Raw genomic sequence first — 41,488 nt, 5'->3', positions numbered from 1 at the left:
AAGTTCTTTAATTCTTCAATGATTTTTACATTTACAGACAGCATTGGGTTACAGATTTTGGTTTTAAGATTCGATACCTCAAAACTATAAATTCTGTAACCTTTGCTATTTTCTTAACTTAATGACATTGCTCGTAGAGGCAAAAATATCTTCTGTTGAAATTTCTACAAAGCGATAGACCCTACGGGTCAGGTTTTATAAAAGATATATGGGGCATTTTTGAGAAGAGTCAGATGATGCTTATCTCACCACCCGGTCTTTCCACACATAACTACGCCCATTTCCCGCAATACCAATGTAAACCATATACAGTACATGGATAATGGTAAGGAATATTAGCAAACCGATCAGTTTCGAGCGTTTGAGAAATACAGTGATAGGTAGCAGGAAGATGACTTCGATCACATACTTCAATAAAAACTGCGCAGCCAGTAGTTTAAAGAAATATATATTGTAAAAACCCAATACCAGGTTCACCAGCAACGAGACATTAAATAACCAGATGCCAACCGCCAGTGCCACTATCTTTTTGTCCTTGTATTTGGTTGATTTGGATGCCCAGCGCCTACGCTGTTGTAGGAATTCTTTTAATGTGTGCTTTGCGTGAGTATAAACAATAGCCTCTCTTGATTTTAAAAACCCTATGCGCCCGGGATAACGCACGGCTACTTTTTGAAGTAATAATTCATCATCTCCAGAGGCCAGATCATCAATACCTTTAAATCCGCCTACCTCATAAAAAACATCTTTACGATAAGCCAGATTAGCTCCGTTGCAGGTAGACGCTCTTCCATTGCCGATAAATGATGCACCAATCCCTATCAGATAGGAGAATTCCAGCGTTTGCATATATTCAAACAAGCCCCGTTCCTCAAAATAAGCTACCGGAGAAGAGATCATTACCGGGTCATTCGTTTCATAATAATCAACGATGGTCGATAGCCATTTAGGTCCCATGCGGCAATCGGCATCGGTTGCTACCATTAGTGTGCCCGTGGAAAGATCGATCGCTTTTGCAATCGCCTTCTTTTTATAGGAATTGAGTGGCTTGTCTTCATTCAGTTGCAGCAGTTTGATACCCCGATCCTCATAGCTGCGGATGATCTGGGCGGTTTTATCGGTGGAGTGATCATCCACCATAATGATCTCCGTTAAATGTTTGGGGTAATCCTGCGCCAGCAGGTCGTCAATCGTATACCTGATCCTTTCTTCTTCGTTACGGGCGGCAATCATCACCGTTACTTTTGTTGATGGGGCTGCGCTATCAAGAACAGGTCGCTTTAGTCTGGCCCAGCCTATAATAAGGTATGCTAGCACGAAAAGGTACAAACCGGTCAGCAGTGCGCATATGTAACTAAGCAGTACGATCAAAAAACCTCAATTTTAAAACAAATACTGAACCCAAAGCAGCCGGAATGATCAGGTTAACCAGCCATATCGACGATACTGCTGCAATTATAGCTAATTGCTGGTTAGTTATGTATGAAAATAAATGAGCCGCGGTAAAACTGCGCACGCCAATATCGAGCAGATCAAGAGAAGGCATAGCGGATTGAATGAAAATAAAGACGATCACGGTCATCATCATTTGAAAAAAAGGCAACTCTGGTAGCAGCAGGTGAATAACCAGGTAATACTGGAACGAGAAGACAAAGAACCGTGCAAGACTATAGCCGATAACAGTTAGCAGTTCATGAGGAGAATACCGGCCCATGATATCAAAAAAGCGACGGTATTTTTGTAGAAAACGAATACGGTCCAACAAGTGGACAATCCACCTGATATTGAAGTAAAAGATGTTGAGCAGAATCAAAAAGGCCACGACCAATACAGCGATCCCTATATAAAGCCAAATGTTGATGTTCAGGAAATAATAAATAAACCACAGGGAGGCCAGCAGGCCGGTGATGTTAGTGATCACATTCTGCCCGAACGAGCCTACCGCCATAGCAAATACGCCATGTATGCGTTTCCTGTTTGGAAGAAACATCACTCTGCCGCCATACTCACCAATACGGTTGGGTGTAAATATCGCCCAGGTCAACCCGCAAAAAACAGCTTCAATGGCTTCCCATATCGATATGGTAACTAATGTTCGGGCAAGATATTGCCATTTGAATGACTCCAGTACCCAGTTAACCACCATTAACAGCACCACAAGCGTCATGGTAGTGACTACCTGGGTCCTGGTGATATGGGAAATTAAAGTTTCAAATTGCCGGAGGTTGGTATTATTATTTACCCGGTGATAAATAAAAAGACCTGCCAAAACCAGGATCACTGCTTTGAGCAGGTACGAAAATATTTTCTTGGCCGAAGATGTCAACAGGTATTTTTTGTGCAATGTTACGAAAAACCAGTTAGCAGTGCGCGGTTTGCAGTTGGCAGTTTGCAAGTTCTAAGTAAAATCCTCATTGCAAACTGCCACCTGCGTACTGCAAACTTATTTTAATCGTGGTTTCAAAAAAGCAAGTGTATGCACATAAGCGTCTTTGGTGGCTGCACTGTCATAAATAGGGTTGCTTGGATTGGCAAAACCATGATCAGCGTCGTATTGGTGCACTTCCAGTTTTTTGCCGGCAGTCTTCATATTTGCTTCGAATTGTGCAACTACTTTTGGGTTTATCCAGCCATCTTTATTAGCAAAGTTGCCCAACACATCGGCATGTAAGGTTTTTAGCTTATTTACATCCTGTTCAGGCATGCCGTAGTACATTACGCAAGCGACATCCTGTTTACCAGCGAGCAGACTGGCCTGTAAGCTCCAGCCTCCGCCAAAGCACCAGCCGATGGTAGCAATATGTGCGTTCGGACCAACATAAGCTACCGCACCCTTAATAATAGCTGTTGCGCGATCTTCTTTTACTGCCTGCATAAATTTACCTGCATCTTCGCGCGTGGTTGCTACTTTACCATCATATAGGTCGAGGTCGAGCACATTTACATCGCCCAGATCATTATAGAGTTTTTCTGATTCATGTTTCACGAAATCATTTAGTCCCCACCATTCGTGTATCACAAAAAGCCAGTTGCTGGTTGGCTTCTTTGCTTTTATCTCGAAGGCATTGGCGTCTTTACCATCGGCAACTTTATAGGTAATGGCTTTACCAATAGTGCTTTGAAAATGGTACGGACGTGGGTTAGCATGCGACATGACAAACTTTTTATCGGAAGCCAGCATAGCAAATTGCTTGGTTGCCGATTCTTTGCAGCAGGCCATTTTGCTTTGACTAAAAGCGAAAGCACTGCTAAAGATCATTAAGAAAAATAGGGATAATTTTTTCATGGTGACTGAGCGTTTTTGAGTATTGGTTATACAATATTAAGTTGAATTTGTTTAAAGTTCAGTGTAAATACGACGCACCTTTTTGTACAGGTTGCTTCGGCATAGCAAATAATTGAAAATCAATAATAAGCAATTATTAAAATAAACTTTTTACAATTTTTTACTTGGTTTTAAGACCTGTTTTTTAATAATTTTGCCACCGAAGGCATTTTTTACCCCGAAGTAATTGCTATTAAGCGCTAATGAAGTTCAAGGAAAAATATAGGTCGGTAAACATACAGGTAATACTCTTACTTGCCGTATATATTTTTGTCAGCCTCACTAATCTTTATTTTGTAGAGCGGCATACCCACAACTTTAATAGTAAATATAAGCATAGCTTTATTGCAAAAAGGAAGGTTAAAAACATGTTCCGTATGCAGAAAGCGGCTAGCACTACCTTTAGTCAAAATCAAACGCCTTATAACCAGGTCAATCAAAAAGCTACATTATTCTTTATAATGCTGCTGTTTGCTCCAGGTTTTTTTATACTTAAAAAGAAGCTCTTTCCCCACTCCAATCAACTTATACCCGACTATCAGTACGCCTTTCTCAGGTATAGATCGATACAGATCTGATTTACCTCTTTCCATTTAATTACTGCCTTTAGCAGTTAATTCGGCCAATATTAGCTGAATTGAACAGCACATTGATCCCCCTGTCAGTGCTTTTAAATCATCAAGGAAAAAACAGGAATCAATTGAAATGACGTATCAACAATATTATAATAAACTAATAAAAGACCTGGCCAGCAGCGAGAAAAAACTCATCAATCAAAAGCAACTGAAAGGCGAAAAAGGTTACCTCGATCAGCAGGACCTGTATGCCTATATGGATCTTAGCAACGATGTGTATTCGCTTTTAAGCAAATGTGAGCATGTATTAAAGCTCATTGTCGATGGCAAGGTCAACGCTCACGATAAAGTGGACCCGGCTGTAATACCAGGTATTGCAGAAATTTAATACAATTCCAGGACTCATGAAAAAGGTTCGGTTTATTTCAGTATCTTGAGCTATATAAACTGACCCTTATTCATGACGTCTGATTTTATCACTTACCAGAAATTTAACGATTCCGCATTGGCAAATGATCTTGCCGGATTATTGGATCAACACCATATCCCTTATTTCATCCAGGAAGAAACATCCGGTTTTGATCCATCACTGGTGATGAGCAACGCCCCGGTTGACTATGCCATAAAATTAAAAAGCGAGGACTTTGAAAAAGTAAATCAGCTTAGAAAGGAATATGAAGAGAAAAATCTGGATGACGTTGAGAAGGACTATTACCTCTTCAGCTTCACCGACGATGAGTTGATGGAAGTGCTTACCAAAGCGGACGAGTGGAGTACTTTCGATGTAGTTCTTGCCCGGAAAATATTGACTGAAAGGGGCAAAAATATCAGTGATGCAGATATAACATCCATCAATGAGAAAAGAATTGAAGAGTTAAAAGTACCGGAACCACCACAAACAACATGGATAATACTTGGATACTTACTTGCATTTTTTGGCGGATTGCTGGGACTTTTTATCGGCTGGCATTTAAAGTCATACAAAAAGACGCTGCCAAGCGGCGAAAAAGTTTATGGTTATACTGAAAATGACAGATGGCATGGCAAACTGATATTCTATATATCAATCATCGGAGTGATTGTCGGCATTATTTATAAGCTGTGGCCGGCATTCAAAAGTGAATATTGAATTAATGAATCTAACCTTTCAGAAAATATTAACTCCGCAATCGACATTCCGACTTCCGAAATCACTTCTACCCTAATATCTCCCTGATATCTTCCGGAGAAAGTGATTTAATAAAGCTTTCTTCGGTGGTAATGAGGGATCTGGCTACTTTTAGCTTGCGGTTCTGCAACGCCAGTATTTTTTCTTCAACCGAGTCCTTCGTGATGAATTTGTAGATAAACACATTCTTGGTTTGCCCGATGCGATGCGTGCGGTCTATCGCCTGTTGCTCTACTGCGGGGTTCCACCATGGGTCAAGGATAAATACATAGTCGGCCTCGGTGAGGTTCAATCCCACACCTCCTGCTTTAATGGATATCAGGAAGACCCGTGTTTTTTCATCTTCCTGGAAGCGTTGTACCACATCGCCGCGGTTCTGTGTGCTGCCGTCCAGGTAAACATAAGGAATACCTTCGCGTTCAAAATGATTGCGGTAAATAGCCAATTGTTTTACAAATTGCGAGAACACCAATACTTTGTGACCACCATCCAACACATTAGATAAAGTATGCACAACATCCTCAAATTTACCCGAATCACCCTCATATTGCTCATCGATCATAGAAGGGTGATTAGCAATTTGTCTTAGTTTGATCAGACCTTGCAAAACCTGGATCTGAGTTTGTGCAAAAGTTCCGTCTTCCAGGCTCTTCAGTAATTCGTTACGGTATTCCGATTTTACTTTTTCGTACACGCTAGCCTGCTCGTCACTCATTTTGCAGTAGAACAGGTTCTCGGTTTTTGGTGGCAGCTCGGTTGCTACCTGCTCTTTGGTACGACGTAAAATGAATGGTTTGATCAACGCCTGCAGTTTGCGTGCTTTATCTTCATCCTTTTTCTTTTCAATTGGCGTTACAAATTCGTTCTGAAAGAACTGCTGGCTACCCAGTAAACCTGGATTGATGAATGACATCTGCGTCCATAGGTCATTTACTGAGTTCTCCACCGGCGTACCGCTCAATATCAGCTTGAAGCGCGATTTTAATTGCTTAACCGACTGGTACGATTTGGACGAAGGGTTTTTAATATTCTGGCTTTCGTCGAGTATGATATAATCGAAAAAGTAGGTCTTAAACAACTCGATATCTATCCTCGTGATACCATAAGTTGTGATCACCACATCATAATTGGCAAAAGTTTCCGGTGATTTATAGCGAAACGTACCTGTATGCACCATAATGCGCAGTTTCGGTGTAAATTTTTTGGCCTCATTCATCCAGTTATAAATGAGCGAGGTTGGCATAATAATGAGAGAGGTGCTTTTACCACCCGCGGTTTCAGTATCTTCTTTGTGCTTTTGTAAAAGAGCAAGCGTCTGGATGGTTTTGCCTAAACCCATGTCATCCGCGAGGCAACCACCAAAATGATAGTTCTGCAAAAAATGGAACCAGTTGAAGCCAGCTTTTTGATATGGTCTTAAGCTGCCTTTAAAGCTGTGCGGCATGGCAATATCACCTACATCCTCAAACTCACTCAGTTTTTGGAGCTTGCGGCTCATGGTTACGCCTGCCAGCTCGCCATCAGCCAATTCATTTACGAGGCCAATATGATGACGGCGCAGTTTCAGCGCCTCGCTGCCTTCCGAAAAATGCAATAGGTTACCATATTGCGAAAACCATTTTTCAGGGATTACTGCAATCTCGCCATTAGGCAGCGTGAACTCCTTCTTTCGGTTAAGGATATGATTTTTTAGCTGGATGAACGGTATTTTGTATGGCCCGAAATAGACTACGGCATAAATGTCGAACCAGTCGTTATTCTCAGTTACTTCAACATCGATTTTGGTGCTGCCAAATAAATAGCGTTTTTGTCCTTCCGGCTGTTCTATCTCGAAACCTTCGGCCATCAGTTCATCATGATGTATGTTGAGCCATTCGAAAACGGACAACGACTGATCAGCCTCTTCATCCGTATTGCTTACTTCGAGGTTTTGAAACAGTGATGATACAATATGAAGTCCTTTATCTTCTAAAAACTGCAGTTTATTTTTTTCCCAGGTAACCGAACGCTTGATGCGATGAAAAATGTAATCATCACCATTCTGCTCCATTCTTACAGATACATGCCTGCCATCACCATAAGGAAAAATATAACCGGCATACCTAAAGCAAAGCTGCAACTGCGAAGTACCGCCTTCTACATAAATTGGTTTCAGTATTGGGGTAGCATCATATTTTTCAGTGTTGATTGTAAACCCTTCTGCATAAACGTTATGCTTCTCTATGAGCGGCGCCACAAATTTTTCAAAGTAGGACACTTCCGACGAACGCGGAATAGCGATGTACCGCTTATTCAGGAACGGCAGCAGCTTTTTACCTTCAATTTCCTTATCGAAATAATACAATGTATCATCCAGCAGCATCCATGCCGGGTGGTTGCAAATAATCTCCGCATTTTTGAACATGAACTCAATACGCATGCCCTGATATTTGATCGTGGGGAAATACCTGATCTCCGTATCATCGCGCCTGAAATGGAATAGTACTGATGCGGCTTCGGATGCTATCTGCAGTTTACGTTCGGCAGGATAGCCCTCTTTGCTCATCAGGTATATCTCTTTGTTATGGAGCATACCCAAAGCCTCGGCCATGCGCTTTTCTATTTTTGGGCGGATAGTTTCGTATAGCTGTTCGTTAAATATCTTGCCAAAAAATTCAAACGGACGGATAGGTTTTTTATAGAACTTTTTAATGACGTTGCCCTGCTCCATTTCCTCCAGCAACCTGATGAGCTTAAAATCGGTTTCATCCAAAAACTCACTGAATTCTTTGGCTGTGGTACAGAAAAGGCGCTGGTAGGTTAAAGAGAATTCGCCGTTAGGATTAAGCTGAACGATATGCGGTTCAATGACATACGATAGGTATTCGTGCCGGCATACGGCATAAATGATCTGGCAGGGTTTTGTACTATCGACGCGTAACATTCTCTATAGGTAAAAAAGAAAGAGAAGCTACATCAAGAAAAAATTCAAACCTATAAAGATTCCGGCTTAAATAAAAGGGATTTGTGTTAAATAATTGTCAACATCGGTTGATCTACATTATTTAGGAGAATTTATTTTAATAAATACAGGAGTTTGCCCTACAGCATCTAAAGCGTATTTACTAGCATTAAGGCTTTTTGCAATTTCACTTTCAATTATCTTGTTCTGAAGGGACTCGGTTTTATATGCTTTATCAGAAGGTCGAAAAATTATATCTTCCAAGAGATCATTAAAATCCTGGTCCATAAAAGGTGGGACCATGGTGAAATTGCGAGATATGTTTCTATAATCAGTGTATTTTAAAAAATGTAATGACCCGCCGTAATATGTTCCTTCTGGATATTTATCCTTTATCATTAAAGATTTTAACTGTTTATTTCCATCAAAAACATTATTCATACGAATCATTAAAGTATCCGGTAATCGATACACCGTGTCTAATATTCCAACATTGTTTTTCAATTTAAGATGAACGAAGCCTGTTTCATTAATATCTATATATTGTATAATATTGAATTTTTGATTTTTGTCGGAATTATCCAGGTAATAATCTACATAAGTAAAATGCTTAAACTTCTGCTTTACATTTTGAGCTTGAGCTGAAAAGGAAACAGCGATAAAAAAGGCTGCGAGGAGAGATAATTTGACAAGGTTCATATTTATTATGATAAGGTGTTATAAAAATATTTAAATAAAAATTCGTTAGTAAAACAAGCCACTAAGCGCGACGGCTTTTCTTTTTGTTGGTCTTAGGTAAACCTACAGTACGCAACATTTCATTTGCTTTATCTACTTTACCCTGAAACAAAGGCAAATCCTTGTACTCTTCAAGCGAATCATCTATCACAACGACAGGTGTTTTCCTTTTATTTAATTCTTCAATGTTCATAATATAAAGTTACTGTTTTTTCTTTTAGCAAGAAAGGCTTCATATTCAATCCCTTTTTCAAAAATCTCCCATTCGTCGTTCCTCAATCCATACAGATCAAAATCCTTTGTTATTTCACTTAAGTATTTTGTAATTCCCATCCGGTATAATCGCGTTCTTGCCTTAGTACTGCCCGTGGCATATATAAAACTATTGGGATATTTGTCAGAAAAGGCGTAGACCGTTGAAACAACTGTTGCAAGTACCTTTTCACTATCACCATTATTTGAAATAGCTAAATCATTTAAATCTCCGGTTGTTAAATCTTTATCACCGAATGCAAGATTATAAAGGTCTTTTAGATTGGTTTCACTGAATTTAATAAGTTTTCGTATCTGTCCTTTCGGACCATTGCTTGTAAATTCAAAAACTGTTAATGATTCTTCGGCTTTTAGTTGATAACGGTCAAGTTGCATTAGATAAGGTTATAGGTTACTGGCTTTCCAAATATAGCAACTCGTCTAATAACTTTTCATAAATGCGATAATTCTCCTCATCAAAACAAACAAATATTACCTTTTCGATCTTTGTATTGGATGACAGGAAATCTTTCACCGTCCGGATAGCGATCTCTGCGGCCTTATCTTTTGGGAAGTGATAAATGCCGGTACTGATGTTTGGAAAAGCGATAATTTTCACATCATTCTCTGTAGCTAATTGCAGACTATTCCGGTAGGCATTGGATAGTAAAGCATCCGCTCCTGTATTGCTTTTGCTCCACACGGGCCCAACAGTATGTATCACAAATTTGGCTGGCATATTTCCTGCAGTAGTTATCACCGCTTCACCTACAGCGCAGCCGCCCTGCCTGTTTCTTATTTTGATACATTCCTCCAGAATCGCCTGTCCGCCAGCACGATGAATGGCGCCATCCACACCTCCGCCCCCCATAAGCGAGGTGTTTGCGGCATTCACAATTGCATCAACGTGCAGCCTGGTGATATCGCCTTTTTGCAATTCTATCCGGGTTACGCCCATGTTAAATTTTTCAACCAATAAGCAATTAAAATGTTTGCGGCATTTTTATTGCTGGTTATTGTACGTACTTGCTAAACTACCTGGAAAAATGAAGAAACGTGTATTGATCCTGGAAAATGATCAGGATACTGCTGATATGCTGAAATTTCTGACCAAACAGCTGAATGTGGACGTTGTTACTTCTGATAAAGCCATGTTCGCCCCCGATGTCCAAAGATTATCGCCCGATTTAATTTTGTCTAATGACTGGCTGGGTGCTGAAATGGGCGGCGATCTGTGTAAGACGCTAAAGTCGAAAGATTCAACTAAGGAAATTCCCGTCATCCTGGTATCTTCCGCAGAAGATCTGCCAAAAATAGCGAGGAAAAGCAAGGCTGATGCCTATGTAAAAAAACCCTTTAACGTAAATCATATGGTTGACCTGATGAAGGGCTTTTTATACACGAAGAAAGTTAGCTTTGCTTAAAGACATTTTGAAGAGACGCCCCGATTGGTCGGGGCGTCTCTTTTTATTTTAGATCTCTACCTCTCCCTGAAAAACCTGCTTAGCCGGTCCTTCTAAAAAGATATGGTTGTAATTAGTACCATCTGTTTCGAAGCGGATGTTCAGATCACCGCCTAATACTTTTATAGGTGTATTCAATGTACCGGTTTGATGATTGTGTTTGGCCATAGCTAATGCTACTGCGGTTACTCCAGTTCCGCAGGCGTAAGTTTCGTCTTCAACCCCTCTCTCAAAAGTGCGAACGAAGTAACCTCCGTTTAAAGGCTCAACAAAGTTTACATTGATGCCTTTGGCTTTGTAAGTGTCATTATTGCGGATGGCATGACCATCGTGGTAAACGTCTTTATCCTTCAATCCATCAACCAGCTCGATATAATGCGGTGACCCTGTGTTGAGCACATATGCTTCGCCATCACGGTTAATAGTGTCAACATCAATCATTTGCAGGCTTATCCATTCGCCGTCTTCTGAAATTTTGGCATAGTGAGGGCCGTCGACTGCCAAAAAGTTGGTCTCACTTTGTATTACTCCCAGGAATTTGGCAAAGGCCACGATACATCTCCCCCCGTTACCGCACATGCTGCTTGGCTGACCGTCGGAGTTGTAGTAGACCATCTCGAAATCGTATCCGTGGGTGTCTTGTAAAAACATCATACCGTCCCCGCCAATGCCGAATCTCCTGTCGCACAATTGGGAAATGAGCGCCGGATTGCTATGATTTACAATGTTTTGACGATTATCCACCAAAATAAAATCGTTGCCCGCGCCCTGGTATTTATAGAATTTAATTTTCACTTATTTTTTATTAACTTTAATGAAATTTATTACGATAATAACCGTATCTAATAAACCTTTATCTTCCTTTTACGTCAATTTAACAAAATTTAACAAAAAAGAGGATAACTTAAGGTTGATTATAACGTCTTACTGGTATTAAATTTGACACTCCAAGTGTAACAAATAAAATATTATAAAACCGAAGCGATTTTATAATATGAAACTATTATGAAGCCCGCATGAAGGCCTGTGCCCGCTGCAATAGTTTCACAGAATGATTTAAAAACAGATTAGAGAAAATGAAAAAGTTTGGTTTAACCGTCCTTACTGCGTTTTTAGGCGGTGCTCTGGCATTAGGCGCATACAAAGTAATTGAAAACAAGTATGCCGATAACATGAGCATAGAGGACAAACAGAAAGTCTATTTTACTAACAATCCATTACCATCCGGTGTATCATCAGCCGATGCGCCGACCGATTTCACAGTTGCAGCTGCTGAGGTAACTCCGGCGGTTGTATATATCCGTACTACTTATAAAGCCCAGGATAACAGCGGCCAGGACCAGATGCAGCAATTATTTGGCGACATGTTTGGCGGCCGTATGCAGCCGCAGGGTCCGCAGATGGCATCAGGTTCAGGTGTGATCATCTCTCCTGATGGTTACATTGTAACCAACAACCACGTGGTTGACAAGGCTGACAAAATTGAAATTACTACCAACGACCACCAGCACTTTACTGCTAAGGTGATCGGTACCGATCCGAATACTGATCTTGCCCTGATTAAAATCAGCGCTACCAATTTGCCTATCGTAAAATTAGGTAACTCTGACAATGTAAAAGTAGGTGAGTGGGTATTGGCCATTGGCAACCCATTCAGGCTGACTTCGACTGTTACTGCAGGTATCGTGAGTGCTAAAGGTCGTGGTTTAGGCCTGATCGGCAGCAACCAGGACGAAGAGCAGGACACTCCTTTTGGCCACATGCGCGTTCAGCGTCAGAACGGTGGCAAGCAATTAAATAAAGGTATTGAGTCGTTTATTCAAACCGATGCTGCCATCAACCCCGGCAATAGCGGTGGTGCGTTGGTGAATACCAAAGGCGAGCTGATCGGTATCAATGCCGCTATTGCTTCACAAACAGGTTCATATGAAGGTTATGGTTTCGCCATCCCTATCAACCTAGCAAAAAAGGTATTGAACGATATCCAGAAATACGGTTCGGTAAAACGTGGTTACCTGGGTGTTAGCTTTAAAGAGCTTGACCAGGATGCTGCCGATGCATTGCATATTAATCATAGCGTTGGTTTATATGTAGATGACGTTGCTGCTGGTAGCGGCGCTGCACAGGCAGGTTTGCAACACGGGGATATCATTACTAAAGTGAATGGTAACAAAGTATACGAGTCATCAGACTTACAGGAACCTGTTGCCCGTTTACAGCCAGGCGACAAGATCAACCTGACCATTTTACGTGGCAGTGATGAAAAGAACGTAAGCGTAACCCTGAAAGCCGATGCAGGCAATTTAGGCCGCTCAACAGCATCAACTAAATCTGCTGAAGAACTGTACAATAAGTTAGGTGCAAGCTTCAAACCGCTTAGCCAGTCTGAAAAAGCTAAATACCATGTGCGTTCCGGCGTAATAGTTACCCAGGTTCGTCCGGGATTATTGTTTGATGATACCCAGATCCCTGTAGGTTCTATCATTACCAGCATCAACAGGAAACCGGTTAACAATTCAGACGATATCAGCAACGCTATTACCAGTACACGTAACGGCAACCTGATCATCACCGGTTACTATCCTGACGGAACCGCATTTAACAATGTGTTCCAGCAAGGTGACGGTGAATAAAGAATTAAACGATTGATATAAATTCAGAGAAAACCCGGTTAATAGCCGGGTTTTTTTGTTTGCTTGTTTGCAGTGTGTGGCGGGTGTCACACTGAGCTCAGTCGAAGTGCGGTGCGGTATGGCCCTCGCCCGCCAATGCTTCGACTGGCTCAGCAGGACAACGCACTTTATAGGAAAAAAGGAATTCCTTACCTTTGCCTTCATGACGATCTGTGCCGGGCTCGATTTTAATTTTTTAGGACAAGACCTTGTTCTATTACCTCAAAAAGCCATTTACTGGAAGCAACAAAAAGCCTTAATTGCTGCGGATGTTCACCTTGGAAAGGTGGGTCATTTTCGCAAAGCAGGCATCGCTGTGCCTCGCAATATGGAGCAAAGCGATCTGGCAACTTTATCAGACCTGATATTTGAATATAAACCCGAAAAACTGATATTTTTAGGCGACCTCTTCCACAGTGATATGAATGCAGATTGGGAATGGTTCCGCCTATGGCGTCAGCAAAATAAAAAGTTGGAGATCATCCTTATACGTGGCAATCACGATATTATTCACGATAAGTATTACCTCGAACTTGACGTTGTCCTGCACGACCAGCTAACCGTCGGTCGTTTCCTAATGCTGCATCATCCTTTAACTGAAGCTGAGTTACAGCAAACAGAGTGTTATGTACTTTGTGGGCATATCCACCCCGGAGTAAACTTATCCGGCCGGGCACGGCAAAGCATTACCTTACCTTGTTTTGCGTTTGGAAAAAAGCAGGCGATACTACCTTCGTTTGGCAGGTTTACAGGACGGATAGCCATTCGTCACGAGAAGCAGGATCGCATATTTGGGGTACTTGAGGACAAAGTCATTGCAATTGGGTGAGTCAGGGTTGCATTAGTTGTAGCGGTTGTATTGGTTGAAGTAGTAGCATTTCCACCTTTTTAGCATTTACAACCATTACAACTAATATAACCAGTACAACTATTCAACCAATCAACCACCCACCAATTTAGAACATTTCTAAATAAACTTTTCACGTTCATTTACAGCGGCGCATTTATATCTTTTGTCATATAATAGATACTTTTGCCGAATAAATCTAATTTGTAATGAGCGAATTGAAACAAACCTTTAACTCGTCGCTGGGCAAAAAGCTGATCATGGCTTTAACAGGCTTGTTTTTGTGTACATTCCTGATTGTACACCTGGGCGGCAACCTGCTGCTGTTTAAACACGACGACGGTTATGCGTTTAACATGTATGCCAACTTCCTGACGCATTTCCCGCCGATAGAAGTAATTGCCTACATTCTGTATCTGTGCATATTGGTTCACACCATTTATGCCATTGTGCTTACGACCAAAAACCGCAAGGCGCGCCCTGTTGGCTATGCGGTAACAGCAAGCGATAATGCTACATGGCAATCAAAAAACATGGGGCTGTTAGGATCGATCTTATTCCTGTTCATCGTGATCCACATGGCCGATTTCTGGTATCGTTATAAATATACCAGCAGCATACATTACATGGAATATCGTACTGATCTTTCATCGGGCGTAACCAAGGCGGTTGAATTTACTCCTACTTCTCCTGATTTCGAAAACTCAGTACAAACCGTAAACAACTTCGAGATTGTAAGAGTTAAGGACCTTCATGAGCGGGTTCAGACAAGCTTTAGCCAGTTGTGGTACGTGATATTTTATGTGATCGCGATGGTGGCAGTGGCATTCCACTTATTACATGGTTTCCAGAGCGCATTCCGAACCCTGGGCTGGACACACCGCAAATACACGCCGATAGTCGAGTTTATCGGTACCTGGTTTTTCGCGGTGATCATGCCGATAGGATTTGCCCTGATGCCGGTGGTGTATTATTTTACAAGGAGTTAAGTAGTTGAATATGTTAAATGGTTGAATGGTTAAGTGGTTAAATGGTTTGTCGCTTTAAACAAAATACAACATAATCAACCACTCAACACAATCAACCACTCACTAAATAAGAAGAACATGATCTTAGATGCTAAAATTCCAGCAGGCCCTTTAGCCGAAAAATGGAGTACGCATAAGTTTAACCTTAAGCTGGTTAACCCTGCCAACAAACGTAAGTACGATATTATTGTGGTAGGTACCGGTTTGGCGGGTGGCGCAGCTGCCGCATCACTGGCGGAGTTGGGTTATAATGTAAAAGCATATTGCTTCCAGGATAGCCCACGCCGTGCGCACTCTATTGCAGCACAGGGGGGTATCAATGCCGCAAAAAATTACCGTAACGATGGTGACAGCGTTTACCGTTTGTTTTACGATACAATAAAGGGCGGCGACTACCGCGCCCGTGAAGGAAACGTTTACCGCCTGGCCGAGGTATCAGTTAATATCATCGACCAATGCGTTGCTCAAGGTGTTCCTTTTGCACGCGAATACGGAGGTTTGTTAGACAACCGTTCATTTGGTGGTGCGCAGGTATCACGTACATTTTATGCCCGCGGTCAAACGGGACAGCAGTTATTATTGGGTGCTTATTCAGCCCTGAACCGTCAGATCAATGCCGGCAAGGTGAAGATGTATACCCGTACAGAAATGTTGGACTTAGTGATTGTTGACGGCAAGGCACAAGGTATCGTAACACGTAACCTGGAGACAGGCAAGATCGAAACACATACCGGTCATGCTGTGCTATTGTGTACCGGTGGTTATGGCAACGTGTTCTACCTGTCGACCAATGCGATGGGCTGTAACGTAACAGCCGCCTGGAGAGCTCACAAGCGTGGCGCTTTCTTCGGTAACCCATGTTATACGCAGATCCACCCGACTTGTATCCCGGTAACTGGCGACCATCAGTCTAAATTGACTTTGATGTCTGAGTCGCTGCGTAACGATGGTCGTGTTTGGGCGCCAAAAACAGTAGAGCTTGCTCAGAAACTGCGCAAAGGTGAACTGAAAGTAACTGACTTAAAAGAAGAAGACAGGGATTATTTCCTGGAAAGAAAATATCCATCATTCGGTAACCTGGTACCTCGCGACGTTGCTTCGCGTAACGGAAAAGAAATGGTTGATGAAGGTCGCGGAGTAGGTAGTACCGGGGTGGCAGTTTTCCTTGATTTTGCTGACGCGATCAAACGCCTGGGCGAAGATGCGGTAAGGGCAAAATATGGCAACCTGTTCGACATGTATTACCAGATCACTAACGAGGATCCTTATAAACAGCCGATGCGTATTTATCCTGCTGTGCATTACACTATGGGCGGCCTTTGGGTTGATTATAACCTGATGACCAACGTAGATGGCCTATATGCTTTAGGTGAGGCCAACTTCTCCGACCACGGCGCAAACCGCCTTGGTGCATCTGCATTGATGCAAGGACTTGCTGATGGTTACTTCGTGATCCCTTATACTGTTGGTGATTACCTGGCTAAGATCGGTCCGAAACCGGTTAACCATAATCACCCTGCTTTCGAGCAAACCAAAAAAGAGGTAGAAGAGCGCATAAAGAAACTGCTCGCCCTAAGAGGCACCAAAACTGTCGACGAGTATCACCGCGAATTGGGCCACATTATGTGGGAATATTGCGGTATGGCGCGTAATGAAGAAGGCCTGAAAAAAGCCAAAGGATTAATTCAAAACCTGCGTGCCGATTTCTGGAAAAATGCCATTGTATTAGGCGAAAACGAAGAGTTGAACCAGTCGCTTGAAAAAGCCGGCCGAGTAGCCGATTTCCTTGAATTAGGCGAACTAATGGTGGATGACGCATTGATGCGTAAAGAATCATGCGGAGGCCATTTCAGGATCGAATCGCAAACAGCAGAGGGCGAAGCCTTGCGCGATGACGAACACTTTGCTTTCGTATCAGCCTGGGAGTACAAAGGCGATAATCAGCCTGAAGAATTGCATAAAGAAGAGTTGGTATTTGAGAATGTTCATTTAACACAACGGAGTTATAAATAAGTCGGAAGTACTAAGTCTCGAGTCGTAAGTCGACTTTAGACTAAAGACTTTAGACTCAAGACTAAGAAAATGAGTAGTAACAACAACATGAACCTGACGCTGAAAGTATGGCGCCAAAAGAATGCGCAAACAGCGGGTAAATTTGTGACTTATAAAGCCGAAGGTATTTCGCCGGATATGTCTTTCCTCGAAATGCTGGATGTGGTGAATGAAAGCCTTGTTCATAAGGGCGAGGACCCGATCTATTTTGACCACGACTGCCGCGAAGGTATTTGCGGTATGTGCTCATTGTATATCAACGGTCACCCGCACGGGCCGAAACGCGCCATCACCACTTGCCAGTTGCACATGCGCAGCTTTCACGATGGACAAACCATCACTATCGAGCCATGGCGCGCTGCACCATTCCCTGTAATAAAGGATTTGGCGGTAGATCGTTCAGCTTTTGATCGTATACAACAAGCTGGTGGTTACGTGTCGGTAAATACCGGTGGTGTACCTGATGCTAACGAGATAGCTATCCCTAAAGTGATTGCTGATGAGGCTTTCAACTCGGCTACCTGTATAGGTTGCGGTGCTTGCGTAGCTGCTTGTAAAAATGCATCGGCTATGTTGTTCGTATCAGCTAAGATTTCGCAGTTGGGTATGTTGCCGCAGGGCCAGCCTGAGCGTTATCGTCGTGTGCAATCAATGGTAGCACAGATGGATGAAGAAGGATTTGGTAACTGTACTAATACCCGTGCATGTGAAGCAGAATGTCCTAAAGAGATTAAATTAGAGAACATCGCACTGATGAATAATGATTATTTCAGCGCCAAACTGTTCAGGCAGGAAGAACTGCACGAGCAGTCGCACGGAGAATAATTGAAAGAAATATGTTTGGAAACCGCCTTGGAATTAAGGCGGTTTTTTTATGTTAAACCCTATGCAGGATTGGGGATAAACAGATTCGCAAAATCCTAATCTATAACTTGACCCGTAGGGTCTGCAGCTTTGTAGACTTATATAAAAAGCTATCTTTTGCCTCGTAGAGGTTGCCCTCCACCAGAAAGGCAAACATAGAATGTCGTTCAAGGGTAGCCCTTACAGGGCAAATTATTATTGTTAATTTTTTCTACAAAGCGGTAGACCCTACGGGTCATAAAACCTGAATCAAATATTATTTTTTCGGATACGTATTTGTGTTTATTCTTCTTCCCGATGCCTCTTATAGCTCAGCCAGATATAAAATGGTATGCCTGCCATCAGGAATAAAAAGCCGTAAAATACGGTTTGCTCACCTGAGCCATATATCTCCCATAAAGAATAAACGAAAGCCAGCAACCCAAGCACGATCACGCTTGTAAGGCTGGCCTTGTGCAATGCATTCTTTTTAGTTCCTAAAATAATATACGCTGCTGCTGAGAACAGGTAAGGTATCAGGACGCTCAAGGTAGCCAGCAACAACAAAAATTTAAACTGTTCAACCAGGCCTTTGGTGTAATTCATTAATAAGAGCAAAGTTGTTGCACAAGCGCTAATAGCCATACCAAAAGCAGGTACGCCCTTCTTGTTAAGCCGACCGAATATACCCGGGAATAGTTTGTCTTTAGCCACGGCATAAGGTACTTGTCCCTGGACTAATGTCCATCCGTTTAACGCTCCGAAAGCTGCAATAGCCACTCCGGCGCTTGCTAGGTAACGGGCGGTTGGTCCAAAAATAATTGCAGCTGCATCAGCATAAGGTGTAGCAGATTGTTGTAACTGGGCGGCTGGAATCATACCCATAATACTGAAACTCCCAAGAATGTAAACCAGTGTCGAGATCAGCATACCGAGAATGGTAGCGCGAGAAACGATCTTTCCCGAATTTTCGGTACTGCCTGCTGGTACTGTCGCGCTCTCAATTCCCACAAAAGCGAACATGGTCATTGTCGCTGTAATGGTAATAACTGAAAAAATTAGCTTTCCACTTGGATTAAACGGATGAAAGTTTTGTGCTCTTATAAAGAATAACCCGCTTACAGATATTAGGATTAACGGCACTAATTTTAATATCGTAGTAAGTAATTGAAACCTGCCTGATAATACCACACCTCGCGAATTGATCAGCACTATTATCCAAATGGAGGCTAATCCGGTAATAATCGCAGCAGTACTGCTTGTAGCAAGTACCGGGAAAAACGAGCTCATGGCACTGATGAATGATATGGCGATAGCTGCACAAGCGCCGCAGTTGGCCAGCCAATAGCCCCATGCTACCATGAATCCGGCAAAATCGCCTAAACCTTCACGTGTATATACATACGGACCGCCAGTCTTATTTGGAAGTAACTTACTGAGGTTACTGAAAACCCGGGCGAGAAAAAAAGAGCCGACCGCTGAAAATATCCATCCCAATAAACCAATACCGCCATAAGCAGCCATTGCAGCCGGAATAAGAAAAACACCCGAGCCAATCATATTGCCAACTACAAGTGAAGTGCTTGTCCATATCCCCAGTTTATTAGATTCGTGCTTCTTAGTCATTGAATTGTGCGGTTTAAACAAACGAATATACAAATGTATTAGAGCAAAGCACATAGGCGATTCCTTTGATTCTATAATGCTTACTACGATTGTGAATCGTGACGTATTTGCTCGCATAAATTATTTAAAAGATGATATTCTTGAGTTAAATCTATTATAATTTACATCTTTCTGTTAAAATAATGGCATTTATAAGACATTTGATTAATAAATTCATATATTATTTAAGTTTTTTATAAAATTTCATTAAAATTCATTTGCTTTTTTGATAAAATACTTCATAAATTACGTTTTATAAAAATAAACTGATAATTTATCACACATTAGCCGGAGAATTATGCAGGAATCAGGTTATTTTAATCAATATAGCCCCATAAATGGCGTATGGGACGAGATGTATGGTGTAGGCAGCATTCGTGACCATTACAATAAAGTGATCGATTATCTGTCAAGGGAGTCATCCGAAGATTTGGCGCGGAAGGAAGAATTAGCGAAAAGGCTGTTCATGAGCCAGGGCATCACTTTTACGGTTTACAGCAGTGGTGAGGGTATTGAGAAGATATTCCCTTTTGATATTATTCCGCGGATCATCACTGCAGCGGAGTGGGCTTTTGTAGAGAAAGGTATCAAACAACGCCTCAACGCCCTTAACCTTTTTTTGAAGGACGTTTATAATAATCAGTTCATCGTAAAGGATGGCATTGTACCGATCGACATTATTTATTCTTGCCCGCATTTTTTGAGGGAAATGTACCAGTTGCAGGTGCCATATGATATTTATGTTCATATTGCCGGCATCGATCTGATACGCGATCATGACGGGACATTTTACGTATTGGAAGATAACCTGCGTACGCCATCAGGAGTAAGCTATATGCTCGAAAACCGGGAGATCACTAAACGCCTGTTTCCCGATCTATTGCCGCAATGTTGTGTGCGAAGTGTGACAGAATATCCAAATATCCTTTATAAAAACCTGCTATCATTATCGCCACGGCAAATCAGTAACCCAACCATTGTTTTGCTAAGTCCCGGTATTTATAACTCGGCTTACTTTGAGCATACCACGCTGGCGCGATTAATGGGTGTGGAATTGGTTGAAGGCCGCGACCTGGTGGTGAAAAATCAAAAGGTGTACATGAAAACCACCATAGGTTTGCAGCAGGTGGATGTAATCTATCGCCGCGTAGATGATGAATATCTCGATCCGCTGGTGTTTAACCCGGCAAGTATATTGGGCGTAGCGGGTATTATGGGTGCCTATCGTACCGGTAATGTAGCTATCGTGAATGCCATTGGAAATGGAGTTGCAGATGACAAGGCTGTGTATGCTTATGTGCCTGAAATGATCAAATATTATCTGAATGAAGAACCAATCCTAAAAAATGTACCCACCTACCAATTAAGCAACCGTGATGAACGCGAGCATGTGTTTGCCAATATCAACAAAATGGTAGTAAAGAAGACCAACGGCAGTGGCGGCTATGGTATGCTGATGGGACACGCATCATCAGATGAAGAGATAGACGATTATAAGAAAGAGATATTGAAAGATCCTCGCAATTTTATTGCACAACCAACAATTAGCCTATCGGCTGCACCTTGCTATATGCAGGGGGCATTGCATCCGCGCAGGGTTGATTTGAGGCCTTACGCGTTATGCGGACCGGATGGAATAGAGATCGTTCCCGGTGGGTTAACCCGCGTGGCACTGAAAGAAGGATCGTTGGTAGTGAACAGTTCGCAAGGTGGTGGAAGTAAGGATACGTGGGTGCTGGCGTGAAGCGGATGTGCAAATGAGAAAATGTGCAGATATGCAGATGATTAATTTGAAGAGCTATATGAATAAAATCCGAAATCATAATTCCGAAATCCGAAATCGAAAAGAATGTTAAGCAGGGTAGCAGCAAGTTTATATTGGTTAAGCCGTTACGTGGAGCGCAGCGATGGCATTTTGCGCATGCTCAAGATCAATTATGCCTCGTCGCAGGACACGGTGCAGGAATTTACCTGGGAGCCGGTAGTCCGCATATTCGCCGGGTATGATGAAGAGACGCAGAAATTGGGTAACGATAGCCGCGCTGTAATGCGCTATATGGTGTGTGGAAAGAATAACCAGAACTCCATTCTGAATATCATTACCCTGGCCCGTGAAAATGCGCGTGGCGTGCAGGAGCATATTACTAAAGATTTATGGCAGTGCCTGAATGAATATTATCATACTGTAAAAGATAATCGCATAGATAATGCTTTGAAAAAAGACGACCCGGTAAGTGTGTTAGATGTGCTCATTAAACAGGTAATGCTGTATTATGGGACGGTAGAAATAACAATGGAGCGTGGCGAAGGTCGTAGCTATATGAATATCGGCAAATATTTGGAACGTGGGATACAGTCGGTGGATATTTTGGATACTAAGTTTGGATCTATCGATAATAATCCTGACCTGCTCACCGATACCACTTACTGGAAGCACTTGCTGTTATCACTTGGTGGATACGAGCTCTATCTGAAAAAATACCGCGAGGGCTTCGAGGCTGAAAACGTACTAGAGCAGGTAGCATTGAACAATGATTTCCCGCGTTCGGTGATCTATTCGGTCAATCACATTCAACGCTATTTTGAGCGGTTAAAAAACGACAGCAATATTGACGATTACCGCGAGCTTTCCTTCTATATCGGCCGGTTGCAAAGCAATATCAAATACAGTTCGGTAAAAAGCATAAAAGATGAAGGTCTACACCAATTTTTGACGCAGATACGCAGCCAGCTTTATGGTATTGGCGATGCGTTGAATAATCATTACTTTGCCAACTCCTGATTGATAAACCTATTGAGCTATAATTATGCCCGAATTTAAGATTCATCATTTAACTAAATACACCTACCCCGCACCCGTTCGCGACAGCGCTAACCAGATCATTCTATATCCGATACAAGACGAGTGGCAGGAAGTGATCAAACAGGAAATACACATCAGCGGCGACCCTGTAGTCGACACTTTCATTGATTATTACGGCAACAAAGTGGGCGGTTTTACTTACAGTGAACCACATTCAACCTTACTGATCGATTCAAAAATACTGGTTCAAACCAAACATAAACCGCTGCCGGGTAACGATATTTTTCCTGCGCAACAATGGGAAGACCTGAAACACCTGCGTTTCATGGTACCTTATATTGATTTTTTGCGATTGGAGCAATTTGAAGGTTTTGATGATCTGAAAGCACTGGTTGATACGGAAAAATCAAAAGAGGATACGCCATACCAGGCAGTGCTGCGCTTTTCGCGGTATGTTTATGATAACTTTCAATATATCAAGGGCGTAACCTCGGTAGAGACAACCATGGATGAGATATGGAGATTGAAAGCCGGCGTTTGCCAGGATTTCGCCCATATCTTAACCCTGATGTTGCGACTGGTTGGTATTCCGGCGCGTTATGTGAGCGGTTATATCTGTACCAACCGAAGCACTACCATGCGTGGTGAAGGTGCTACTCATGCCTGGGCCGAAGCCTATATTCCTGATTACGGCTGGATGGGTATTGATCCTACTAACAATTGCATAGCAAACGAAACCCATGTTCGTTTAGCAGTAGGTCGGAATTTTTCGGATTGCTCGCCGGTAAAGGGCGTTTACAAAGGCACGTCAGATCACCGGCTGGATGTTTCTGTAAACGTTGGCTATGAAGGCGATGCCCCCTCCATGAATCAGCCGGCAGAGTTTGCCAAAGTTCCTGAGCCCATCGAACATAAACCGTTAAGCAATATTCCAAAAAACAGCTATCAGCGTTACCTGGAAATGCTCCAGCAACAGCAGCAGCAACAGCAGCAGCAATAAAGATTATGCTTTTTTAACAGTAGCTATCAGGGTATCCAATTTAGGCACTTTATCATAAGCCTTAACCAGGTTGCCTTTATGATCATACACAGCGATGTAAGGCGTAGTAGTCACCTGGTAATACTTTTGAACCACATAGGTATGACCCTCGGTACCAACAGTCAGGTTATGATATTTGGCAAGATCAAAATCCCGGTTAAAGTTTTTAAGCATCTTCAGCATATTGTATTCGGTGAAGGTTACCATTACAATTTGGATGTCGCCAAATTCTTTCATTTTTGGCTTCATCTCGTACATCAAATGCTGGCAATGGCTGCAATCTGGTGAGAAGTATATGATCATTACCGGTTTGTCCTTTTTCAGATCTGTATAGTTGAAATAAGTACTGTCGGCCTTTAATATTTTAAAGTGAGGGATGTGTTCAATGTCAGGTTTGTTTTGAGCCTGTGTGCATCCTGCAGCAATGATCAGGCTTAATAATAAAACTAATTTCTTCATTATGGAGATAAATGTACTGTTTTTATAGTTCAGAGGGTTGATGTTGCTATAAATTTACAAAAATTCAGCCATTCGCTTCAAGTAATTCTATCTGCCACGCAATGTGCTCCTCAGTTATAGGATATAACGCACCATTGCGAATAGTCTGATATACAGCCTCAAATAGTTGAATATATTGGCCCTGGTAGGACGGAATGAATTCGATTTTCTTTTGATTGTTCTCGTCAAAAGTTACCAGTTTGCCTTCACTGTCTTCAGACTCTAATCCATAAGCAAGGTCAGTAGGCGGAATGCCCTTATCCAGTTGTGCTTCTTGCACATCTACCCGATCTTTAATATAGCTACCCAAGGTGCCATGTACCACGAATGAAGGTGTAGGCTGAGCAATAAGCAAGCCTGATGTAAGGTAGACATTCAATTGATTAGGATACGACAGATGAAAATGAAAGTAATCATCCACCTGTGAATCTTCGCGATAAGTAGCTGTAGTTTTGGTAAACTTTAAAGGTCGCCCAAAAAGACTGATCGCCTGATCTATAAGGTGTGGACCGAGGTCATAAGCCAAACCATTTGGAGCCATACTTTTGGTCTCCTTAAATTGCTTTGGACTCAAGGTCATTTTATACCTGTCGAACCGGAAATGCACCTCGATCAATTGCCCCAGTCGGCCACTTTCAATAGCTTCTTTAACGGATAAAAAGTCACTGTCCCAGCGACGATTTTGATAAACCATCAAATGCTTACCGACTTCCCTTGCCAGATCGTATAATTCCTTTACTTCGGCTACAGTTGCTGCAATGGGTTTTTCGACCAGTACGTGCTTACCAACCTGCAATGATCTTTTAGCCAGATCGAAATGTGTATTATTAGGTGTGTTGACGATAATCAGTTCGACCTGTTGATCATTCAACAAGTCCTCGGTTTGATCATAGCTAGTTATACCCGGATAACGTTCCGCCATTTTCTTTTCATGACGCTCCACAACTGTGCTCAATTCAAAGCCGGGATGCGCATAAATAAACGGTGCATGGAATACTCTGCCGGACATTCCGTAGGCCATCAGGCCGGTTTTTATAGGTGATTGCATAGAATTTATTTAGCAATTGGCCAACATGTCATTGCGAGGCGCAAGGCGGACGGTGTGTGCTGCGCAACGAAGCAATCGCATGCTATACAGGGCGGATATGCATAGTTTGCGATTGCTTCTTCACCCCTCAGGCCGTTCATCGCAATGACAAGTGGTTTCATTTTTATTCTTAATACTCCTCCATCCCAATTGGCGAACCATCAGGCATGTTTAATGTTTCGGCCGGTTTAAATTTGTCGGGATTATTTTCAAATTCTTTGATTTGTGATAAACCGAATAACAGGTTTGCTTTCTGATCATTTCCAGCTATCGGCATAGCTTTATTCATCCAGACCTTTAATTCACTTATTTGCAGCAACGCAATCCCACGAACATTTTCCGGAGCGCTGGTATTTGCAGCCAACTCCAATAGCTGTTTCAGGATTAGATTGTTTACCAACCGTTGTATTTCTCCTTTATAACCTGCTTGTTGCGGAGCCTTCCATGTTCTTCCGAGCAGTTTAGTCAGAACTGCGTCAAGTCCCGGTTGCGTATTATCCCTTGAATGATATTCTACCAAACGTGCAGCCCGTTGCGATTGAAGCATAAATGTCAATGTATTACTTGCTGCTGATTCTGCTGCCGAAAGCGGATCAAAGGTCAATCCTGTTCTCGATTTAAATGTCTCCCTGGTTCGAGGATAGCCTATTGGCCGTGGTGGTATTTTTTCAATTAGTTTTTCCGGCAATGCCAACGCATCCGGTGAGATCGTGCTCATCAATGCATCAAAAGCCTTCCATTGCTCGGCAGGAGGAACAAATTTGGTGATGGTTTGTCCGTCATTTTTCAGCGCGAAAGTATAATACAAACCCCCTAGCATTTTGGAAGTGGCCTCTACCTGGTAACGATGCATCAGGTACATCGGCACCAGCACTTCTTCAATGGCAGCCATCGGCGCATCCTGCCTGATCGCTTTTTCAGAAAAGTTGTCGATCACATGTTTCCTTATCACCATCAAACGGTTCAGTTCATCAGCAGCATTGGTTCCTGCATCCCAAAGATGGGCCTGCGGATGAGCACTTCCTGCAGGACGGGCATCTTCATCAGATATATACAGAAAGCCTTCCTTCAATGTCTCAGTCATGATATCTTTTAATGCCTTATCTTCGTCAGTTCCGGCAGGGAAATCCTGATAGCCGTATAATACTGTCCGTTTATCCCAGGCGCCAATACTGGTGGTATAGGCATTACTCAGGTCGATAGTTCCATCGGTACCCAACGTAAATACAGGCGGCGGATAATCCATTACTGATGCGCGGTTATTCACGCTGGCCGCAAAATTATGCTGAAAACCCAATGTGTGTCCAACCTCATGTGCTGCCAGCTGACGCAAACGCGCCAATGCCATCTTCATCATTTTATCGCTTACAGGTTTACCATCTTCATAAGGTTGAAGCAAGCCTTCTGCTATCAGGAAATCCTGCCTGTCACGCAGGGAACCTAATGAAACCTGTCCTTTTATAATTTCCCCCGTACGTGGGTCATTAATCGACTCGCCATATGACCAACCCCTGGTCGACCGATGCACCCACTGGATCACGTTATAACGAATATCCATCGGGTCAGCATCTTCTGGTAGTAATTTCACCTGGAAGGCGTCTTTATAGCCCGCTGCCTCAAAAGCCTGGTTCCACCAGGAAGCACCTTCAATCAAAGCGCTGCGCACAGGCTCTGGAGCGCCGCGATCGACATAGTAAATAATTGGTTTCACAGGTTCGCTCATTGCTGCTGAAGGGTCCTTCTTTTCGAGGCGATGCCGGGTCAACAACCGTTTCATTATAGGTTGATCAATTGGTGTGGCATAGTCCATATACTCCACATCATATAATCCTGATCGGGGATCAAACTTGCGTGGCTTATACTTATTATCCGGCAAACGTATAAAGGACTGGTGCATTCTCACCGTCACAAAATCCGGATTAGGTGTTACCGAACTGATCTCTGTGCCGGTTCCGTTTCCCGCGAGAGTGATGATTGCCTCAAACTCCGTATTATCCGGAAAGCTTTTGGTATTTGGCAAATAAATAGCCGAACGGGTATCATCTGCATGATAATTTCCCTGGTTGCTATTGCCCAACTTTCGGGCCACATTATGACTGTCGCGAAGCAGAAACGGCGTAAAATCGACCAGTACCTTGTCGTCATCCTGTGCTTCGGCAGTAAATCCCCAGATAACGGATTGCGCGAAGGCTTCTTCTACTGATTTGCGCTCATCAGCATTATTGCTTATTGCGCGGTAACTGTAATTAGGCTGTACCAGCAGAACCTTGTTACCTACTCTTATAAACTTTACAATGCGGCTGTCACCGATCTGCCCGCGATCCATTCCCAAATCATTTGAACCAACTCCGGCAGGCAAGGAGCTTACATACAAAAACTCATCGTTAAAGCGATTGATCTCCAATAAGACTTGCCCGGTTTTATCATTCCAATAAAAATTAAAATAGCCGGAATATTTTTTCAGGCCCTTGGTTTTTGATTCAAAATCCTCGGCTTTTTGGGCATTGGCGATTTGAAACAGGCTGATAAGAAGAAATAGCGACAGGTAAAGTTTTTTCATCGGAAAGGCTTTTGTTCTACAACCTAAAAGTATTGTTTTATCAGGCTTTATACAAAAAGGTTGTGTGAGAAATCTGCCTTGGATAATTAATATTAATCTTTGTGGCCCCTGTGAAACCATTGCGATCTCTGCGGTAAAAATTAAACCACAAGGTTCACAGGGAAGGCACAAAGATCACAGAGCCATTCTAATATCTGGATTTCTTTATTGTATGCTATTCCGTATAGCCTGCGCCGAGTCGAGGTGCATTCTTAATACAGGCATTGACTTAACTGCAAAAGCTTTCAATGAAGCATCTTTGCAGGTTTTCGATCCGGTTTCGCAAATATCAAGCGCCTTTTTTTCGTCCAGTATCATGGCATCCATATAGGCTTTATCAAAATCGTTGCCCTGTTTCATCGCCAATCGGTTAGCCTGGTGCATTTCGGCCATGCCCGATATTGGCGGAAGGGTTATCTTTTTATCTTTTGCGATCAGGCTCAACTCATCACCCAGTTTGGTATGATCGTTTACCAGCATCGTGGCGAAATTTTTTACTCGGTTGTTGGTTGATTTTTCCAAAGCCATTTTGCCGGTGTTCACCTTGTTCAAAGCATTATTGGTAACCGCTGAGGCAAATTCAACATCTTTAGCGCTTACAGTAGGCGTTAAAGTAACCGGGTGAACATCATGCTCCTTATCCGCCGGTTGCGATGGCTGAGGCGCGCTGGTATTTGCAGTTGATACAGTATCCTTTACGTCGTTCAAAAAGGTATCGGTAGCTACTTTTTCTTTTTGACTGCTGCTTTTGCAGGCATGCAAACCCATTATAACAAGCGTAATAATTATGGCGGTAGATAATCTCTTCATTCTCATTATTTAGCCTTAAACGGGAATGGTTTATATTAGGTTTTTTAGGTGACCGATATAAGCAGAATTAAATCAGGTTATTTAAAAGTTTTTTTATTTTTGAACCACATAAAAACAGATCAATATGAATTTCCCGGCTGAATTAAAATACACCAAAGACCACGAGTGGGTAAGAATTGAAGGCAGCGAAGCCTACATCGGTATCACTGAGTTTGCCCAGGGCGAATTGGGCGACATCGTTTATGTCGACATTCCTACAAAAGGAAAAGAAGTACACAAGGAAGAAGTTTTTGGGACTGTTGAAGCAGTAAAAACAGTATCTGATCTGTTCATGCCGCTTACCGGTACCGTTGACGGCACTAATCCTGCGCTTGACAGCCAGCCCGAACTGGTAAACTCTGATCCATACGGCGAAGGCTGGATGGTAAAGATCACCGTTAAAGATGCTTCTGAAATTGACGGCCTGCTTTCGGCTGATGCTTACAAAGCTTTGGTTGGCGCCTGATTGAATGATGAAATTTTCTAAATATCAAAGGCCCACTGTTTTGTGGGCCTTATTTGTTTTAGTGATGTGCTCCATCAAAATTGGAGACAATATAACGCACGAGCCATTATTCTTTCCGGGGTTTGACAAACTGGTACACTGCGGGTTCTTTTTCTTGCTGGTAATTTTATGGTGCAATGGTATTATCAGGCAACAAAATGGCCGGCTGATATCGTATAAGACCGCAGCAATCGTTACTTTTATTTCCATAGTATTTGGCGGTCTGATTGAGTTATTACAACTGACCATATTTACCTGGCGAAGCGGCGAATGGCCCGATCTTTTTGCCGATGCAACAGGTGCCTGTATGGCTATTTTAGGAGTGATGACAATTGACAGGGCAAAAAATTATGAAAAAAGTTAAATACCTGGTTATTCTGATAGCGGCAGCAAGCCTTTCATCATGCGGCATCTTTAAAAAAGACTGCGGATGCCCGCATTTCGGCAAAGTGAAAGCCCACACTAAATCCATCAACAACATTTCTTAACCGGCTAAAAAATCAGGATAATATCATATTCTCATTTATTTTGTCCTTATTTGGATTTAATTTAAATAAGATTTACATTTGTTCAGTTTAAGTATTAAGAACATGAAGCTTTCACAACTTGAAGTAGGAGAAACAGGAATAGTTAAGGAGTTTACCGACCTGGAAATGTCGGTGAAGTTGATGGAGATGGGATGTTTACCGGGCGAGCAGATCACCGTTTCGCGCGTTGCCCCTCTTGGCGACCCAATTGCTATTCATGTTTCTGGTTATCAATTAAGTCTGCGCAGAAAAGAAGCTTCAACTATTATCCTGCAGTAATTTTTAACAAGTGGATGCTGATATAAAAGTAGCGCTTGTAGGAAATCCAAATACCGGTAAATCAACGCTCTTCAATGTTTTAACCGGGCTCAATCAAAAAATCGGAAACTTTCCGGGTGTAACTGTTGATAAAAAGACAGGTTTTTGTGATCTGCCTGACGGCCGCCGTGCTGAAATAATAGATCTTCCCGGCACTTACAGTCTTTATCCTAAAAGCAGGGACGAATCTATTGTGTTCTCTGTTTTGGCTGATAAGGCCAATCCGCTGCGTCCTGATTTGGTAGTGGTTATTCTTGATGCCTCCAACCTAAAAAGAAATTTATTACTCTATACCCAGGTTGCCGACCTGAAGCTGCCCGTAATAGTTGCTTTGAACATGATGGACCTGGCTAAAAAGTCGGGTATTACTATTGATGTCAATGCATTTGCGCAAAAATTGGGCGTACCTGTAGTCCCGATCTCGGCAAGAAAAATCGAGGGTATCGATCAGCTTAAATCTGCTATAAATTATGCTAATAAGGTAGCCCTACAAGAGGATACGATTGATGTAGAATCCCTCGCCCCCCAACTCATCGCACAGATCGGCAAAGAGATCGAGGTGGAGAACCCGTATTATGCTCTGCAATTGGCGCATCAGCATGAGACACTTAAATTCTTAAGTCCCACACAAAGCGACCGTATTGAAGAACTGGAGCAGGAATTCAGTTTCCATTCACAAAAAGCACAAGCTACAGAAACCATAGCACGATACAGCTTCATTAATGATCTGCTGTATGATACGGTAAAGAAAAATGAAACTGCACAGGAAGAAAATATCAGCAATAAAATTGATAAGATATTAACTCACCGGGTTTTCGGTTTCGTTATATTTTTCGCCATCCTGCTGTTTATTTTTCAATCGATATTTGCATGGTCGGCCTACCCGATGGAATTGATTGGTGATTTCTTTGTATGGCTGCAGTCGTCATTGCACCGGGTTTTACCTGCGGGGCCACTAGTAAGCCTGGTGGTTGATGGTGTGCTGGGCGGGTTAAGCGGGGTGATGGTTTTTATACCGCAAATCGCTATTCTTTTTGGGTTCATCTCCATATTGGAAGATACCGGCTATATGTCACGCGTCACTTTTATGATGGACAGGTTGATGCGGAAGGTGGGGCTAAATGGTAAATCGGTAGTGCCGCTTATCGGTGGTTTTGCCTGTGCCGTTCCGTCAATCATGAGTACGCGTACGATTGAGAACTGGAAGGACAGAATGATCACCATTATGGTGACGCCATTGGTGACCTGCTCTGCACGTTTGCCGATCTATACGCTGCTAATTGCTTTGGTTGTTCCCAATCGCAATATATGGTGGATATTTAATTTGCAGGGATTAGTATTGACTGGCATGTACTTGTTCAGTTTGGTATCTGCTATTACCGTGGCTTTTGTGATGAAATTTTTATTGAAATCGCGTGAGCGTGGTTACTTTATAATGGAATTGCCAGTTTATCGTATGCCGCGCTGGAAGAATGTTGGACAGGATATGTACAATCGTGCAAAGGCCTTCGTATTGCAGGCTGGTAAAGTGATAGTAGCGGTATCGGTTATCCTTTGGGTACTGGCATCTTATGGTCCAGGAAATCGCTTTGAAAGGATCGAGCAAAAATACAAGCAACCACAATATTCCCGGCATATGAACGCAGACGATCTGCATCATGCGGTTGCTTCCGAAAAGCTGGAAAACTCATACGCAGGTGTGTTGGGCCATGCTATTGAGCCTGTGATTAAGCCCCTCGGCTTCGACTGGAAGATCGGCATTGCACTCATTACTTCCTTTGCTGCCCGAGAAGTGTTTGTAGGTACCATGGCAACTATTTACAGCGTGGAAGGTGATGCCGAGAAGATGGAATCGGTTCAGCAAAAAATGGCCACTGCCAAAAATCCTGACGGGCAGCCTGTATTTACTGTGGCTGTTGCTTTCTCACTCATGATGTTTTACGCCTTTGCCATGCAATGCGCCAGCACCATGGCCGTAGTATACCGCGAGACGAAGAACTGGCGTTGGCCGGCTTCGCAGTTCGTTTATATGACCGGGCTGGCTTACATTGTAAGTTTTATTACCTACCATTTATTGAGGTAAAAGGTTAAAGGCGAAAGCTGAAAGGTAAAAGGCCTTTAATTCTCACTAAAACAAACCTTTGACCCTTCGCCTTTAACCTTTCACCTCAAAATAGTATTTTTGAAAAGAGGTAAAATTGGATAAGGTAAAAGTTTTAGAAAGATATCTCCCTCCACGGGCGGCGCCGCTGATAGCCCGCTGGATCGATTACTTTCAATGTGAGTTTAAGATTTCCCGCAACCGGAACAGTAAGTTTGGTGATTACCGCCCGCCACATGGCGGAAAGGGACACCGTATCTCCGTAAATTATGATCTGAATGTTTATGCGTTCCTGGTGACCACCGTTCATGAGTTTGCACACCTGCATACCTGGAACGAGCACAAGCACAAAGCCAAGCCGCACGGCACGGAATGGAAAGCCAATTTCAAAAAAATGATGCAGCCGTTTTTTGAGAAGGAAATATTTCCTCCTGATGTAAAACATGCAATAGTAAAATATCTGAACAACCCAGCTGCATCAAGCTGTACGGATCTGCATTTGTATAAATCATTGCGCTTATATGATGCTCCAAAGCCGGAGACACATCTCACAGTTGATAAAATACCAATGCATTCCCTGTTTAAGTTAAAAAATGGCCGCGTATTCAGGAAGGAAGAGAAACTGCGTAAACGCTATAAATGTACCGAGTTAAAAACTAAGCGGGTGTATTTATTTAGTCCTATAGCGGAGGTGGAGTTGGTGGAGGCTTAAAGGTCTTTTGCGGGTACGTGGGTTATTTTGCCCTTTACCATAATAACTAAATCACCGTTAATCTTTTTACGCTCCTGAATAAGCTTTTTTACAGCAAGACGAGAGCCTTCTATTATTTTATTGCGAATCTCTATATAATTCGAATCATTTGTGCTCATGGCTGATTTTATTAATTATAGTCCAAATTTCGCTATTAATTACCTGATATACAACTTCGTTATGGCCTTCAACTACTAATTGAGATTGCGAGGTGGAATTGTCAAGCACAAACCAATTATCGGATAATTGAAAATATATATTAACCAGATTGTTTATTCCCCTATGGTACCTTCTTATGATTACATCTTCAGGAATAGAATGGCCACCATTCTGCACTCTTGATTTAACTCGTTCAATCGCCATTTCAGGACTTGGTAACCAAAAGAATAATAACCATACTTTATAATTGTTTATCTTAGCTAGTCTAATCAAAGAGGCGTAGCTTTTGGTAGATAATGTCGTTTCAAAAGCAAAATCGACCTGATCATTAATCAGCTTCTTTATCCTGTCCAACATTATCCTTCCTGCCTCAAAAGCTACTTTTTCTGGTTGAAGCGGGGAAAGGCCCGCCGCTATAGAATCGGCATTAACGAATTCATAGCAGTTCAACATATCTGGTAAAAAGCTCAGTGATGCCGTCGTTTTGCCAGCACCATTACATCCTGCGATGATATATAAATTTGGCATTAGTAACTAATTAATTTCTCCATCATTTCCTCCAGCCTCGCTTTCGCCAGAAATTGGTCTTCTAGTGCTTTATTCATTGGTATGGCAGTATCCAGGCTGGCGCAGCGCATAACAGGTGCATCAATATAGTTGAAGCAATGCTCAGCAAGGTGGGCAGCTATTTCGCCACCAAAGCCGTTGGTTAAAGTATCCTCATGTAATATCAAAACACGACCGGTCTTTTTTACACTGTTTTCAACTGCTTCTTTATCCCATGGTTGCAATGAGCGCAAATCAACAATTTCAATTGATTCATCGGGATGAGCTTTTGCATAATCTAATGCCCAATGAACGCCTAATCCATAGGTAATAATACTTGCTTGTTTACCTTCCTTGACTATTCGTGCTTTACCTATCTCAATTGTATAAGGCTCATCAGCTATATCCTCGCTGATACTGCGGTATAAATATTTATGCTCGAAATAGATCACCGGGTTAGGGTCTTCAATAGCAGCTAATAATAAGCCTTTTGCGTCCGATGGAAATGCAGGGCAAACCACTTTCAGCCCGGGAGTCTTAGTAAACCATGCTTCATTACTTTGTGAATGAAATGGACCGGCACCCGTCCCGGCTCCAGTAGGCATGCGGACCACCACATCTACATTCTCTCCCCAGCGGTAGTGGGTTTTTGCCAGGTTGTTTATAACCTGGTTAAAGGCGCAGGTTACAAAATCTGCAAACTGCATTTCGACAACCGATTTATAACCATTGATTGATAAGCCCATGGCAGCGCCCACAATTCCCGATTCACAAATAGGTGTATTGCGTACTCTTTCATGACCAAATTCTTCTACAAAGCCTTGCGTAATCTTAAATGCACCACCATACTCAGCAATATCCTGTCCCATCAACACCAGCTTATCAAACTTTTGCATCCCCTGGCGCAGGGCATCGCTTATAGCGTCAATATATCTTTTGTTTGTTTTGGTGATGGAAGGTTGTAAGGTTGAAAAGTTATAAGGTTTATACATATCCCTGAGCTCAGTTTCTGCATCGGGAATTATATCCGGTTCACTAAATACCTTTTCAATTTCGATATCGATCATCGTGGTAAATCCGCCTTTGATCACTTGTATTGATTCATGAGTCAGCACACCCTCGTCTAATAAAAACTTCTCAAAATTGCTTATCGGGTCTTTCTCTTTCCATTCGTCAAACAAATGCTGGGGCACATATTTGGTTCCCGATGCTTCTTCGTGGCCACGCATGCGGAAGGTCATACATTCCAGCAAAACAGGTCTCGGATTTTGGCGGATATCGGTTGCGATCTCATTAATTGTATGATAAACTTCCAGGATATTGTTGCCATCTATCGTACGCCCTTCAATACCATAACCTATTGCGCGGTCGCTCAATCGCTCACATTTGTACTGCTCGTTAACCGGCGTAGATAATCCATAACCATTATTTTCGATCAGGAATATCACCGGTAAGTTCCAAACAGAAGCCACATTCAGCGCTTCATGAAAATCGCCTTCGCTGGTGCCTCCTTCGCCTGTAAAAACTAATGTTGCCCGATGCTTTTTGCTTAGCACATCAGCCAAGGCTATGCCATCAGCTAAAGCCATCTGCGGCCCCAGGTGAGATATCATTCCGATAATTTTATATTCCTGCGTACCGAAGTGAAAGGAGCGATCACGCCCTTTTGTAAAGCCTGAGGCTTTTCCCTGCCATTGCGCCATCAGTCTTGAAAGCGGAATATCTCTCGTAGTAAATACGCCAAGATTACGGTGCATAGGCAGGATATATTCATAGGGCTGCATGGCCAGCGTACTGCCCACGGCAATGGCTTCCTGGCCGATCCCAGAGAACCATTTGCCGATGCGGCCCTGTCTCAGCAGGATCAGCATTTTTTCTTCAATTAGTCTCGGCCATAATAAAGCTTTATAAAATGAGACTAATTTGTCATTATTGACGTTTTTACGATCAAAAACCATAAAGCTAAACTACTGAAGTTTTTAAAACTTTGTATGTTTACATGATTTCTATCTTAACCATATGAAACATACTTATATTTTTCTTCTCTGCATCTTTTCGCTCATCGTAACCAAAGCTTCTGCCCAGGAGGATTATGTCCTGCTGCCTGAAAACTTTGTTATACATAAAGGAGACAAACTCAACTTGCACTTAATCCGGGCTAATCAATTTTCGATGACCGATGAACTGAAATACGAAGCATCAAAAACAGCAAAATTTGGCATCCAAAATGGTAAAAAAGAAACCGATTTGCTAACCGTGGCAAAGGATAGTGCATCGCCTATCATTTCCATGCCGATGGAGGCTGAAGATCTTCAAACTATCCACATGGTCAGAAAATCGGTCACTGACGATATAGAAGCAGACGATTTTATCAAGCTACTTGAAGATGAGGGTTATACGCAATATGCTGAAAAAGCAAAAAATGGCAGCAAGGATAGCTTCCGCGAGAAATATACCTGGTACCTGAAATCACTTGTTGAGGTTGAAAAAAATAGTCCGAACGGATTTGATAAACCATTGAATGATGAGTTTGAGATCGTGCTGAAAGATAACCCTTATAAAGGCAACTACGGTGCGGATATTATCGCGCAGGTACGATTAAAAGGAAAACCTGTACCCAATGTAGTTGTGCTATTCTACATCAGAACTCTCAAAGGCAAAGATGTGTTTGCACAAAAACTATCATCTGATAAAGAGGGGCAGATATACTTTAAGCTAAGCCGGGAGGGCATTTACCTTTTACGCGCCGTATACACCGAACCATCTAAAGAAAAGGGAGCCGATTTTGAAACCTGGATGAGTACTTACACCTTCGGTTTTACAAGCAGTAATGAGATGCCGAATACATATAAGGAATTTGGATTCGGGAATAAACATTAATTTAAGTCGAAAGTCTTAAGTTCTGAGTCAAAAGTCAACTTATGACTATCGACTTTAGACTTAAGACTCCTCTTTACTACGTTCCTGCCACATTTTGCTGAATGATTTATCGGCAACTTTTGGCATTTCGCGAAGGTGACCCCAGGTTTTCTTGAAGAATAGACTCATTAACCTATTTTTGGTTTTACCGCTGAAAAAGTCAGTTAGTTTGCGGCTTAGCATGCCTTTTTGCCAGATGGCCCATCCCCATTTTTCTTTTTTGGTGACAATACCTTCTTTCACCGCATCACGGCGATTGAGCAGCAGCATTTTGTGGATGTCGATCTTCACCGGGCATACTTCCGTACATTTACCACATAGACTGGATGCATAACTGAGATGCTTAAAGTCTTCCATACCCTTCATGTGCGGAGTAATAATAGAGCCTATTGGTCCGCTGTAAGTGGTCTCATAAGTATGTCCGCCGATATTCTTATAAACCGGGCAGGCATTCAGACAAGCGCCGCAACGGATGCAGTATAATCCTTGTCGCTGATCTTTCTGAGCAAGTAAATTAGTACGACCGTTGTCCAATAATACCACATACATTTCCTCCGGTCCATCTGTTTCATTGGGTTGGCGGGGGCCGCTCAGAATAGTGTTGTACACCGTCATATTCTGACCTGTTCCGTGAGTTGCCAGCATCGGCCAGAATGTATCCAGATCGGCTATAGATGGGATCATTTTTTCGATGCCAACCACAGCAATATGTATCTTGGGAAAACTAACGCTCAAACGAGCGTTACCTTCGTTTTCACTAATGGCAATGCTGCCGGTGTCGGCTATAATAAAGTTGGCGCCGGTGATGCCTACATCTGCACGAACGTATTTTTCGCGAAGAAGCTCACGGGCTTTTAGGGTCAGCTGTTCAGGAGTAGCATCTATCGGTGTACCAAAACGCTCGTTGAATAGTTTTGCAATATCCTCTTTAGAAAGATGCATTGCAGGGGTAACGATATGATATGGTCGCTGACCCAATAACTGTACTATATATTCGCCTAAATCGGTTTCGAGGGATTCGATATGATGACTTTCAAGGAACTCGTTTAGTTTAAGTTCTTCGGTCACCATCGATTTGGACTTCACGACGGTTTTTGCACCTGCTTTTTGGATGATACTTAATATCTCGCGGTTGGCTTCTTCGGCATCGTTGGCCCAGATTACTTTGCCACCACGTTTCAGGAAATTTGATTCAAACTCCGGAAGGTATTTATCCAGGTTTTCCATCACCTTCCATTTGATCACATGGCCTTTGCGCTTGGTATTTTCGAGATTGATGAGGCGTGACAAACCCCGGTTAACTGCCGCATCGTACTTACCAATATTGTAATTGATAATACGGCGGTGATCCATATCAAACGCCTTATCCTCAGAGGCAACCAAAAACTCTTCTGCGATATGTCCCATTCGGCTAAGGTAAGGATTTTGGTTGAGCAGTTGAATGGTTAAGTAGTTGATTGGTTGATTAAGTAAGTTGGTTAAGAAAAAAGGCATACGAGATATAGAAATCTCGCATGCCTTTTAGTTTTTTAACTTATGATGACTAAGTCAATTCTGTTGAGTGATTGTCGTAATTACTTAACTATTCAACCACTTAACTAATCAACCACTCACTTGCTTGCGGGCGCATCAACTACAGGACGTTTATTCCTGTTGGCAAGTTCCCATCCGGTATAATAAACCAGCGTTGCACGCTTAGCCAGTAGCGGGAAGTTGATCTTACTTACTTCATCTCCAGGCTGGTGGTAATCATTATGAACTCCGTTAAAGTAGAAGATGATCGGTACACCGTGTTTAGCAAAATTGTAGTGGTCCGAGCGGTAGTAGAAACGGTTCGGATCGTTGGGATCGTCGTATTTATAATCCTGTTCGATATTAACATATTTTTTGTCTGCGTCTTCGTTTATCTGATGCAATTCCTTGCTCAGCATAGCCGAACCGATGGTGTATACATAATTCGCTGAATCCGGCTTGCCGATGTAATCATAACCAACACGACCGATCATATCGATATTCAGATCGGTAATGGTATTGGCTAATGGGAACACAGGATGATCAGTATAGTACTCTGAGCCTAATAACCCTTTTTCTTCTCCTACGTTACCAAGGAAAAGAATGCTTCTGCGCGGACCATGTCCTGCTTTTTTAGCTTCTGAAAATGCACGTGCAATTTCCAGTATGCCGGTGGTGCCTGAGCCATCGTCGTCAGCGCCATTGTTTACCTTATCCTTTGCGTTCGGGTCTGCAACCAAACCGATGTGGTCATAATGCGCTGAGAAAACCAGCACTTCGTCTTTCAGGTCGGTGCCAGGCATGAAACCTAATACATCAACCGCTTTTACATCTTTAGTATCGGTATGGATGTTTAGTTTGATATCTGCTTTCAAAGTTTGAGAAGCGCCCGTTTTGATCTGATCATAAGTCTTGCCAGTTGATTTCAGGATTTGATCAGCAACAGCAGGAGTGGTATTTAAAACTGGAGCCTGTGTACTTGCTGGTTTAGCTGCATCTGCTTTGATGGATAAACGAGGCGCGGTTGCACCGGCACCTAATCGTTTAAGCACATTAGCGATTTCACCGTTCACTGCCAATATCAAAGCAGGGTTTTTGCTCTGGAGGTTTTTTACGATTTGGGTACGTGCGTTTGATAAACGGTAGCTGGTATTTGGAGTTTTTCCTGCTTCAGGTTTATCCTCATTCACCCATAACAATACTTTGTTGGCAAGATCGGTATTATCTATTTCGGCATCGGTACCATAGCCGATAAACACAACTTCAGATGCGTCTACTGGTTTGTCAGAAGCTGCTCCTCGTGACGCAACGAAATCTTTGCCATTTGCAAAGTCTTGCCCATTAATTGAAAATGCAATTTTGGTAGAGTTTTCAGTCAAAGGCACATCCAAAAAGTAAGAGCCATTAACCGGAGCTTGTAAGCCTAATTTTTTGAATTCACCTGCAATGTAATTGGCAGCTTTATCAGCACCAGGTTTGCCGGTTTCGCGGCCTTCAAAAGCGTCTGATGCTAAAATGCTCAGGTGTTTACGTGCATCTTCGGCGCTGATGTATTTCGCATACTTCTGCGGATCGCCGGTGTTTTTTTGTGCATAGGCGCACGCAGTAAGCGAAAGCGCAGCCATGCATAAGGATAGTTTTTTCATTGTTAGTTTTTATGTTCAGTTAATAATTGAGACTTCGTTGCTCTTTTCTTAAAGAGTGTTTAAATTTTAACAAAATAATAAAATATGTCATTTCGACGAACAGGGAAGGACAAGAGCGGTAGCGTGAGGAGAAATCTTATACAATATACAAAGTTCGTTATGCCAGTCGTATAAGTTTTCTCATCCGCGCCACAACACAGGCTTACTCTGCGGATTCGAAATGGTACTTTATTTTAAACAATTTAGAATTTAGAACTTAGCGTTTAGAGTTTCTCCTCAACACGCAATTTTGTTCACCCTGTTGGCGTGACGTCCGCCTTCAAATTCAGTTGCAAGGAAAGTCTTAACGATGTTTTCGGCTTCCTCTATCGAGATAAAACGGGCAGGGATACACACAATGTTGGCATTGTTATGCTTGCGGGCCAACGAAGCCAGCTCTTCATTCCAGCAAATTGCTGCACGGATGCCCTGGTGCTTGTTGGCTGTAATGGCTACGCCATTAGCGCTTCCGCAAACCAGTATGCCGAAATCAGACTCGCCATTCTCTACTGCAGACGCAACCGGGTGAGCAAAGTCAGGATAATCAGCTGATGCTGACGAGTAAGTGCCAAAATCTTTCAGGTTGTCCGTATTCAGCCATTTGGCAATCGCTTCTTTGTAATCAAAGCCGGCATGGTCTGCACCAATCGCAATCTTCAGGGTGTTATTCATCACTCAAATCTATTATAAAATTTAAGCGACTAAGGTAAAGATTTTGTTAGAAAGGCGCTATGAATTATGCAGCATCCACTTCTTCTGCCTGCTTTTTCTTTCTTTTCTGAACAGCGCTGGCTACGCCTATACTCAATTCATATAATAAGTATAATGGGATAGCAACTACAGTCATCGTCAGCATGTCAGGAGTTGGTGTTACCACCGCAGCAATGATCAGGATGATCACAATTGCATAACGGCGGCTTTCCTTCATAAATTTAGGTGTCAGTATACCCAAATTCGAAAGGATATAAACCAATATAGGCAATTCAAAAACCAAACCTGTTGCAATAGTCAATGTGGAAACAGATGATATATAGGAATCTATAGAGAATAAATTCTGAATGCTGGAACTTACTGTGTAACCTGCCAGGAAGTTAAGTGACACCGGTGTGATCACAAAATAACCGAACATCACACCGCATAAAAATAAAATAGAAGCATAGAAAACAAACCCGCTGGCGGCTTTCCTTTCCTTCTCGTGCAATGCGGGCTTAACAAACAGCCAGATCTCATACAATAAATAAGGGATACCCAATACCAAACCGATCATTAAAGATGAATCGATCTGTAAGGTAAACTGACCGGCCATTTCTGTATTGATCAATTGGATATTGATCTTACCGGGGCACATATCACGGTGAAGGAATTTACCAAGGTCGCACATCATCCTGAAAGTCCAGAAGTCGGACTTGCTGGGCGCCATAATGATGTTATCGTAAATCCAGCTGTAAAAAGCGAAAACAACAATGGTAAATACAACAATGGCCAGTGCCGAGCGGATCAAATGCCACCTTAATTCTTCCAAATGGTCAAAAAAGGACATTTCGCCTTCCAGATTCTTGCTTTTATCCTTTATTGCCTTTATCAGCTTATCACTTGTTTTACTCATTGCCGTACAAAAATAGCATTCCGATGTTCAGAATGCTATTTACGATTTATTTTATTACCGAAGATTGTTTATTTGGTGAATTCAAAGGTTTCCATAAACTTAGTGGTAAAGTTACCGGCGCGGAAGTTAGGGTCCTGCAGTAATTTTAAATGGAAAGGTATGGTGGTTTTGATGCCTTCAATCACAAATTCGCTCAAGGCGCGCTCCATGGTGCTTAAAGCTTCTTCGCGTGTTTGCGCCACGCAAATTACTTTAGCGATCATTGAGTCGTAGTTCGGTGGAATTACATATCCTGAATACACGTGTGTATCAATCCTCACACCATGGCCACCCGGAGAGTGGAAATTAGTGATCTTACCAGGTGCAGGACGGAAGTTATTAAAAGGATCCTCTGCATTGATACGGCACTCTATAG

At 42.4% G+C, this 41,488-nt stretch carries 40 protein-coding genes and 1 pseudogene; 18 read left to right on the top strand and 23 right to left on the bottom strand.

What is annotated here, in order from left to right; translation table 11 throughout:
• Positions 1 to 240: 240 nt before the first annotated feature.
• From VIM89_RS14485 to VIM89_RS14470, 4 genes are all read right to left on the bottom strand, one after another.
• On the bottom strand, positions 241 to 1,371 hold the full coding sequence (locus VIM89_RS14485) for a glycosyltransferase family 2 protein (RefSeq protein WP_488156884.1): 1,131 nt from the start codon (positions 1,369 to 1,371) through the stop codon (positions 241 to 243).
• Positions 1,355 to 2,395, bottom strand: coding sequence for a lysylphosphatidylglycerol synthase domain-containing protein (locus VIM89_RS14480; RefSeq protein ID WP_488156883.1), 1,041 nt, complete (start codon positions 2,393 to 2,395; stop codon positions 1,355 to 1,357). Before VIM89_RS14480 ends, VIM89_RS14485 begins: the two co-directional genes overlap by 17 nt.
• Before the next feature lie 48 nt (positions 2,396 to 2,443).
• Entirely contained in the window at positions 2,444 to 3,286 is an 843-nt protein-coding gene (locus tag VIM89_RS14475) for a dienelactone hydrolase family protein (protein ID WP_488156882.1), read from the bottom strand.
• A 488-nt stretch (positions 3,287 to 3,774) separates the two neighbouring features.
• Entirely contained in the window at positions 3,775 to 3,918 is a 144-nt protein-coding gene (locus VIM89_RS14470; RefSeq protein ID WP_488156881.1) for a hypothetical protein, read from the bottom strand.
• A 112-nt stretch (positions 3,919 to 4,030) separates the two neighbouring features.
• Here VIM89_RS14470 and VIM89_RS14465 point away from each other — a divergent pair, with 112 nt between their 5' ends.
• Both VIM89_RS14465 and VIM89_RS14460 read left to right on the top strand, forming a co-directional pair.
• Positions 4,031 to 4,288: a hypothetical protein gene (locus VIM89_RS14465; protein WP_488156880.1), complete on the top strand. Its 258-nt coding sequence runs from the start codon at positions 4,031 to 4,033 to the stop codon at positions 4,286 to 4,288.
• Between the two features lie 72 nt (positions 4,289 to 4,360).
• Complete coding sequence (locus VIM89_RS14460) at positions 4,361 to 5,029, top strand: hypothetical protein (protein ID WP_488156879.1); 669 nt, start codon at positions 4,361 to 4,363, stop codon at positions 5,027 to 5,029.
• A gap of 67 nt (positions 5,030 to 5,096) precedes the next feature.
• Here VIM89_RS14460 and VIM89_RS14455 read toward each other — a convergent pair whose 3' ends face one another.
• The 5 genes from VIM89_RS14455 to VIM89_RS14435 all read right to left on the bottom strand — a co-directional run bounded on the left by VIM89_RS14455 (position 5,097) and on the right by VIM89_RS14435 (position 9,975).
• The gene (locus tag VIM89_RS14455) at positions 5,097 to 7,991 is read right to left on the bottom strand and encodes a DEAD/DEAH box helicase (RefSeq protein ID WP_488156878.1); all 2,895 of its coding nucleotides are present in this window, start codon (positions 7,989 to 7,991) and stop codon (positions 5,097 to 5,099) included.
• Between the two features lie 117 nt (positions 7,992 to 8,108).
• On the bottom strand, positions 8,109 to 8,708 hold the full coding sequence (locus VIM89_RS14450; RefSeq protein WP_488156877.1) for a hypothetical protein: 600 nt from the start codon (positions 8,706 to 8,708) through the stop codon (positions 8,109 to 8,111).
• Positions 8,709 to 8,769: 61 nt separating this feature from the next.
• Positions 8,770 to 8,940, bottom strand: coding sequence for a hypothetical protein (locus VIM89_RS14445; RefSeq protein ID WP_488156876.1), 171 nt, complete (start codon positions 8,938 to 8,940; stop codon positions 8,770 to 8,772).
• Entirely contained in the window at positions 8,937 to 9,395 is a 459-nt protein-coding gene (locus tag VIM89_RS14440) for a DUF6934 family protein (RefSeq protein ID WP_488156875.1), read from the bottom strand. The genes VIM89_RS14445 and VIM89_RS14440 overlap by 4 nt, the downstream gene beginning before the upstream one ends.
• 16 nt (positions 9,396 to 9,411) lie before the next feature.
• A complete protein-coding gene (locus tag VIM89_RS14435; protein ID WP_488156874.1) occupies positions 9,412 to 9,975 on the bottom strand; it encodes an O-acetyl-ADP-ribose deacetylase in 564 nt (187 codons plus the stop codon).
• Between the two features lie 70 nt (positions 9,976 to 10,045).
• On the opposite strand from VIM89_RS14435, the gene VIM89_RS14430 reads away from it, so the two are divergent.
• Positions 10,046 to 10,423 carry a response regulator gene (locus tag VIM89_RS14430; RefSeq protein WP_488156873.1) on the top strand — a complete coding sequence of 126 codons (378 nt, stop codon included), beginning with the start codon at positions 10,046 to 10,048 and terminating at the stop codon, positions 10,421 to 10,423.
• 48 nt (positions 10,424 to 10,471) lie between these two features.
• On the opposite strand, the gene dapF is transcribed toward VIM89_RS14430, so the two are convergent.
• A complete protein-coding gene (dapF, locus tag VIM89_RS14425) occupies positions 10,472 to 11,257 on the bottom strand; it encodes a diaminopimelate epimerase (RefSeq protein ID WP_488156872.1) in 786 nt (261 codons plus the stop codon).
• 281 nt (positions 11,258 to 11,538) lie between these two features.
• On the opposite strand from dapF, the gene VIM89_RS14420 reads away from it, so the two are divergent.
• The 5 genes from VIM89_RS14420 (at position 11,539) to VIM89_RS14400 (ending at position 17,886) form a co-directional block, all read left to right on the top strand.
• On the top strand, positions 11,539 to 13,095 hold the full coding sequence (locus VIM89_RS14420; RefSeq protein WP_488156871.1) for a trypsin-like peptidase domain-containing protein: 1,557 nt from the start codon (positions 11,539 to 11,541) through the stop codon (positions 13,093 to 13,095).
• A gap of 118 nt (positions 13,096 to 13,213) precedes the next feature.
• Positions 13,214 to 13,963 carry a ligase-associated DNA damage response endonuclease PdeM gene (gene pdeM, locus VIM89_RS14415; RefSeq protein ID WP_488156870.1) on the top strand — a complete coding sequence of 250 codons (750 nt, stop codon included), beginning with the start codon at positions 13,214 to 13,216 and terminating at the stop codon, positions 13,961 to 13,963.
• Between the two features lie 227 nt (positions 13,964 to 14,190).
• The gene (locus VIM89_RS14410) at positions 14,191 to 14,970 is read left to right on the top strand and encodes a succinate dehydrogenase cytochrome b subunit (RefSeq protein WP_488156869.1); all 780 of its coding nucleotides are present in this window, start codon (positions 14,191 to 14,193) and stop codon (positions 14,968 to 14,970) included.
• A gap of 117 nt (positions 14,971 to 15,087) precedes the next feature.
• Positions 15,088 to 17,022, top strand: coding sequence for a fumarate reductase/succinate dehydrogenase flavoprotein subunit (locus VIM89_RS14405; RefSeq protein WP_488156868.1), 1,935 nt, complete (start codon positions 15,088 to 15,090; stop codon positions 17,020 to 17,022).
• A 69-nt stretch (positions 17,023 to 17,091) separates the two neighbouring features.
• On the top strand, positions 17,092 to 17,886 hold the full coding sequence (locus VIM89_RS14400; protein WP_488156867.1) for a succinate dehydrogenase/fumarate reductase iron-sulfur subunit: 795 nt from the start codon (positions 17,092 to 17,094) through the stop codon (positions 17,884 to 17,886).
• Between the two features lie 321 nt (positions 17,887 to 18,207).
• Here the strand turns inward: VIM89_RS14400 and VIM89_RS14395 are convergent, their stop codons facing one another.
• Positions 18,208 to 19,530, bottom strand: a complete 1,323-nt coding sequence (locus tag VIM89_RS14395; RefSeq protein ID WP_488156866.1) for an amino acid permease — start codon at positions 19,528 to 19,530, stop codon at positions 18,208 to 18,210.
• Between the two features lie 337 nt (positions 19,531 to 19,867).
• Here VIM89_RS14395 and VIM89_RS14390 point away from each other — a divergent pair, with 337 nt between their 5' ends.
• The 3 genes from VIM89_RS14390 (at position 19,868) to VIM89_RS14380 (ending at position 23,372) form a co-directional block, all read left to right on the top strand.
• Positions 19,868 to 21,313: a circularly permuted type 2 ATP-grasp protein gene (locus VIM89_RS14390; RefSeq protein ID WP_488156865.1), complete on the top strand. Its 1,446-nt coding sequence runs from the start codon at positions 19,868 to 19,870 to the stop codon at positions 21,311 to 21,313.
• Between the two features lie 105 nt (positions 21,314 to 21,418).
• Complete coding sequence (locus VIM89_RS14385) at positions 21,419 to 22,351, top strand: alpha-E domain-containing protein (RefSeq protein ID WP_488156864.1); 933 nt, start codon at positions 21,419 to 21,421, stop codon at positions 22,349 to 22,351.
• 25 nt (positions 22,352 to 22,376) lie between these two features.
• The gene (locus VIM89_RS14380; protein WP_488156863.1) at positions 22,377 to 23,372 is read left to right on the top strand and encodes a transglutaminase family protein; all 996 of its coding nucleotides are present in this window, start codon (positions 22,377 to 22,379) and stop codon (positions 23,370 to 23,372) included.
• Positions 23,373 to 23,375: 3 nt separating this feature from the next.
• Here the strand turns inward: VIM89_RS14380 and VIM89_RS14375 are convergent, their stop codons facing one another.
• The 4 genes from VIM89_RS14375 to VIM89_RS14360 form a co-directional block, all read right to left on the bottom strand.
• On the bottom strand, positions 23,376 to 23,870 hold the full coding sequence (locus VIM89_RS14375) for a TlpA family protein disulfide reductase (protein ID WP_488156862.1): 495 nt from the start codon (positions 23,868 to 23,870) through the stop codon (positions 23,376 to 23,378).
• A gap of 64 nt (positions 23,871 to 23,934) precedes the next feature.
• Positions 23,935 to 24,957 carry a Gfo/Idh/MocA family oxidoreductase gene (locus tag VIM89_RS14370; RefSeq protein ID WP_488156861.1) on the bottom strand — a complete coding sequence of 341 codons (1,023 nt, stop codon included), beginning with the start codon at positions 24,955 to 24,957 and terminating at the stop codon, positions 23,935 to 23,937.
• A gap of 169 nt (positions 24,958 to 25,126) precedes the next feature.
• A complete protein-coding gene (locus VIM89_RS14365; protein WP_488156860.1) occupies positions 25,127 to 27,556 on the bottom strand; it encodes a zinc-dependent metalloprotease in 2,430 nt (809 codons plus the stop codon).
• Between the two features lie 204 nt (positions 27,557 to 27,760).
• On the bottom strand, positions 27,761 to 28,405 hold the full coding sequence (locus VIM89_RS14360) for a DUF4142 domain-containing protein (protein ID WP_488156859.1): 645 nt from the start codon (positions 28,403 to 28,405) through the stop codon (positions 27,761 to 27,763).
• A gap of 124 nt (positions 28,406 to 28,529) precedes the next feature.
• Here VIM89_RS14360 and gcvH point away from each other — a divergent pair, with 124 nt between their 5' ends.
• The 6 genes from gcvH (at position 28,530) to VIM89_RS14330 (ending at position 32,607) form a co-directional block, all read left to right on the top strand.
• On the top strand, positions 28,530 to 28,910 hold the full coding sequence (gene gcvH, locus VIM89_RS14355; protein WP_488156858.1) for a glycine cleavage system protein GcvH: 381 nt from the start codon (positions 28,530 to 28,532) through the stop codon (positions 28,908 to 28,910).
• Between the two features lie 4 nt (positions 28,911 to 28,914).
• Positions 28,915 to 29,313 carry a VanZ family protein gene (locus tag VIM89_RS14350; RefSeq protein WP_488156857.1) on the top strand — a complete coding sequence of 133 codons (399 nt, stop codon included), beginning with the start codon at positions 28,915 to 28,917 and terminating at the stop codon, positions 29,311 to 29,313.
• On the top strand, positions 29,300 to 29,437 hold the full coding sequence (locus VIM89_RS14345) for a hypothetical protein (protein WP_488156856.1): 138 nt from the start codon (positions 29,300 to 29,302) through the stop codon (positions 29,435 to 29,437). The genes VIM89_RS14350 and VIM89_RS14345 overlap by 14 nt, the downstream gene beginning before the upstream one ends.
• Positions 29,438 to 29,539: 102 nt before the next feature.
• Positions 29,540 to 29,755 carry a FeoA family protein gene (locus tag VIM89_RS14340; RefSeq protein ID WP_488156855.1) on the top strand — a complete coding sequence of 72 codons (216 nt, stop codon included), beginning with the start codon at positions 29,540 to 29,542 and terminating at the stop codon, positions 29,753 to 29,755.
• 10 nt (positions 29,756 to 29,765) lie between these two features.
• Positions 29,766 to 31,877: a ferrous iron transport protein B gene (gene feoB / locus VIM89_RS14335; protein WP_488156854.1), complete on the top strand. Its 2,112-nt coding sequence runs from the start codon at positions 29,766 to 29,768 to the stop codon at positions 31,875 to 31,877.
• 115 nt (positions 31,878 to 31,992) lie between these two features.
• On the top strand, positions 31,993 to 32,607 hold the full coding sequence (locus tag VIM89_RS14330; RefSeq protein WP_488156853.1) for a SprT-like domain-containing protein: 615 nt from the start codon (positions 31,993 to 31,995) through the stop codon (positions 32,605 to 32,607).
• On the opposite strand, the gene VIM89_RS14325 is transcribed toward VIM89_RS14330, so the two are convergent.
• Genes VIM89_RS14325 through VIM89_RS14315 form a run of 3 tightly spaced genes read right to left on the bottom strand, consistent with a single transcriptional unit; the run spans position 32,604 to position 35,309 of the window.
• Positions 32,604 to 32,765 (bottom strand): hypothetical protein, encoded by a 162-nt coding sequence (locus VIM89_RS14325; RefSeq protein ID WP_488156852.1) that lies wholly within the window; start codon positions 32,763 to 32,765, stop codon positions 32,604 to 32,606. The two genes, VIM89_RS14330 and VIM89_RS14325, sit on opposite strands and share 4 nt — an antisense overlap.
• Complete coding sequence (locus VIM89_RS14320; RefSeq protein ID WP_488156851.1) at positions 32,752 to 33,333, bottom strand: ATPase; 582 nt, start codon at positions 33,331 to 33,333, stop codon at positions 32,752 to 32,754. The genes VIM89_RS14325 and VIM89_RS14320 overlap by 14 nt, the downstream gene beginning before the upstream one ends.
• Positions 33,333 to 35,309, bottom strand: a complete 1,977-nt coding sequence (locus VIM89_RS14315) for an alpha-ketoacid dehydrogenase subunit alpha/beta (protein ID WP_488156850.1) — start codon at positions 35,307 to 35,309, stop codon at positions 33,333 to 33,335. Before VIM89_RS14315 ends, VIM89_RS14320 begins: the two co-directional genes overlap by 1 nt.
• 61 nt (positions 35,310 to 35,370) lie before the next feature.
• On the opposite strand from VIM89_RS14315, the gene VIM89_RS14310 reads away from it, so the two are divergent.
• The gene (locus VIM89_RS14310) at positions 35,371 to 36,231 is read left to right on the top strand and encodes a DUF4198 domain-containing protein (protein ID WP_488156849.1); all 861 of its coding nucleotides are present in this window, start codon (positions 35,371 to 35,373) and stop codon (positions 36,229 to 36,231) included.
• Between the two features lie 60 nt (positions 36,232 to 36,291).
• Here VIM89_RS14310 and VIM89_RS14305 read toward each other — a convergent pair whose 3' ends face one another.
• From VIM89_RS14305 to VIM89_RS14285, 5 genes and pseudogenes are all read right to left on the bottom strand, one after another.
• Positions 36,292 to 37,677, bottom strand: coding sequence for a LutB/LldF family L-lactate oxidation iron-sulfur protein (locus VIM89_RS14305; protein ID WP_488156848.1), 1,386 nt, complete (start codon positions 37,675 to 37,677; stop codon positions 36,292 to 36,294).
• A gap of 203 nt (positions 37,678 to 37,880) precedes the next feature.
• The gene (locus tag VIM89_RS14300) at positions 37,881 to 39,428 is read right to left on the bottom strand and encodes a M28 family peptidase (RefSeq protein ID WP_488156847.1); all 1,548 of its coding nucleotides are present in this window, start codon (positions 39,426 to 39,428) and stop codon (positions 37,881 to 37,883) included.
• A gap of 276 nt (positions 39,429 to 39,704) precedes the next feature.
• Complete coding sequence (gene rpiB / locus VIM89_RS14295; protein WP_488156846.1) at positions 39,705 to 40,139, bottom strand: ribose 5-phosphate isomerase B; 435 nt, start codon at positions 40,137 to 40,139, stop codon at positions 39,705 to 39,707.
• 64 nt (positions 40,140 to 40,203) lie between these two features.
• Complete coding sequence (tatC, locus tag VIM89_RS14290) at positions 40,204 to 41,073, bottom strand: twin-arginine translocase subunit TatC (protein ID WP_488156845.1); 870 nt, start codon at positions 41,071 to 41,073, stop codon at positions 40,204 to 40,206.
• Positions 41,074 to 41,141: 68 nt separating this feature from the next.
• Positions 41,142 to 41,488, bottom strand: a pseudogene (locus VIM89_RS14285) (acetyl-CoA carboxylase biotin carboxylase subunit); the annotation flags it as partial.

This window comes from Mucilaginibacter sp., assembly GCF_036568825.1.
Taxonomy (GTDB): domain Bacteria; phylum Bacteroidota; class Bacteroidia; order Sphingobacteriales; family Sphingobacteriaceae; genus Mucilaginibacter.
The sequence above is the reverse complement of the archived record's forward strand: the minus strand, read 5'-3'. Positions and strand labels throughout refer to the sequence as shown.

Bases quoted from the DNA above. Each gene is read 5' to 3' on its own strand.
- VIM89_RS14475 (WP_488156882.1), bottom strand. From the start codon at position 3,286: ATGAAAAAATTATCCCTATTTTTCTTAATGATCTTTAGCAGTGCTTTC.
- VIM89_RS14470 (WP_488156881.1), bottom strand. From the start codon at position 3,918: ATGGAAAGAGGTAAATCAGATCTGTATCGATCTATACCTGAGAAAGGC.
- VIM89_RS14465 (WP_488156880.1), top strand. From the start codon at position 4,031: ATGACGTATCAACAATATTATAATAAACTAATAAAAGACCTGGCCAGC.
- VIM89_RS14460 (WP_488156879.1), top strand. From the start codon at position 4,361: ATGACGTCTGATTTTATCACTTACCAGAAATTTAACGATTCCGCATTG.
- VIM89_RS14455 (WP_488156878.1), bottom strand. From the start codon at position 7,991: ATGTTACGCGTCGATAGTACAAAACCCTGCCAGATCATTTATGCCGTA.
- VIM89_RS14450 (WP_488156877.1), bottom strand. From the start codon at position 8,708: ATGAACCTTGTCAAATTATCTCTCCTCGCAGCCTTTTTTATCGCTGTT.
- VIM89_RS14445 (WP_488156876.1), bottom strand. From the start codon at position 8,940: ATGAACATTGAAGAATTAAATAAAAGGAAAACACCTGTCGTTGTGATA.
- VIM89_RS14440 (WP_488156875.1), bottom strand. From the start codon at position 9,395: ATGCAACTTGACCGTTATCAACTAAAAGCCGAAGAATCATTAACAGTT.
- VIM89_RS14430 (WP_488156873.1), top strand. From the start codon at position 10,046: ATGAAGAAACGTGTATTGATCCTGGAAAATGATCAGGATACTGCTGAT.
- VIM89_RS14420 (WP_488156871.1), top strand. From the start codon at position 11,539: ATGAAAAAGTTTGGTTTAACCGTCCTTACTGCGTTTTTAGGCGGTGCT.
- pdeM (WP_488156870.1), top strand. From the start codon at position 13,214: ATGGCCCTCGCCCGCCAATGCTTCGACTGGCTCAGCAGGACAACGCAC.
- VIM89_RS14410 (WP_488156869.1), top strand. From the start codon at position 14,191: ATGAGCGAATTGAAACAAACCTTTAACTCGTCGCTGGGCAAAAAGCTG.
- VIM89_RS14405 (WP_488156868.1), top strand. From the start codon at position 15,088: ATGATCTTAGATGCTAAAATTCCAGCAGGCCCTTTAGCCGAAAAATGG.
- VIM89_RS14400 (WP_488156867.1), top strand. From the start codon at position 17,092: ATGAGTAGTAACAACAACATGAACCTGACGCTGAAAGTATGGCGCCAA.
- VIM89_RS14395 (WP_488156866.1), bottom strand. From the start codon at position 19,530: ATGACTAAGAAGCACGAATCTAATAAACTGGGGATATGGACAAGCACT.
- VIM89_RS14390 (WP_488156865.1), top strand. From the start codon at position 19,868: ATGCAGGAATCAGGTTATTTTAATCAATATAGCCCCATAAATGGCGTA.
- VIM89_RS14385 (WP_488156864.1), top strand. From the start codon at position 21,419: ATGTTAAGCAGGGTAGCAGCAAGTTTATATTGGTTAAGCCGTTACGTG.
- VIM89_RS14380 (WP_488156863.1), top strand. From the start codon at position 22,377: ATGCCCGAATTTAAGATTCATCATTTAACTAAATACACCTACCCCGCA.
- VIM89_RS14375 (WP_488156862.1), bottom strand. From the start codon at position 23,870: ATGAAGAAATTAGTTTTATTATTAAGCCTGATCATTGCTGCAGGATGC.
- VIM89_RS14370 (WP_488156861.1), bottom strand. From the start codon at position 24,957: ATGCAATCACCTATAAAAACCGGCCTGATGGCCTACGGAATGTCCGGC.
- VIM89_RS14365 (WP_488156860.1), bottom strand. From the start codon at position 27,556: ATGAAAAAACTTTACCTGTCGCTATTTCTTCTTATCAGCCTGTTTCAA.
- VIM89_RS14360 (WP_488156859.1), bottom strand. From the start codon at position 28,405: ATGAAGAGATTATCTACCGCCATAATTATTACGCTTGTTATAATGGGT.
- gcvH (WP_488156858.1), top strand. From the start codon at position 28,530: ATGAATTTCCCGGCTGAATTAAAATACACCAAAGACCACGAGTGGGTA.
- VIM89_RS14350 (WP_488156857.1), top strand. From the start codon at position 28,915: ATGATGAAATTTTCTAAATATCAAAGGCCCACTGTTTTGTGGGCCTTA.
- VIM89_RS14345 (WP_488156856.1), top strand. From the start codon at position 29,300: ATGAAAAAAGTTAAATACCTGGTTATTCTGATAGCGGCAGCAAGCCTT.
- VIM89_RS14340 (WP_488156855.1), top strand. From the start codon at position 29,540: ATGAAGCTTTCACAACTTGAAGTAGGAGAAACAGGAATAGTTAAGGAG.
- VIM89_RS14325 (WP_488156852.1), bottom strand. From the start codon at position 32,765: ATGAGCACAAATGATTCGAATTATATAGAGATTCGCAATAAAATAATA.
- VIM89_RS14320 (WP_488156851.1), bottom strand. From the start codon at position 33,333: ATGCCAAATTTATATATCATCGCAGGATGTAATGGTGCTGGCAAAACG.
- VIM89_RS14315 (WP_488156850.1), bottom strand. From the start codon at position 35,309: ATGGTTTTTGATCGTAAAAACGTCAATAATGACAAATTAGTCTCATTT.
- VIM89_RS14310 (WP_488156849.1), top strand. From the start codon at position 35,371: ATGAAACATACTTATATTTTTCTTCTCTGCATCTTTTCGCTCATCGTA.
- VIM89_RS14305 (WP_488156848.1), bottom strand. From the start codon at position 37,677: ATGGGACATATCGCAGAAGAGTTTTTGGTTGCCTCTGAGGATAAGGCG.
- VIM89_RS14300 (WP_488156847.1), bottom strand. From the start codon at position 39,428: ATGAAAAAACTATCCTTATGCATGGCTGCGCTTTCGCTTACTGCGTGC.
- rpiB (WP_488156846.1), bottom strand. From the start codon at position 40,139: ATGAATAACACCCTGAAGATTGCGATTGGTGCAGACCATGCCGGCTTT.
- tatC (WP_488156845.1), bottom strand. From the start codon at position 41,073: ATGAGTAAAACAAGTGATAAGCTGATAAAGGCAATAAAGGATAAAAGC.